Here is a 56,643-nt window from a genome sequence, read left to right as displayed (position 1 = left end):
GACGGCGGACAGGGAGAAGGAACTGACCGATGTCCTCCTCCAGGTTCTCGGGCGCTGAACGCACCACGGCCCGGAACCGTGCCTCGCAAGCCCGGCTTCTCCGGCGTGACCACAGGAATGGGACCTGTCCATGACATCAGTGCAGACGGCCACCGGCACAGCCCCCGTGGCCGCCACCGGAAACAGCGGGTCGGCGGAGACGGAGGAGCGTGACGCGCGCCGGGCGCGGGTGGACGTACACCACCATTACACCGCGCCGGAATGGCTCGACTGGGCGGAGAAGCACGAGGTCGTCCATCGTCGGAGCCTGCCGCCGTGGACCCGGTGGGACCTCGACACGGCGCTCACGATGATGGACTGGGCCGGTATCCGGACCAGCGTGTTCACCGTGGCGATGCTGGGCCGCCCGCAGGAACCGAAGGTGCGCAGGGAGAGCGCCCGGGTCGCCCTGCAAGCGGCCGGTGACCTGGTGAAGAGCCATCCCGATCGCTTCGCGTTCTACGCCCCGGTCTTCCTCGACAGCCCGGACCTGTCGCTGTGGTCGCTCACCCATGGGATGGACGACCTCGGGGCCGTCGGCGCCAGTGTGCGGACCAGCGTCAAGGGGGTCTATCTCGGCCACCCCGACCAGAATGTGATTCTGGCGGAGCTGAACGAACGCTCGGCCGTGGTCAGTGTGCATCCGATGGACGTCCCCCAAGGGGGTGCGGGGCTGGAGGGCGTGCCGCCGTTCCTGTGCGACTTCCTGCTGGACACCACGCGCGCCGCGCTCAGTCTCATCATCAACGGCACCTTGGACCGCTACCCGGACCTGACCTTCATCCTGCCGCACGGGGGCGGGTTCCTGCCCTATATCGCCACCCGCGCGGAGGTGTTCAGCGACCAGCTGACGCCCAAGGTGGAGGGCGCCCGGGTCCGTGACTACCTCCATCGCTTCTACTACGACACGGCCGGCCCCATGTCCCCCTCGTCCACCCCCAGTCTGCTGGCCGCCGCGGGTTCCTCCCGGATCCTCTACGGCAGCGACTGGCCCCCCACCCCGGCCCATCTGGTCACGGGGGTCACCGCACCCGCGCTCGACAACGACCCCGCCCTCGACGAGGAGCAGCGTCGGCTCATCAACCGCGACAACGCCCATCGTCTTCTTCCGGCACTCACCGGCGGCCGTCGACCGTAGGACGTGCGGAGGACGGGAGCGGCGAGCGAGGCGTACCGCTGTCGGGCGGCCGTACACCGGCCGCCCGACAGCGGTTTTCGCCGTTCGGGCGTCAGGATCCGTCTCAGGCGGGGGTGTTGCGCAGCTCCGTCAGGGAGTCCGCGGTCAGCGGCCGAGGGGAGTGCTCCGGGTCGACCAGGACGACCGTGCAGGAGGCCGCGTGGGTGAGGGCCGTGGTGAAACTGCCGTCGGCGAACTGGGCGAGGGGCCCACGCGGGGAGCGTCCGACGGCGACGGTACGGGCGTTGACGTCGGCGGCGTGCCGGGCCAGCGCCCGGCCGGCGGCGGCGTGGTCGCCGACGCTGGTGAGGATCTGACCGGTGGCGGCGATGCCCAGACCGGCGAGCCGGTCCAGATGGGCGGTGACGGCCGCGCGGGCCTGCTCGGTGCCCTCGGTGTCGACGGCCTGTTCCTCGACGACGACGGTCTCCTGGACATGGACCACCTCCAGCGGACCGCCGGCGTCACGGGCCAGCCGGGCCGCGGTGTCCACGACGGCGGCGGCCCCCTTCATGGGATCCGACGGCGACGACGACCGGGGCGCCGCCGCCGTCGGCCCGGGCGCCCACCGGGGTGAGGGTGGGGGTGACCGGCTGCCCCTCGCCGGAGTGCGCCTCGGCCTTGTGGAGCAGCCGGTGACCGCTCGCCAGCACCGGGATGGCGATGACGAAGGTGGCCGCGCCCAGATAGAAGGGGGCGCTGAGATCGGTCGCGTCGGCGAGCTTGCCGGCGGCGTAGGGGGCCAGTCCGCCGCCGATGAAGCGGACGAAGCCGTAGGCGGAGGAGGCCACCGGACGCTCGACCGGGGACACCAGCATCACGGCCTGGGTGGTGAGGGTGTTGTTGATGCCGATGAAGGCGCCGCTGACGACGACCGCCACGATCACCACGGTCGGTGTGGAGACGCCCGTGGCGATGACGGCCATCACGATGCCGAGGCCGAGCAGATTGGCGTACAGGACGGGGGCGGTTCCGAAACGGGTCTGCAGCCGCGGGGCGACGAAGACGCTGAAGAGCGCGACCAGCAGTCCCCAGCCGGTGAAGACCAGTCCGAGCTGATGGGCGTCCAGCTTCATGGGGTACGGGGCGTAGCCCAGCATGGTGAAGAAGCCCCAGTTGTACAGCAGGGCCATGATGCCCATGGTCAGCAGCCCGCGGTGGCGCAGCGCCTTGAGCGGCGCGAGCGGTGAGGTGGGGTGTTCGGGCTTCGGCAGTGAGGGGACGAAGACGACGGTGGCGGCCAGGGCGATGGCCATCAGCACGGCGACGCCGAAGAACGGACCGCGCCAGCTGATGGAGCCCAACTCGCCGCCGAGCAGCGGTCCGACGGCGATGCCGAGGCCGAGGGCGGTCTCGTACAGGATGATCGCTCCGCCGAAGCCGCCGCTGGCCGAGGCCACGATGACGGCCAGCGAGGTGGCGATGAACAGCGCGTTGCCCAGGCCCCATCCGGCGCGGAAACCGACGATGCCGTCGATGGAGCCCGAGGTGCCTGCCAGGGCGGCGAAGACCACGATAATCGCCAGGCCTATGACCAGGGTGCGCTTGGCACCGAAACGGCTGGAGAACCAGCCGACGATCAGCATCGCCACCGCGGTCACGATCAGATAGCTGCTGAACAGCAGCGAGACCTGGCTGGGCGAGGCGTGCAGGCTCTCGGCCAGGGCGGGCAGGATCGGGTCGACCAGCCCGATGCCCATGAACGAGATGACGCAGGCGAACGCCACGGCCCAGACGGCCTTGGGCTGCTTGAACGGACTCGCAGCCTTCCCGTGCGATGCACTCATATGCGGTTCTCTTTCGAACGTCGTGTGAAATTTTCGGGTGTCGTGAAGCGGGGGCAGGTCAGGGAGCGGGGGCAGGTCAGAGAGGGGGAGCGGGTCAGGGAGGGGGAGCAGGTCAGGAACGGGCCTGACGGTCCTGGATGGCGCGGGCCAGTGCCGGAAGCGCGACCATGACCGCCTCCTGCTCCGGCCCGGTCAGCTCCTGGACCAGCTCACGCAGGGCGCGCGCATGGTCGGCGCGCCGTAGGCGGAACAGCTCCCGGCCGGCGTCGGTGACTTCCACCAGCACCCCCCGGCCGTCGCTGCTGTCCGCCACGCGCCGGACCAGACCGCTGCGCTCCATGCGGGTGACCAGCTGGGTCATATTGGGCTGGGAGACGCGTTCGGCCCGGGCCAGTTCGGTCAGTCGGTGCGCACCCTCGCGGCTGAGCCGGCTCAACGCGGCGGAGGCGCCGACGCTCAGACCGCCGGCGGTGGTGCTGTGGCGCACATAGCGGACCAGCTGCTCCACGGCCATGTGCAGGGCGTCGGGCGAGTTCTCCGGCGCCGCGGAGTCCATAACCTGCTTATGCATAGGCTCATTATGCATCTAGATGTATTGTGAAACAATATGCCTGGTCGGGGACGGTGCTCAGCCCTCTGCGGGCGCACGGCACCGCAAAGGGCCGGGCCGCGCAGCAGCACTGCGCGGCCCGGCCTACTCGGTGCCGTGGGGGACGGGGATGCTCAGCGGGGGTACTTGGAGCCCCGGATCCCCACCATCCGCCAGATCCGGACTTCGCGAACCAGCCCGGGCATCTCCCTGATCAGCAGGGTCACCGCCGCGCCGCCCACGAGCAGCGCCTGGGCGATCAGCAGTCGCTTGGCCATGGCCGTCTCCGTACTCCTCGGTCGTCTCCGATTCCGTGCCCACTCGGGGCACGGCCGTGATCGCCGCCTCATCCCGGCGGCAGATTCGGCATGGTCCTGGTCAGCGCGTTGCGCTTCTTGGACTGGATTCCGGTCGAGCGGCGGGCGTCGGCCGTCCCGTCCTCGTGATGTCCGGGCTGACTTTTGTAGGGGCCCCTGTTGCCCTGGTGCAGTCCGGAAACGTGGCTGGGGGTGTCGGGACTCACGTCCGGCTTGCCCACGCGAATCGTGCCCATCGTCTCCTCCTTACCGGTCCTTCTCGGCCTGGTCGGTCCTGGTCGGTCCTTGGTCGTTCCTACGGTTGTTCGGTCAGCTCCGCGAAGAACCGGTCGATGGCGGGCCACACCTGGCTGCCCCCGGACAGGCCCCGCCACAGGGTCCGTACGAGCGCGACCATCCGGAAGCAGTCGTCGATCGGTGCGATCCAGTGGTGGTCCGCGGAGCGCGCGGTGTTCACCAGCAGGGCCTCCACCTCCGGTTCGAGGCCGGCGAGCGGCGGGCAGGCCGCCACGACCTCACGCCATGCCTCCGGGTCCGCCTCCCAGCGCATGGCCCCCGCGGGGCTCGGATAGTGGGCGGACACGGTGCCGTCCGTATGCCGGACGAAGAAGGCCAGGCCCACCGGAACGCCCAGCCCCCGGGTACCCACCGGAGGCAGGCGTACCCGCCGGAGGGGCACCAGCCGGTACCGTCCCTCGCTCGCCGCCTCCTTGACGAAGAGCAGCGAGCAGGGCCGGCAGGCGCACAGCACCTTCTCGTCGCCCATGTCGAGCAGATGCCGGTGGTCGGAGGGGACGTCCACGCCGCACAGATCGCAGCGCTCCACCTCCGTGCGCCGGTCGGCGGCGGAGCGGATGACGCGGGCCAGGGCGCCGGAGGTCATGAACGCTCCCCGGCGGACGCCGTACGCACGGTGAGCGTCTCCAGCGGTACGAAGGCGCTCCGCCGCTCCTCACCCCCCGGCGCCCGTTCGACGCCGGAGAGCTCGGGGGCCAGGGCGAGCACGGCCTCGCGGACCGCGTCCTCCAGTGCGGCCGAGGAGGAGCCGCACCCCTTGGCCGCCAGTCTCACCTGGGCCACCCCCTCCTCCACGCCCGCCAGTTCGACGTCCCCGCCCCGCTCGCGCACCGCGGGGCGCAGGCCGTCGACGGCGCGGGCCGCCCGGCGCTCGGGCGGTTCGGGGTGGATGCCGTGCAGCACCAGGAGGTGGCCGATGAGCTCGTCACCGGCCATCCGGTCGACCAGACGGGAGTCGGCGGCGTCCATGATCCGGGCCAGGGCCTCGCCGTAGACCGAGGCGAGCGCCTGCACCGCCTCGATCGCCGCGCCGGTCATCGGTCCCGGAGCGGCCTCGATCTGCTCGAGCAGCAGATCGAGGCGGGACAGCCGCTCGGCGACCGCCGGCTCGTCGAGCCGTCCGGGCTCAGGCATGAGCCGCTCCATAGGTGGGTGAGTGCAGCTTGCTCAGCGTGTTGCCCTGGCCGAGGTACATATGGACCCCGCAGGGCAGACAGGGGTCGAAGCTGCGGACGGTCCGCATGATGTCGACGCCCTTGAAGTCGTCGGGGCCGTTCTCCTCGAAGATCGGCTGGCCCTGGACCGCGTCCTCGTACGGTCCCGGGGTGCCGTACATGTCCCGGGGACTGCCGTTCCATGGCGTCGGCGGGTAGGGGTGGTAGTTGGCGATCTTGCTGTCCTTGATCACCAGGTGGTGGGAGAGCACCCCGCGCACCGCTTCGTGGAAGCCGCAGCCGATGCCCTCCTCCGGCACCTCGTAGTTCTCGAAGACCTTGGTCTCGCCCGCCCGGACGAACCCCATCGCCCGCTCCAGGAAGTAGAACGCCATGGCGGCGGCGTACGCCACGAAGTAGGGCCGGGCCCGGTCGCGCTCGAGGGTGTTGCTCCACTGGGGGATCTTCCACTCCAGCGTCATCTCCGGCAGCTTCTCGCTCTTGGGGAGTGAGATCCGCACGCTGTGCCCGGTGGCCTTGACATAGGGAGTGTCGACCAGCCCGTTGAGCGCCGTCGACCACAGACGGGCCAGGGGACCGCCGCCGGTGTCAAGCGCCAGATGCTCGGTGGTGTTCTTGTCGTACCAGCGGGGGCTCATCACCCAGCTGTAGTTGCCGTCGAAGTCGCGCTTCTGCGGCAGCGGGACCGTCGTCTGGTTCCACGGGTGGCGCATGTCGACCGGGTTGCCGAGCGGGTCATGGGTGACGAACGGCTGCTCATTGGTCCAGTCCTCGTAGTACGAACTGCCCAGCAGCACCCTGATGCCCAGATTGATGTCGACCAGGTCGTTGGTGACGAGCTTGCCGTCCACGATGATGCCGGGGGTGACGTACATCGCCTTGCCCCACTCGTTCATCGTCTCGTAGCGGTAGTCGCACACATCCGGGTTCTGCCAGGAGCCCCAGCAGCCGAGCAGGATGCGCCGACGGCCGACCTCCTCGTAGCCGGGCAGGGCCTCGTAGAAGAAGTCGAAGACGTCGTCGTTCATCACGACGGCCTTCTTGACGAAGTCGAGGACCCGCACCAGCCGGGACAGATAGTCGGTGAAGGTGGTCGGCTCCGGCATCGTGCCGACGCCGCCCGGGTACAGCGTGGACGGGTGCACATGGCGCCCCTCCATCAGACAGAACATCTCCCGGGTGATCCGGCTGACCTTGAGCGCCTCCTTGTACACCTCGCCCTCGAACGGGTTGAAGGCGCGCATCACATCGGCGATGGTCCGGTAGCCGTGGATGTGCCCGTTGCGGGCCTCGGTGCGCTCGGCCTTGGCCAGCACACCGGGGTTGGTGGCCTTGACCATGGCCTCGCAGAAGTCCACGAAGACCAGGTTGTCCTGGAAGATCGTGTGGTCGAAGATGTACTCGGCCGCCTCACCCAGGTTGACGATGGTCTCGGCCAGCATCGGGGGCTTGACGCCGTAGGCCATCTGCTGGGCGTAGTTGGAGCAGGTGGTGTGGTTGTCACCGCAGATTCCGCAGATGCGCGAGGTGATGAAGCCCGCGTCGCGCGGGTCCTTGCCCCTCATGAACACGGAGTAGCCCCGGAAGAGCGAGGATGTGCTGTGGCACTCCACCACCTCCCGGTTCGCGAAGTCGATCTTCGTGTAGATCCCGAGATTGCCGACGATCCGGGTGATCGGGTCCCAGGACATGTCCACGATCTGCTCGGGTTTGCGCTTGGCGCTCCGTGCCTCGGTTGCCGTCATGCCCGTGCTTCCTCGCTCTCGCTCGTCTTTTCTCGGGGTCGCCAGTGGGCGTCGTAGCCGCTGGTCAGCTCGGATTTGGCATGACGCCACCTGGGCTCGCGGTTGACGGCCATGTTGGTGATGCCGCGCAGCCGCCGGATCACGGCCCCATAGGGCCTGATCAGGGCGGACGAGAGGGTGGCACCCGTCGGCTCGTCCATGAAGGGCATGAAGGCGTCCGGGAAGCCGGGCATGGTGCAGCCGATGCAGATGCCCCCGACGTTCGGGCAGCCGCCCACGCCCGACATCCAGCCGCGCTTGGGCACGTTGCAGTTCACGACCGGGCCCCAGCAGCCCACCTTCACCTGGCACTTGGGGGAGTTGTAGTCCTTGGCGAAGTCCGCCTGCTCGTAGTACGCCGCACGGTCGCAGCCCTCGTGCACCGTCTTCCCGAACAGCCACTGCGGGCGCAGCATATGGTCCAGCGGGGGCGGCGGAGCCGACCCGGCCGCGTGATAGAGCACCCAGGTCAGGGTCTCCATGAAGTTCTCGGGCTGGATGGGACAGCCCGGCACGTTGACGATCGGCAGCCCGCCCTGCGACCGGTAGTCCCAGCCCAGATAGTCGGCCAGGCCCATGGAACCGGTCGGGTTGCCCGCCATCGCGTGGATCCCGCCGTAGGTGGCGCAGGTGCCGGCGGCCACCACGGCCCAGGCGCGGGGGGCGAGACGGTCGAGCCACCAGTTGAGGGTGAGCGGCTTGCCGGTCTCCAGGTCGTTGCCGAACGACGTCCAGTAGCCCTCCCCCTGGATGATGTTCTGATTGGGGATCGAGCCCTCGATGACCAGGATGAACGGCTCCAGGTCGCCGCGGGCCGCCGCACGGAAGGGCGCGAGGAAGTCCTCGCCGCCCATGGCGGGGGAGAGCACCTTGTTGTACAGATTCACCTTCGGCAGGCCCGGTACGAGACCGAGGACGATGTCCTCGATCGAGGGCTGCCCGGCGGCCGTCATCGAGACGGTGTCCCCGTCGCAGCTCATGCCCTCGGAGATCCACAGGACATGGATCTCGTCGAACCCGTGCCTCTGTTCTGCACCCCGGGGGTGCTGACGCGCCTTTGTGTCACCGTTTCTGACGGTCATGTGCTGGGCCTCCCTTGCAGTCGGTCCCGGAGTCGGTCGTGGGCCGCGGCCACCGGTCCCGCCGGCACCGGGGCGGGAGGCTCGTCGGGGGCGTGCGGCCGGGGTCGGGTGGGGGCGGTGCTGCGCCCGATGACGTTCATGACGCCTCTTCCAGGTCGGGGACGGCGCCCGCACGCCCGTCGAGCGCGTCGGCCCCGGCGCTCTCTGCGCGCGGCCGGTCCGGGGGCGCGCTCTCGGCGGAGCCGGAGGGGGTGAGGGAGCGGATGGCCCCGTGCAGCCGGGCGAGCACCTCCGGGGGCATGGTCTCCACCCGGTCCACGATCCGGGCGGCCCGCGGATCGGTGGCGCGGGCCTCCCGTTTCTCGTCGTCCGTGAGCAGCAGGGTCCGCAGGGTCAGGATCTCGTCGATCTCCGCGGCGTCATGCAGATCGCCGGGGCTCTCGGGCGCCACCTGCGGATGGTCGGGCAGGATGATCGGCGACGACAGCACGAGGTCGTCGGACCCCTCCGCGCCGGCGAGCACCGGGAAGGTGTGGAGATTGCGGCAGTCCCGGACCTGTGCCGCCACCTCCTCGGGCGGGTCGATCGAGGAGAAGAAGGCCAGTCCCTCGCCGCCGATGAAGGTGTGGGTCGCGATGAGGGCGTCGCGCAAGGCCTCCTCGCGGCGGGTCTCCGGAGGGGTCGACCGGCCGGTGTTCTCGATGCGGACCCGCAGCCGGTGCAGTCCGCCCGCTCCGGGCAGCCGCTCGGCGGTCAGCGTCGCCCGCGCCTCCAGGGGGCGGCGTCGGCGCACCAGGCGCCCCACGCCGTCGGGGAGCGGTTCGGTCTGCCGGCCACCAGGTGCGCCGAAAGCGAACTCCCTTTTTCCGCCGAGGAGTTCGTCCAGGGCGACGACGAGATCGGTCTCGCGGGGCACCGCCTCGTCGAAGGACAGATGGACGGCTCCGGCGGCCTCCAGCGAGTCCACCGGCGTATAGGTCCCCTGCTCGTCCCGGCGTTCCACGGCACGGTGCTGCGTCTGCAGATGACGCACCCGCACCCGCACCACGGCACCGGGGCGGGCCCGCAGCAGGACCTCGGTCTGCTGCTGCCAGGACTCCACGGATCCCGAGACGCTCGGCGCCACCGGGCCCTGGGCCTCGGCCCAGGCGCGGGGAGCGAGGACGCCGAACTGCCAGCGCACCCGGTTCTTGCCGGACGATCTCCGGTACGGGTAGAGGAGATAGCCCTCGTAGAGGACGGCGTCCGCCACCGCGCACGCCTCCTCGACCGCGGAACCCGCCACCCGGGTGTCCCCGGGCTTCCGGTCAGGGTCGCTCACCGTCGCTCCTCACTCGCCGACTGTCTGTAACGCAGTGGTTTACAACGATCACACCTTTTATTGCTATAGGCGCGTTTTAAGGACATATGGGTGAACGGTGTGTGCGGTGTCGGAAGGGGAATGCGCGGGCCCGGCGGAGGCGGAGAAGCGGGGGACGGGCAGCGCGGACGACGGGCGGCCGGTGCCGTGTCGGTGCGGTCCCAGGGGGTACTGCGGGAGGCGGGACCTCCGGCCGCCGGCCTCGGCGGACAGGGAACCGAAGTGGAACGGAGGCGGCGGCGATGCGCACCCAGGGCGAGGACTCCCCGGAGGACAGGGGCCGCGCGGGCGACGCGGCGGCCCGGCTGGCGCAGGACACCGCACAGCTGGCGCGCCACGAGATACTCGCGGTGCGCAGCGAGATCAGGGCCGCGCTGCGGCGCATCGGGGCGGGCGGCGCGCTGCTGGGCGCCGCCGGGGTCTGCGGCCTGCTGACGCTGTGGTCGGCGCACGAGGCCCTGCTGCGGTCGCTGGAGCCGGTCCTGCCGGGAGCCCGCGCGCCGGCGGCGCTGGGCGCCGTCTACGCCACGGGTGCCGTGACGCTGGGCTGTGCCGCGGGTGCGCGGATGCGTAGCGCGGGAGGTGTGCCGGAGCGGGCCTGCGACCGGGCGCACGAGGGCCTTCCGGACCGGTTCTGACGGCCGCTGCGGGGCCGACGGTCCCGGACGGCGCGCTCTTGCCACCGTTGTGCGGCCGGGACGGAGCGGCGGTTACCCCAACCGGGTGAACGCGGCACGGCCGACGCGGCGCGTACGCGGGACGGGACGCCCCGCACGGTGTCCGAGTGGCAGGCTGCGGCGCGGGACCGGGCCGCCCGGGTGAACCGTGGACCCCGCAGGGCGGCATCGCGCTCGTACGGTGCCGTCAGCGGCCCGGGAGCGCGTCTGGAAGGAGGGGATGCCCATGGAGACGACCTCGGCCGACCACGCCGAAGGGGCCGGGCCCGGGGCCGCGGTGACCGAACCGGTGCAGCGCCGTGCGGCCGCCGCACCGGGCGGGAGCCCACCGGTCGGTGACGCCAGCGCCTGGGACCTGTTCCGGATGGCCTTCGCCTCGGTGGCCCCCGGGACCCACGGGCTGCCCGCGGCGGGAGCCGGCTGCACCCGCCCGTGACCGGCGGTCCGGCAGCCGGTGTCCCGGCATCGTGCGTGGCACAGTGAGCCCATGTGCGGTCGCTATGTGTCCACCCGGGGCCCGCGGGAGCTGGTCCGGCTGTTCGGGGTCACCGACTGGAACCGGCAGGACGCCCTGGAACCGAACTGGAACGTCGCCCCGACCGACGACGTCTGGGCGGTTCTCGAACGGACACCGCGGGGCGGCGGGGACGTCACCCGGCAACTGCGGCCGCTGCGGTGGGGCCTGGTGCCGTCCTGGGCGAAGGACACCGGGACCGGCGCCAGAATGATCAACGCCCGGGTGGAGACCGTCCAGGAGAAACCGGCCTTCCGCCGTGCCTTCCTCGAACGCCGCTGTCTGCTGCCCGCCGACGGCTTCTACGAGTGGCAGCCGGTCCCGGCGACAGTCCGCACCCGGGCGCGCAGACAGCCCTACTTCATCAGCCCCGAGGACGGGCGGGTGATGGCCCTCGCCGGGCTGTACGAGTTCTGGCGCGACCCCGCGGTGCCCGAGGGCGACGCCCCCGGGGCCTGGCTGGCGACCTGCACGATCATCACCAAGGACGCCACCGATGCCGCGGGCCGCATCCACCCGCGTATGCCGCTGGCCCTCGCCCCCGACCGGCAGGACGCCTGGCTGGACCCCGCACACCGGGACCCGGTGCGGCTGCGCGCCCTGCTGGACTCCCCCGCGGGCGGCCGTCTGACGGTCCGCCCGGTGTCCACGGCCGTCAACGACGTACGGAACAACGGTGCCCGGCTGCTGGACCCCGTGGAACCACAGGCCTGAGGCCCCCTTGACCGGCGCTTCCCGGGCCATGAGGATTCCCGTGTCCCGGACAGGCCGCGTCCCCGGGACCCGGGACCACGGGGAACCTCGGGAGGCGCCATGTCCGGTCAGCAGCCTCCGCCCGGCGGACCAGGTCACGCGCCGGGCCTCCGATGCCGGCGTGCGGTGGCCCGTACGCGCGAGAGGCTGGTGTTCCAGGCATGAGCATCCCCTTCGAACTGCCCCCGGAAGACCGGGAGTCGAGCCCGTACACCGGCTACACCCGAGCCCACTGGGAGACGGTGGCGGACGGGCTGCTGGCCTCCGCATGGCGCTGGAGCACCCCGGGGTGTTCCCTGCTCGACCTGCCGGGACGCCCCTCACGCTCGGGGGTGCGCTCCGACGGACTGGAGGGCTATGCCCGTACGTTCCTCGCGGCCGCCTTCCGGGGCGCGGGCGCCGGCGGGGCGGACCCGCACGGCCTGCTGGAGCGCTGTGCGCGGGGCCTGGACGCCGGCACCCGCACCCCCGGCCGTGACGACACCGAGTCCTGGCCGTCGATCCTGGACCACGACGTCCAGGGCCAGCCGATGGTGGAGTCGGCCTCGGTGGCCCTCGGGCTGCGGCTGACCGCGCCCTGGCTGTGGCGGCAGCTCGACGCCGGGGTCCAGGACCGGGCGGAGGCATGGCTGCGCGGGGCGCTACGGCACACCCCCGCCCCCAACAACTGGTATCTCTTCCCCTTCACGGTCGCCGGGTTCCTGGAGTCGGTCGGCCGCGGCGACACCGAGACCGCCGCGGCCCGGGCCCGCGCCCTGGAGCTGCTGGAGGGCTGGTACCGCGGCGACGGCTGGTACGCGGACGGGGACGGGCGCGCCTTCGACCACTACAACGGCTGGGCCCTGCATCTGTATCCGATGCTCGACGCCCATCTCGCCGGGGACGAGGAGCTGTCGGCCCACCTCGGGGCGCGGCTGCGCACCCATCTGGACGGCTATGCGCTGATGTTCGGCGCGGACGGCGCACCCCTGCACTTCGGCCGGTCGCTGACCTACCGGTTCGCCACCGCGGCGGCCGTGGGCCTCGGCGCCCTCACCGGCCACACCCCGCTGACGCCCGGCACCTCCCGGCGTCTGGTCAGCGGAACCCTGCGCCATTTCCTGGACCGCGGCGCCCTGACCGGGGACGGGCTGCTGAGCCTCGGCTGGCACGGCCCCCATGAGGCCACCCTGCAGAGCTACTCGGGCCCGGCGTCCCCGTACTGGGCGTCGAAGGCGTTCGTCGCCCTGCTGGCACCCGCCGGCCACCCCCTGTGGACGGCGCGGGAGGAACCCGCCCCGGTCGAGGAGGCCGACCGGGTCCTCGCCCTGCCCGCGCCGGGGCTGCTGCTGCAGACGACACGCGCCGACGGGATCGTACGGCTGCACAACCACGGCAGCGACCATGTGCGCCCCCACGAGGGGGAGTCGGCGGCCGAGGACGATCCGCACTACGGACGCCAGGCGTACTCCACCCGCACCGGTCCGACGGCCGCCGGGAACGTCGCCGACAACCATCTCTCGGTCCAGGTGCGGGGCGTGGGGAGCGTACGGCGCCGTATCCACCCCCTGGGAGCGGGGCACGGCGACGGCTGGGGCTGGGCCGCGTCCTGGCACCGGCCCGTCTTCACCGACGGACCCCCGATGGTGCCGGGCCTTCGGGTGGAGAGCGTCACGGTGGTACGGGGCCGCCATGAACTGCGTGTCCACCGGGTGATCGGAGCGCCGGACGGAGCCCGCGTCACCCATACGGGGTGGGCCACCGGACCCGAGGAACCGCTGGTCTCCCAGCTGCACGGACTCCACGGCTGGGAGGACGGGCCCGAACCGGTCCGTGCGCCCGGGGGCACGGCCTGGACCCGCTGGGCACGGCTGCCCCGGCTCGGCGGGCGGGCCGGCGGCACCTCGGTGCATCTGTGCCTGGCCGGGCTCACCGCCGCACCGGAGCCCGCGCCCCTGGCCGACGCCGTCACCCGGGTGCGGGTCGACGGCGATCGCGTCGAGGTCACCTGGGCCCGGGACGGGGCGCGCACCCGGGTGGAGTTCGACCCGCTGAGGGTCTTCCTGCTGGAGTAGCCGCCGTACCGGGCCGGACCGTCAGCCGATGTGATAGCGGTCCCCGTACACCTTCCAGTCCAGCGGCGGGTCCAGGTTCAGATTGCCCGCGCGCAGGAAGACCCGCTGGGCGGTGTCGACCCTGCTGGTGTCGCTGTGGGCCTTCTCCCGCTTCATGGCCCACACCCGCGCGTCCAGGAAGGCGCCGAGGTATTCCGTCTCGGCTCCGCCCCGCGCCGGAGTCCGCGCCCCGTGCAGGGCGCGTCCCCGGATGCCGCGGAAGCTCTCCGGATCGTCCCCGTCGCCGTGCATGACGAGGGCGTCGTAGTACAGGAACTGGCCCAGCACCCCCAGCCCGTCCGCCTTGCCCCGCCGGACGGCGGGCTCGAAGTACACCCGGTCGCGTTCGTCGTCCTGTGCCCGCCGGAACGCCGCGTCCCGTGCCGCCCCGCGCCAGTCCGCCGGGAAGCCGGGGTCGAGTCCCCGGTGCGAGCCGGTGCCGTCGACCCCGCGCAGGGCCGGCAGATACCGGGCGAGCACGTTCCCCGGCCTGCGGCGGGTGTAGAGCCGGACGAGGTCCAGCAGGTCACCGGTGCCGGAGCAGAATCCGACGATCCCCGCGGTGTAGCCGCGCCCGTCGCCGAGGTCCTCGATGTACCGGTACTGGGCCCGCCAGTCGAGGGTGGAGTTCTCCGCGCTCGCCACCAGTTCCATGGCGATCTCCTTCTTCGCCGGGCTGTCGAGTCCGCTCGCCCCGGCGGTCCCCGGAGCGGCCCGGGCGTGCGGGGTGCCGAGCACCGGGGCGCCCACCAGGGACGCCCCGAACAGCACGAGAAGAGCGCGGCGCGGGGTGCGGGCGGGGCCTGTTCCGGAAGAGCCGGAAGGGGACGCATATGCCACGTGAACTCCAGATGAGGTGGGGGGATCGGCCGTCCGGCGCCCGCTTTCGGGTGACCCGGCCGCCATTCGGCGGGCTTGCGGGCGGACCTCCCCGGTGACCCCGGGACACGGGGCTACGCTGCCCGCACCGCCGTCCGCCGGGAGTCCGCCGGGAGTCCGCAGTGCACATCCTGCTCGTGGCCAGCGCGTTCAACAGCCTCACCCAGCGCGTACACGCCGAACTGCGCGACCACGGCCACACCGTGGCGACGGAACTCGCTCTGCCCACCACCTCACTGACGGAAGCGGTACGGCGGCACGCGCCACGGCTCGTCCTGGCGCCGATGCTGAAGACCTCCATCCCCCGGGAGGTGTGGGCCGACCGCCCCTGCTTCGTCGTCCACCCGGGCCCCGTGGGGGACCGGGGACCGTCCTCGCTCGACTGGGCGATCCAGGAGGGCGCCGGACAATGGGGGGTGACGGTCCTCCAGGCCGAGGAGGAGCTGGACGCCGGTGCCGTGTGGGCGTCCGTCGCCTGCCCCGTCCCCCCGGTGTCCAAGAGCGACCTGTACCGGGGCGAGATCGCCGACGCGGCACTCGCGGCCGTCCTGCTCGCCGTGGACCGCTTCGCCTCCGGTGCGTACGTCCCGCTCCGGCAGGACACCGCGCGCACCCGCCCGTACCTCGACCAGAGCGTCCGGCACATCGACTGGCACCACGACACGACCCCGGCCGTGCTGCGCAAGCTGCGCGCCGCGGACTCCCAGCCCGGAGTGCTGGACACCCTGCTCGGCGAGGAGTGGTATCTGCACGGCGGCCATCCGGAGGACATCCTGCGCGGCGGCCCGGGGGAACTGGTCGCCACCAGGGCCGGGGCGATCTGCCGGGCGACGAGCGACGGCGCCGTATGGATCCCCGAGCTGCGGCGGCGGCGCGCACCGGGCCGGCCGCCCACCTTCAAACTCCCCGCCGTGCAGGCCCTCGGCGACCGGCTGCCCCCGCTGCCGCGGCTGCCCGCGCTCCCGGAGCCCGGGTGGCGCACCTGGACCGACATCCGCTACCGGGAGGAGCGGAACGTCGGCGTCCTCTCGTTCTCCTTCCCGGGCGGCGCCCTCGGCACCACCCAGTGCCGGCGTCTGCTGGCGGCCTACCGGACGGCCTGCGCGCGCCCGACCTCGGTGCTGGTGCTGGGCGGCGCACGGGACTTCTTCTGCAACGGGATCCACCTCAATGTCATCGAGGCCGCCGAGGACCCCGCGGCCGAGGCCTGGGCCAACATCAACGCCCTCGACGACCTCGTCGAGGCGGTCCTGACGACCACGGACCGGCTGGTGGTCGCCGCGCTCGGGGGCAATGCCGCCGCCGGAGGGGCGATGCTCGCCCTGGCCGCCGACGAGGTGTGGTGCCGCGCCGGCTGTGTGCTGAACCCGCACTACCGGCTGATGGGCCTCTACGGCTCGGAGTACTGGACGTACACGCTGCCCCGCCGGGTGGGTGCGGCGGCGGCCGAACGGCTGATGCGCGAGGCCCTGCCGGTCAGCGCGGTGAGCGCCCGCGGCCTCGGTCTCGTCGACCGGGTGCTCGGCTGCCGGCCGCAGGACTTCCCGGAGGAGACCGTCCGGCTGGCGGCCCGGCTGGCGTCGCTGCCCGGCACCCGGTCCCGTATCGCGGCGAAGAAGGCGGAACTGGACCGCCGGCAGGGCATCGAGCCCCTCTCCGCTTTCCGGGAACGGGAACTGGCCGAGATGCACCGCGTCTTCCACGACCCCGACGCCCCCTATCACGCCCTCAGACGCGCCTTCGTGCGCAAGGAGAAGCCGCCCGGCACACCCCCGCACCTCGCACTTCTGCCGGGCGGCCGGACCGGGACCGAGCCGTTCCGGTCCCAGATCCCGACGACCGGAAGGACCGCGCAGTGAGCGTCACCGCGTTCGCCCCGGAGACGGAGGCACGCCTCGCCCGAGCCCGGCGGGTGGCCGACGCCGTCCTCTTCGAGGGCTGTCCGCTGCACCCGTCCCGTGCCGCCACGGCCAGGAACCGGCTGCACCCTCAGTTCGGGGTGCTGGTACCGCCCGCCTGGAACCCGGACGGCGAGGCCTACGACTTCCAGCACACCGAATGCCTGATGGAAGCCAGGAAGGGCGCCGGACTCGCCGTCGAGCTGCGCTTTCTGCGCGTCCGGCGGCGCACGGTCCAGCCCGCGGACCCGGGCGCCGCGGCCACGGGCGCGGCGGAACCCGGGGCGGGCGGACGCGGCCCGGGCCCCCGGGACGAGGGAACCGAGGAACGCGTCGAGGCGGTCGTGGCGGTGGACGAACTCATCGGCGGCGACGAGGTCACGATCGCCTTCACCCGGCCCGCGGCGGAGGAACGGGCGCCGCTCCCCGACGAGGACGGCCGGGCCGGAGGCCGCCTGATCCACCGTCAGGAGGAGATCAGCGGCGTACTGCGGCTGTCGGCACGCCTGCTCGACGGGCCCTTCCGGCTGATGCGGCTCACCGCCGTCGTCGAGAACACCACCGCCTGGACACCCCCGGACGGCCGGGCCGCCGACCGGGACGCCGCGCTCCCGTACTCGCTGGTGGCCACCCACCTTCTGATGGGGCTCAGCGACGGGGCGTTCCTGTCCATGGCGCATCCCCCCGAGTGGGCGAAGGACGCCATCGCGGCCTGCCGCAATCTGCACACCTGGCCCGTGCTGGTGGGCGAACCGGGCCGTGTGGATGTGGTGCTGTCCTCGCCGGTCATCCTGGAGGACCACCCCTCCGCCGCCCCGGGCGGTCCGGCCGCGCCGTACCGGGCCACCGGAGAACCCCCCGCTCCGGACGGCACCGAACCCCCCGAATGGCGGGAGCCCGTGGACGGGACCGCCCCAGGACCGCTGCCCGGCCGGGTCGTGGTGGACGGCCGGACGGTGGCCGCCGGGAGCCGGGTGCGGCTCGACCCGGGCCTGCGGCGCACCGACGTGCAGGACCTGTTCCTGCGGGGGCGCACCGCGACGGTCGAGTCCGTGCTGAACGACGTGGACGGCTCGGTGCACCTGGCGGTGACGGTGGACGACGACCCGGGCGCCGACATCCGCCGGGACCAGGGGGTCTTCCTCTACTTCCGCCCCGACGAGATCACCCCGCTGGAGGACGGCGCATGAGCATCCCCCCGGACGACGGCAGAGTCCTGGTGGCCGGCATCGGGAACGTCTTCCTCGGTGACGACGGCTTCGGCGTGGAGGCCGTGCGCGCGCTCCTGGGGCGTGAGCTGCCCGGGCAGGTCGAGGTCGTGGACATCGGGGTGCGCGGAATGCACCTCGCCTATCAACTCCTCGACGGCTACGACACCCTGATCCTCGTGGACGCCACCCGGCGCGGCGAGAAGCCCGGCACCCTCTATGTCATCGAGCACGACCTCGCCGCGGGGGACGCCCCCGAAGGCATTCCGCTCGACGGCCACCGGATGGCCCCCGACGCCGTGCTCGCCCTGCTGGGCACGCTCTGCGCGGGAACCGGCACGCCCCCGCCCCGGCGCACCCTGGTGGTGGGATGCGAACCCGCCTCGGTGGAGGAGCGCATCGGCCTCAGCCCACCGGTGTCCGCGGCCGTTCCCGAGGCGGTCCGGCTGATCGAGGACCTGCTGCGGACCGTGCGACCGGGCGGTCCGGCGGCCGAGTCGCCGGCGCTGTGACCGGGCCGCACCCGGCCGTGCGTGCCGCTTCCCGCCGCTGCGGCGAACGGCGTACGCGGCCGGGTGGCGACGGCGCGCCGGTCCCCGGGCCCTCGGCGCCTCGCCTCTAATGGTCAACGGCGGGCCGTATCCGCACGCCCCGCGCCCCGGGGCGGGGACCGGGTCGTCGCCGGGACGGAGACCCATGCACGAGATGTCCATCGCGATGGCGGTGATCGGCCAGGTCGAGGAGGCCGCCGAGCGGGCCGGTGACGTCACGGCGGTGTGTTCGGTGCGGCTCCAGGTCGGCGAGCTGGCGGGCGTGGTGCCCGAGGCCCTGTCCTTCTGCTTCGAACTGGCCTGCGCGGGGACCGTGCTGGAGGGCGCCGAGCTGATCACGGAGACGGTGCCCGGCCGGGCCCGCTGCGCGCCGTGCGCCCAGGAATGGGCCGTGGGGGTGCCGCCGCTGCTGAGCTGTCCGCAGTGCGACGGCGGGAGGACCGACCTGCTGTCGGGCCGTGAACTGCAGATCGTCGGCGTGCGCTGGGAGGACGGCCGGACCCCCGCACCCGTCCCCGAACCGATCCCCGAGGAGTGCTGAACCATGTGCCGTGTGGTGGACCTGAAGCAGGCCGTACTCGCCAAGAACGACCGGGCGGCTCACACCCTGCGCGCCGAACTGGCCGCCCGCGGCACCACCGTGGTCAATCTGCTCTCCAGCCCCGGCAGCGGCAAGACCGCCCTGCTGGAGCGGGAACTGGTGCTGGCGCGTGAGCGGTCCGTGCCGGTCGCCGCGCTCAGCGCCGACCTCGCCACCGAGAACGACGCGGCCCGGCTGGCCCGTTCGGGCGTCCCGGTCAAGCAGGTGCTCACCGACGGGCTGTGCCATCTGGAGGCGGCGATGCTCGCGCGCCATCTGCAGGGCTGGCTGCCGGACGGGACCCGGCTGCTGTTCGTGGAGAACGTCGGCAATCTCGTCTGCCCGGCCTCGTACGACCTCGGGGAGACCCTGCGCGTGGTCCTCGCCTCCGTCACCGAGGGCGAGGACAAGCCGCTCAAGTACCCCACCGCCTTCGGTCTCGCCCAGCTGGTGGTGGTCACCAAGACCGATATCGCGGACGCCGTCGACTTCGACGAGGCGGCGTTCCGCGCCAACGTCGAGCAGGTCAACCCCGGGGTGGAGGTGCTGCTCACCTCGGCCCGCCGGGACTCGGGGCTCGGCGCCCTGCTCGACCGGGCGCTGGCGGCCGCGGACGGCGCCCCCCTTCACGAGCCCGTCATGGCGGCCCGGCCCCACGACCACGGGCACACACATGACCTCCTGGACGACGGCGCGGACGGCCATGACCACCCTCACCCGCACGACCACGGGCACGAGCACACGGACGGCACCGACGTCATGGCCCAGTCCCGCTCATGAGCGGTGCGCTCCCGGCGGGTGTCGCCGTCCGGGCCCCGCTGCGCCGAAAGGTCACGGTACGGGGCGTCGTGCAGGGCGTGGGCTTCCGGCCGCACGTCTACGCCCTCGCCACCCGGCTCGGCCTGTCGGGCCATGTGACCAACACCCCGGAGGGCGTCGTCGCGGAGGTCGAGGGAACACCCGGGGCCGTCGACCGGTTCTGCGACCGCCTCGCGGCGGAGGCGCCACCGCTGGCCCGCGTGGACCTGGTGGAGCACCGGGAGATCCCCACCGTCGGCGACACCGCGTTCACCATCCTCGCCTCCCGCACCGACGGACCGGCCGGAACCCTGATCCCGCCCGACACGGCCACCTGTGCCGCCTGCCTGAGCGAACTGGCCGACCCCGCCGACCGGCGCCACCGCCACCCCTTCGTCACCTGCACCCACTGCGGCCCGCGGTTCACGATCGTCACCGGTCTGCCCTACGACCGGGCCCACACCACCATGGCCGGGTTCCCGCTGTGCCCCGACTGTGCCCACGAGTACGTGGATCCGGCCGACCGCCGCTTCCACGCCCAGCCGGTCGCCTGCCGCTCCTGCGGGCCACGGCTGCGACTGCTCGTCCCTCCGCCGGACGGGGACGGCCCCCCGGCACCCGCCGCGGGAGACCCCGTCGACGGGGCCCGGGCACTTCTGGCGCGCGGCGCGATCCTCGCCGTCAAGGGCCTCGGCGGCTACCACCTGGCCTGCGACGCCATGAATCCCGCGGCCGTCGCCCGGCTGCGCCGCCGCAAGGCCAGGGGAGCCAAACCGTTCGCCCTGATGGCCCAGGACCTCGACACCGTCGAGCAGTCGGTCCGGATCACTCCCGAGGAGCGCGGTCTGCTCACCGGCGCCGGCCGGCCCATCGTGCTGCTGCGCCGCCGCGTCCCGGAACCGCGGGGCACGGAGATCCCCGGCCCGGCCGAGGCGGTCGCCCCCGGCAGTCCCGACCTCGGCATCATGCTGCCGTACACCCCCGTGCACCATCTGCTGCTCGGTCTGCCCGGCGACCCCGAGGGCCCCCGGCTGCTCGTCATGACCAGCGGCAATGTGTCCGGCGAGCCCATCGTCACCGACGACACCGAGGCACTGGAGCGGCTGGCGCGACTGGCCGACGCCTGGCTGATGCACGACCGGCCGATCCATGTGCCCTGCGACGACTCCGTGGTGCGGGTCTGCGACGGACAGCCGCTGATCGTGCGGCGCGCCCGCGGCTATGCGCCGCTGCCGCTGACGCTGCCGGTGCCCGTGCGTCCGGCGCTCGCCGTCGGCGGGGACCTCAAGAACGTGTTCTGTCTGGGCGAGGGACGCCGGGCCTGGCTGTCCGCTCACATCGGGGACATGGACGACCTCGCCACCCAGCGGGCCTTCGGCCGTGCCGTGACCCAGCTGGAGGCCATCACCCCCGTGCGGCCGCGACTGCTGGCGGCCGACCGGCATCCCGGCTACCGCTCCGCCCGGTGGGCCGACCGCAACGCGGGGGGCCGACCTGTCGTCCGGGTCCAGCACCATCACGCCCATGTCGCCGCCGCGATGGCCGAACACGGACTCGACGGCAGTCGGCCGGTGCTCGGCGTCGCCTTCGACGGCACCGGCTACGGGGACGACGGGGCGGTGTGGGGCGGGGAGTTCCTGCTCGCGGACTACGACGGCTGCACCCGGTTCGGACATCTGGCGTATGTGCCGCTGCCCGGGGGAGACGCCGCGATCCACCGGCCGTACCGGATGGCACTCGCCCATCTGTGGACCGCCGGGATCCGCTGGTCGGCGGAGCTGCCCTGCGCTGCCGCCTGCCCGCCCGGTGAACGCCGCGTACTGGAACGGCAGTTGGAGCGGAATCTGAACTGTGTGCCCACCTCCAGCATGGGCCGGCTCTTCGACGCGGTGTCCTCTCTGGCGGGCGTCTGCCACCGGGCGGGCTACGAGGCCCAGGCCGCGGTCGAACTGGAGGCCGCCGCGCTGCGGGGACCCGCCGGGGACACGGCCGCCTACGCCTTCGCCGTCAGGGCGGCCGAGGAGGACGGCGGCCCGCTCCGCGCGGATCCGGCACCCGTGCTCGCGGCGATCGTGGACGACCTGCGCGCGGGCACCGGACCGGACCTGATCGCGGCCCGCTTCCACCGGGCCGTCACCGGCGTCGTCCACCGCCTCTGTGTGCTCGCCCGGGAGCGGCACGGAGTGGACACGGTCGCCCTGACCGGCGGTGTGTTCCTCAACTCCGTGCTCTCCTCGGCCTGCGCCGGGGCTCTGGGCGCGGACGGCTTCACGGTGCTGCGCCACCGGCTGGTCCCACCGGGCGACGGCGGACTGGCCCTGGGGCAGCTCATGGTGGCCGCGCGCGCAGGAGGCGCCCCCGGCTGACCGACCGGCCCCGGCGGCGCCGGGCCATGCACGATCCACAGCGAGGAGAGGCCCATGTGCCTGGCGGTACCCGGCAGAGTGGTGAAGATCGAGGAACGTGACGGCACCCGGATGGCCGACGTCGACTTCGGCGGGGTGGTCAAGGAGGTGTGCCTGGAGTATCTGCCCGACCTCCAGGTCGGCGAGTACGCCGTCGTCCATGTCGGCTTCGCCCTGCAACGCCTGGACGAGGAATCGGCCCGGCAGACGCTCGAACTCTTCGAGAGCCTCGGCATGCTCCAGGAGGAGTTCGGTGATCCCTGGGAGCTGGCCGCGGAGGCGGGCGGAACGCCTCCGCCCAAGCGCGAGGAGGCGCGCAAGTGAAGTACATCGACGAGTTCCAGAACCCGGACCTGGCGCGCAGGCTCCTCGACGAGATCCATGCCACGGTCACCAGGCCCTGGGCGCTGATGGAGGTCTGCGGCGGACAGACCCACTCGATCATCCGCCATGGCATCGACCAACTGCTGCCCGAACAGGTGGAGTTGATCCACGGTCCGGGCTGCCCGGTGTGTGTGACCCCGCTGGAGGTCATCGACAAGGCACTGGAGATCGCCTCCCGCCCCGAGGTGATCTTCTGCTCCTTCGGTGACATGCTCCGGGTGCCCGGCACCGGACGGGACCTGTTCCGGGTGCGGGGCGAGGGCGGGGACGTACGGGTGGTGTATTCGCCGCTGGACGCCCTGACGATCGCCCGGCAGAACCCGGACCGGCAGGTGGTGTTCTTCGGGATCGGCTTCGAGACCACCGCGCCGCCCAACGCCATGACGGTGTACCAGGCCCGCAGGCTGGGGGTGCGGAACTTCAGCCTGCTGGTGTCCCATGTGCGGGTGCCCCCCGCCATCGAGGCGATCATGCAATCCCCGAGCTGCCGGGTGCAGGCCTTCCTCGCCGCGGGGCATGTGTGCAGCGTGATGGGCGTGGACGAGTACCCGGAGCTGGCGGAGCGCCATCGCGTCCCGATCGTGGTGACCGGGTTCGAACCGCTGGACATCCTGGAGGGCGTACGCCGGACCGTGGCCCAGCTGGAGCGCGGCGAGCACACCGTCGACAACGCCTACCCGCGCGCCGTACGGCCCGAGGGGAACCAGGCGGCCAAGGCCATGCTGGAGGACGTCTTCGAGGTCACCGACCGCTCCTGGCGGGGCATCGGCATGATCCCCGGCAGCGGCTGGCGGCTGTCCCCGAAGTACCGGGAGTACGACGCCGAGCACCGCTTCTCGGTCGAGGACATCCGGACCAGCGAACCGGCCGAGTGCCGCAGCGGCGAGGTCCTCCAGGGCCTGCTCAAGCCGCACGAGTGCGAGGCCTTCGGCACCCTGTGCACCCCCCGCACCCCGCTCGGGGCCACCATGGTCTCCAGCGAGGGCGCCTGCGCCGCGTACTACCTCTACCGGCGCCTGGACATCAGCCCCGCGCCCCGGGAGGCGACCTCCGTTGTCTGACACCGTCGATCTGCGACCCCCGGCCCTGGACCCGGCGGCCTGGACCTGTCCGGCCCCGCTGCGCGACCAGCCCCGTATCGTCATGGGCCACGGCGGGGGCGGGGCCCTCTCGGCCGAACTGGTCCGGCATGTCTTCGCGCCCGCCTTCGGAGGGGAGGCGCTCGCCCAGCTCGGCGACGCCGCGGCCGTGTCGCTGGGGGGCGTCCGGCTGGCCTTCTCCACCGACTCCTTCGTCGTCCGCCCGCTGTTCTTCCCCGGCGGCAGCATCGGTGACCTCGCCGTCAACGGCACCGTCAACGATCTCGCCATGAGCGGCGCCCGGGCCTCCTATCTCTCCTGCGGATTCATCCTGGAGGAGGGCGTCGAGACGGAGACCGTCGCCCGGGTGGCCGAGGCGCTCGGTGTGGCGGCGCGGACCGCCGGGGTGGAGGTGGCCACGGGCGACACCAAGGTGGTGGAGGCCGGTCACGGCGACGGCATCTACGTCAACACGGCCGGCATCGGACTGATCCCGGCCGGTGTGGATCTGCGGCCGCAGCGGGTGGTGCCCGGCGATGTGGTGATCGTCAGCGGGGCGATGGGTGTGCACGGGGTGGCCGTCATGAGTGTCCGTGAGGGCCTGGAGTTCGGTGTGGAGATCGAGAGCGACTGCGCGGCCCTCGGCACTCTGGTCGAGGCGATGCTGGCCGTCACCCCGGATCTGCACGTCCTGCGCGATCCCACCCGGGGCGGGCTGGCGGCGGTGCTGAACGAGATCGCCGCCGCCTCGGGCACCGGGGTCGCCGTCACGGAGCGCGAGATCCCGGTCCCGCCGGCCGTGGCCAACGCCTGTGCGGTGCTGGGCCTCGACCCCCTGTACGTCGCCAACGAGGGCAAGCTGGTGGCGTTCGTCCCCCGGCCGCACGCCGACGCGGTGCTGGACGCCATGCGGGCCCATCCGCTGGGCCGGGAATCCGTGATCATCGGCGAGGCGGTGGAGGACCACCCGGGCATGGTGGTGGCCCGCACCGGGCTCGGCGGCACCCGGGTGGTGGACATGCCGATCGGGGAGCAGCTGCCGAGGATCTGCTGACCCGGTCACAGCACCAGAGGCACGACGGTCCGCGAAGGCCGTGCGCCGGTGAGGCGCGCCGCGGTGTGCGGGGCCATCGGGCTGCGGGGCTATCGGGCCGGGTGCTTGTACACCTCGCGCACATTGGGACGGGGTGCCGGGCGCCGGCGGGCGGCCGGGCCCTCGGCGAAGGCGCGCAGCAGGTTCTCGGTCGTACGGGTCACAAAGACCCGGGTGCGGCCGTCCATGCCGTGGTCGTGGCCGCCGTCGGGGGTGCCGGCCATCAGCCCCTCCACCCAGCGCATGGTGCCGGTCGCGAAGACGCCCGCCCCGCTCGGGACCGTGTAGTAGGCCGAGTCGCCGTGGCTGCGGCGGCCGTTGCACACCAGGGGCGAGTGGGCCGTGATCTCCAGCGGCTCGGGGACGGGGGCACCCGGGGTGACCCGGTCGTACTCGACGCCGACCAGGTGGTCGAAGCCGTCGCCGGGGCGTACGCCCGTGCCCTCGTACACCCAGTGGTCCGCGTCGAGGACCACATACGGCGCGTCCGTCGGATAGCCCTCGTAGAGCACTCCGGTGAGCGAGGACTCGGGGTCGGGCGCGGGCTCCTGGCGGAAGTCGGTGGTCGCCAGGGAGGGCCGGGCGGAGTACCAGGGGTCGTCCCGGACGGAGGTCTTGTAGCAGACCACGGTGGACTCGGGCCGGGTCCCGCCCCGCTCGAGGCGGACCCGGCGGAAACAGGTGTTGGCGCCCAGGAACGCGACATTGGTGCCGGTGTCCCGGGCCCGGGTGATGTGCTGCCGCTGTTGCGGGGTCCAGTACTCGTCGTGGCCCAGGCTGAGCACGGCGGACGCGCCGCGCAGCACCTCCGGGTCGTGGTGCACGTCCGTCCCGGTGGTGTAGGCGAGGGGGATGCCGAGCCGTTCGGCCAGCACCACCGCCGCCCGCTCGTACACCAGGAACTTCTCCGCGCCGTCGGAGTCGTAGGGCCGGTCGAAGCTGACGGCGAGGGAACGGGTGGCGTAGGCGCCGGAGGGACCGGAGTAGAGGCTGTAGCCGCCCCATCGGTTGTAGGCCTGCCAGGTGGCGGGCGCGTGCATCAGGACCGTGCGGCCGGCGCCCCGGGCGGAGCGCACGATCAGCGGGATGTGGCGCTGCCGGCCGTTGTCCGCGTCCAGTCGCAGCAGATACGCGCCCTCCGGCCAGCCTCCGGTGTCCACGGTGAGGGTGCGCCGCCAGTCCGCGCGGACCGTGCGGGTGCCGGGCAGCAGGCGCGGTCCCGGCTGGACCCGCCCCGGTATGCGGCCCGAGGACCAGACGAGCCGGGCCTGGGCCCCTCCGTACCAGCCGATGCGGTAGGCCGAGACCCGGAAGGAGGACGCGGTGGTGGAGACATACAGGCCGCACTCCTGGCCCGGGGTCACACTCACCCGATCGGCGTAACCGGCGACCGCGGTGGCGGGCCCCCGGGACCGGATGCGCCAGTCGGGCGTCCCCGGGCGGTCCCGCTCCGATTCGGGCCGAAGCGAACGGTCACCCCGGTGCCCGGGGGCCGGATCGCAGGCGGCGGCCGTCGCGGTGGCGAGCCCGAGGCCGGCGCACGCTCCCAGGAAGCGGCGGCGAGGCAGCCACAGCCGTCCCGTCCCGTGTCCGGCGGTGTCGCGCTCCTCGGGGTCCACAGCGCCTCCCGTGTCTCCGGCCGGCGTCCCGCCCCGTCAGCCCAGCGTGGCACGGCACAGCGGCCCACGCGCCCCGGAACGACACACCCTCTAGGGAGGCGCCCGGCGCAGTGCCTGGAGCACCGCCCAGGCCACGGAGACGAACGGGACGGCCACCACGGCGCCGATCACACCCGCGACGATGGACCCCGCGATGACGGACACCGCGATGACCAGCGGGTGCAGTCGGACGGCCCAGCTCATCACCAGGGGATGCAGCACATGCCCCTCGAACTGGCCGATGACGACGATGAGCAGCAGCACGGCCGCCGCCGTGAACGGTCCCCGCCCGGCGAGCGCCACCACCGTGGCCACCGCCAGCGCGATCGGGGAGCCGATCAGCGGTACGAAGGTGGCGAAGAACTCCAGCAGGGTGAGCGGCAGCGCGAGCGGCACCCGCAGCAGAAACAGCGCGATCCCCACCAGCACCGCGTTGGTGGCGGCCACGATGATGATGCCCCGGGTGTAGCCGGCGAAGGTGTGCCAGGCCGCGCGCCCGGCGCGGTCCCAGACCGGCCGGGCCGCGTGCGGCAGCAGCGACTCGCTCGCCCAGCACCACAGTCGTTCTCCGGAGTGCAGGAAGAACACGGAGGAGAACAGCGCGAGGGCGGCCCCGGTCACCACTTCCACGACCCGGCCCAGGCCGCTGACCGCGCTGCTGAACAGGCGGGCGCGGTGCGCGGAGAGATAGGAGGTGACCTGGTGCTGCAACTCGGAGAGCCTGCGCTGGCTGAGCCGGAACGGCGGTCTCTCGAGCCAGCTCTCGATCTGCCGGATGCCCCCGCGGAACTCCCCGGCCAGCTTCGCCGACTCGCCCGCCACCGCCTCGCCCACGAGGGCGAGCAGGGAGAACAGCAGCAGCAGGCTGCCGATCAGGGAGAGCGCGACGCCGAGGGGGCGCGGCATCCGGCGGCTCAGCAGATCGGTGAGGGGCCGCAGCACCGAGGTGATCACCAGGGCGAGGAACAGGGACGCGGCGACCAGCTGGAAGCGTCCCAGCACGGTGAAGACGCCGTAGACGGCGGTCCCGACGAGGATCAGGCGCCAGGCGTAGGCGGCGGCGACGCGCAGCCAGGGGACCGTGCGTTCGGCCTCCGGGACCTGGCGGGCGGCCGGGGCGCGCCGAGGGGCCCGTACCGGGCGGGGCGGTCTGCTGCCCAGCACGACGGCGCCCTTGCCGCGCCCTCGCCCCGGCCCGGCCGCCGGGCCGCCCGTCTGCGCCACCCTGTCACCCCATGTCCTGACCGTCGGTCATCTGAACAGCACATTAGGTGTAAAGCGGACGGCGCGTGACCTGGAGGTGGCCGCCGGGGGCGGCGGAGCGGCTCGGGAAATGCCCGCTCTGATCGTCACTCCGGTGCATGAACCAGTATCGTGAGGGCTGAGAGTTGCCGTTGATCCGCACCTGGTCTGCGTGATGCGTCTGCGTGATTCGGTCGGAGGAGCGATGAGCCGGGAAGGGCGTGGGCGGACGGAGCAGCACCTGCCCAAGCTGCGCCTTGACGACTTGCTGGACGAGTTGCAGGCCCGCATCGACTCGGCGCGCGGCACCCAGGACCGGGTGCACAGCCTGCTGGAAGCGGTGCTGTCGGTCGGGCGGGAGCTCGATCTGCCGCAGGTGCTGCGGAGCATCGTCGAGGCGGCCGTGGTGCTGGTGGACGCCGAGTACGGCGCGCTGGGCGTCATCGGCGACGACCGTATGCTCGCGCAGTTCCTCACCGTGGGCATCGACGACGAGGAACGCGGCAGGATCGGGGCGCTGCCCAGCGGCCACGGCATCCTGGGCGAACTCATCCGGCACCCCGAGCCACTGCGGCTGACCGAGCTCTCGGAGCACCCCGCCTCCTACGGCTTCCCGGCCCACCACCCGCCGATGCACTCCTTCCTCGGCGTCCCCATCCGGGTGCGCGACCGGGTCTTCGGGAACCTGTACCTCACCGAGAAGCGCGGCGCCGAGGAGTTCGACCCCGAGGACGAGGCGGTGCTGTCCACCCTGGCGGTGGCGGCCGGTGTCGCCGTCGAGAACGCCCGGCTCTACGAGGAGACACGGCTGCGTGAGCGCTGGCTGAGGGCGAGTTCCCAGGTCACCAGCGCCCTGCTGTCGGGTGCCCCCAGCCCGGAGGTGCTGGAGTTGATCGTCGAGCAGGCGCGGGGGATCGTCTCCGCCGATGTGGGGATGATCGCCGAGCGGGTGTCGGGGGAGGAGACGCTGCGGCCGCTGTTCGCGGTGGGCCTCGAGGCGGAGCGGCGCAGCGGTCTGGTGATGTCCGGGCAGGACGGGTTCGTGGAAGCCGTGCTGAGCGCGGCGGAGCCCCTGACCAGCCCCGACATCCGGCAGGACCCCCGGATCGAGCCGGATTCGGTGCTGTGGGCCGGGCTGGGTCCGGTGGTCGGGGTGCCCCTGGTGGCGAGCGGAAAGTCCATCGGGGCGCTGGTGCTGGGGCGCACCGCGGGCCGTACGCCGTTCACGGAGACCGACGCCGGTCCTCTGCTGGGCTTCGCGGGGCAGGCGGCGCTGGCGCTGGAGCTGGCGGAGCGGCGCCGGGACGCCGAGCAGATCGCGCTGCTCCAGGACCGCGACCGGATCGCCCGCGATCTGCACGACCTCGCGATCCAGCGGCTGTTCGCGGCCGGTATGACCCTGCAGAGCACCCAGCGCTTCGTGGACCACCCCGAGGCCTCCGAACGGCTCATGCGCACCGTGGACGACCTCGACGAGACCATCAAGATCATTCGGTCCACCATCTTCGGTCTGCGCACCCACGGCGGAGGGGCGAAGGAGCGGGCCGGTCTGCGCCGGCGGGTGTCGGAGGCGGTCGACGCCGCGGCCCCCACGCTGGGTTTCGCTCCCGCGCTGCGCATCGAGGGGCTGGTGGACACCGATGTCCCGGGGGAGGTGGCCGACCATGTGATCGCCGTCCTCGGTGAGGCCCTGAGCAATGCGGCCCGGCACTCGGGGGCACGCTCCGTGGACGTCCACCTCCGGTTCGCCGGGGGCGAGTTGACCCTCACGGTGACCGACGACGGCGGTGGGGTGCCGGGGAACGCGGCGCGCAGCGGGCTGCGGAACCTGGAGGAACGGGCCGCGTCCCTGGGCGGCACCCTCACCCTGGGCGAACGCCCCGAGGGCGGGGGCACGCGCCTGGTGTGGCGTGTTCCGGTGCGCCCGGCCGGGTGACGTCCGCCGGTGACCTCAGCCGGACGACGGTACGGAGCGGTCGGTGAGCACCTGGGAGGCGGCACGCCGCGGCGACGCGGGCCCCTCGGGGCCGTATCCGAGGCGGATCACCATCTGCGCACGGTCGCGCCCCGCCGACTGGGGCGTCAGGCGTTGGCGCAGGTCCGGCCATTCGAGGGCCTGATGGAGCAGCGAGGTCCGCACCCCGTGGGCGGTGGCCACCAACAGCACGTGCTCCAGGGCCTGTCCGGCGCGCAGCCAGTCGGTCCGCCGGTCGTGCGCGGTGGACACCACCGCGACCTCCGGCCGGGTCTCGAAGGGCCGGGCCGCCAGCACGGCCGGATGCCGGTGGGCGCCGAAGTCCCGCATGGGTATCCGGTTCCGGTAGTCCTGCGGACCCAGCACCTGCGGTGCCATGCCGAGCGCCGGCCGCGGACCGTGCGACCAGTGCCGGCTCTCCGCCGCCCGGTCGGCGTCCGCGGTGGTGCGGTGCTCCGCCGCCCGGGTGAGCCGCAGCAGCCGTTCGGTCTCCAGCGGCGTGGGACGGCTCAGCCGTGCCCCCTCGATCTGGGCGGCCTCGATCATCTCGGTGAACACCTGGCCGGGCACCGGCCGTTCGGAGAACGGGAAGCGGCTGCTGTGCCGGCGCCACAGCGCGTCGTACAGACGGGAAAGACCCGTGCTCCGGGCCGCACCGGCCAGCCGGACGGCGGCGAGCAGATCCGGCTCCTCGGGCCGGGGCAGCAACCGGGTGACCGGCTCGAAGCCGCAGTGCGCCGCCGCCACCCGCAGATTGAGCACCGCACAGCCCACGGACAGATACAGGGCGCGCCCGGTCGGGTCGATGTGCCGCAGCCCGCGGTCGGCCGCGGCACGGATCTCCAGGGTGACGGTGTCCGGGTCGAGGCGGAAACGCCAGGGCTGGGTGTTGTGGATGGACGGCGCCGCCACGGCCGCGGAGACCAGGGTCTCCAGGGTCGTCACGCCGAGGGTCGCCATGCTCATCGGAACTCCTCCCCGCCCCCGCCGGGAGTCGGCGGGGCCAGTCGGTGACCTGGCCCAGCCTCCGCTTCGGACCACCGGCGGCGGCAGGGGCCGGATGGTCTGAGGGGGTTCCCGTACGGCCCTGCTCCTCGGGCCGGGCGGTGTCCGGACGCTTCCCGGGGCCGCCAGGGAACGGCCTGCGCACGGCGAGCGGGACCCGCCCACGGTCGTCCGCGACCGGTGAGTGCGACCTGTCGGTCAGCGGGCCGGGCGGTCGCCGGGTTCGGGTGTGTCGAGCTGGGAGGCGAGGACCGCGGCCTGGACGCGGCGCTGGACGCCGAGCTTGGCGAGCAGCCGGGAGATGTGGTTCTTGACGGTCTTCTCCGACAGATACAGCTTCTTGCCGATCTCCCGGTTGGTCAGCCCGTCCCCGATCAGCGCCAGGATGTCCCGCTCCCGCGGGGACAGGCTGGCCAGCTCGGGGGCCACGGACGGCTGCTCGGCCGGGTCGGCGCGCAGCGAGTGCATCAGCCGTGCGGTGGTCGCGGGGTCCAGCATGGACTGCCCGGAGGCGACGGTGCGGACCGCGGAGATCAGATCGGAGCCCTTGATCTGCTTGAGCACATAGCCCGCGGCGCCGGCCATGATCGCGTCCAGCAGCGCGTCCTCGTCGTCGAACGAGGTCAGCATCAGACAGGCCAGCTCGGGCATGCGGCTGCGCAGCTCACGGCAGACGGTGATGCCGTCGCCGTCCGGGAGACGGACGTCAAGGACGGCCACATGCGGACGCACCGCCGGACCCCGGGCGAGCGCGTGCTCCACGGTGTCGGCGTCACCGACCACCGAGATGTCGGGCTCGGCGTCCAGCAGGTCGGCCAGGCCGCGACGCACCACCTCGTGGTCGTCCAGCAGGAAGACCCGGATCGGGTTCTGCTCGCTGAAGGTGGGTGCCTCGGCCATGGGTACCTCTCGCTTCCGGTGACGGACGGACTGCGGACCGCCCCTACGCCGATCATCGCCTGCCGGGGGCCGCGAGCACCAGGGCCGACCGGCCCAACCGGCGCCGGCCGGGCTCCCCCTCCGGCCCCCACTTCCCGGACCAGCGGCCCCTGACGGCCGCCGCCGGACGCATGGGACGGTGCCCGCAGTGTCGGTGCTCGTGATACCCGGGAGGGGCGTGACCCATGCGGAGGATCAGGCGCAGGACGGTCCTGGGATGGCGGTGGCGGCGCAATCCGCTCCGGCGGCGCAGCGACGTGGCGGAGGGCTGGGTCGTTCTCGCCACCTGGGTGACGGCCGCGGGTGTCGCGGTGGCGGTCGGCGCCGTGGGCGCCCGGGCGGTGGACGGCGCGCTGCGGCAGCAGCGGGCGGAACGGGAACCGGTCTCGGCGGTCGTGCTGAAGGCGACGCCGCACGACGCACGCCCGGGGGGCACCGGATTCGCGTACGCCCGTACGGCGACGGTCCGCTGGACCGACGACCGCGGCACCGTGCGCACCGGCACCACGGCCGTGCGCACGGGCACCGAGGAGGGCACCGAGGTGCGGGCGTGGACGGACGGGCACGGCCGGTTGGTGCCCGCGCCCGCCGGGCCGGCCCGGGCCGCGCTGCGCATCGCCGTCAGCGGGGCGGGGGCCGGTGCGGCCGGGGGACTGGTGATCCTCGCGGGCGGATGCGCGGTGCGGCTGAGGATCGAGCGGCGGGCCGTCGAGCAGTGGGGTGCGGAGTGGGAGCGGGTCGGCCCGCAGTGGCGGCGGACGACCCGATGACGACGGGACCGGGGCGTGGCGCAGGAGCACCGCGCCCCGGCCGCCGTACTACACCGGCGCCGTCTCCCGTTCCCCGAGCTCGAACCGTACGTCCACCACGCCCTCGACGGCCCGCACCAGACGGGCGGCGACCGGGACCAGGGCGGTGTCCCTGATACGGCCCCCGAGCCTCACCACCCCGTCCTCGACCTCGACGCGCACGGCCGAGTCCGGCGGCGGGAAGAGATACGACACGATCTCCCGCCGGACCTCCTCCGCGATCTCCTCGTCCTCGCGGAGAAACACCTTCAGCAGGTCGGCGCGGCTGACGATGCCCTGGAGCATGCCCAGTTCGTCCACGACGGGGAGCCGTTTGACCCCGGCGCGCGTCATGGTCCGCGCCGCCTGCGCGAGCGTCGCGTCGGCGCGGGTGGTGAGGGCCGGAGCGGTCATCAGTTCCTGAGCCGTCCGCGCGTCGGCCCGGGCGAGCACACGGGCGGCGCTCCGCTCCGGGAGGTCCCGGAGAGCCGGGTCCCCGGCGGGGCCGTCGTCGCGGTACTCCTCCTTGGGCAGCAGATCGGCCTCCGAGACGACGCCGACGACGCGGCCCTCGCCCTCCAGGACGGGCAGGGCGCTGACCTTCCAGTCCTGCAGCATCCGCACGATCTCCTTGAAGGTCGCGCGGCGGCCGACGGCGGCGACCGTACGGGTCATCACGTCGTCGACGATGTGCGGGGTGCCGTGCATGAGGTCTCCTCCGGTCGAGGGCCGCGATCAGCGGAGGCTGCCGCCGCCGTCGCGCGGTGCGTACAGGTCAAGGAGCCGGGTACGGGCCGAGCACAGGCGGTGGGTCAGGATGCCACCCACCCACTGGGCGACCGTGAGCCCGAGCGCCGGGTCGTCCCGGCACATCGAGCGGACCGCCGCCGCGTCGAACTCATGGGCCCGGACCGCGGTCGTCGCCTCGGCGCCCAGATGCCAGACATGCGGGGTGAACAGCCAGGACCAGCCGATGAGCTCGTCGGGGCCGAGCGTCTCGACGATGGCGCGGCCCCCGGGCACCCGCAGATCGAGGTCGACCGTGCCACTGCGGACGATCCAGAACCGCTCGGCGCGCCCGCCCTCCTCGAAGAGGCGCGTCCCCGGGCGGAAGGACACCTCGCGGGGGGTACGCATCAGCCGCTCCCGGTACTCGGCGGGCAGTGCGCGGAGCATGCTGGTCGTCGGGGGTGCGTTCATGACCGCCTCCAGGGTGCCGGGGACCCGACGCCTCCAGATTCTCCCCGCGCCCCGGTGCGGGCCATGGGCCACCCGGCCCCCCGGCCGGCCGTCCGGTACCGCCCGCCGCCACCGCGGGAACGGCCGGGGCGGACCGCGGCCGAGCAGGGGCGGCGTGGGGCCGACAGGCCCTCCGGCGGGTCCTTGCGGCCCCTGCGCACCGGGCCGTCCCCGCACGAGGCTCGACAACAGCAGCGGAAGTACACCGACGCAGGAGGTCCGTCCATGGTCCGGCATGTCAGCGCGGGAGTCGACGCATCCGACGAGAGTCTCGCCGCCGCCCACTGGGCCGCCCGTGAGGCCCTGCGCCGAGGTGCCGCGCTGCGCCTGGTCCACGCCTGGAAGTGGCAGCCCCAGCCGGCGCCCTCGGTGCCGCTGGGCACCACCCAGCGCGCCTGGGCGGACCAGACCCTGGAGCGGGCGGTGCGCAGTGTGCGCGCGGCGCACCCGGGGCTGCCGGTGGAGGAGGTGCTGCTGTCCGCCTCCCCGGTCGGGGCGCTGCTCGCGGCGGCCGCGGAATCGGATCTGCTGGTGCTCGGCTCCCGGGGACTGGGACGCATCGCGGGGTTCGTGGTGGGTTCGGTCTCCCAGCGCGTCGTCGCCCGGACGGGGCGCCCCGTGGTACTGGTGCGCGCCGGTGAGACCTCCGCCGACGAACATCTGCCGGCCCTGAACGGGGTCTCGCCCGACGAGATCCCCGAGACCCCCTACCGCGATGTCGTCCTCGGCCTCGACACCCGCCATCCGTGCGACGAGCCGATCGAGTTCGCCTTCGACGCCGCCCGGCGCCGCGGCGCGGTGCTGCGGGTGATCCATGCCTTCGACGAGGTACCGGGCCGGCCGGGCGACGGCCGCTCGGGCGCGGCCGGCACCACGGAACTGATCACCGAGCGGGAGCAGCTGATGGTCGCCACGCTGCGGGCCTGGCGCGAGAAGTATCCCGGGGTCCCGGTCTCCGAGACCGTCACCGTGGGACGGGCCGCCACCGAGCTGGTACAGGCCTCCGCCCATGCCTCGCTGATGGTCGTGGGGCGCCGGACACGGGAAGGCCGGCTCGGCACCCACATCGGTTCCGTCACACACGCCGTGCTCCACCATGTGGGGTGCCCGGTGGTGGTCGTCCCGTACGCCTGAACGGGTGAACCGGCACCGGGGCGTTCGCCACCTCCGAGCAGGCCGGAAGGAAGCGACGCGGCGGGCGGACCCGGTGCTTTCCGCGCGGTAGGAGTCGCGCGGCCCGATGATCAGGGCCGAACGGCCCTATCGGGCCGCGATCGATCCACCGTTCGATGGAGACTGCTCCGCCCGCCGCCGTGGTCCGCCGTCTCATCCGCGGCACGGCACGAGGTACGAACCCGTACGAAAGAGCACCATGTCCAGCGACCACTCCGCTCCGACCGCCCCGGCGCCGCGTCGGCCCGTCGAGATCGACGGCGACGAGGCGCTGCGGCTGTTGAGCAAGGTTTCACTCGGCAGGCTCGTCTTCACCCGGCATGCGCTGCCGACGATCCGTCCCGTCAACCATGTGGTCCACAACGGCGACATCGTCATCCGCACCCACGAGGGCGCGGCCCTGACCTCACGCGCACGGGAGACGAACGGCCGGGGTGTGGTCGTGGCGTACGAGGCCGACGCGATCGACCCCGTGACCCATCTGGGCTGGAGCGTCGTGGTCACCGGCTATGCGCGCCCGGTCACCGACCCCGGCGAACTCGCCTACTACCGCTCCGTGTTGCGCCCCTGGCTGGACGGGCCGATGGACCACACGTACCGCATCCACCCCGACCTGGTCACGGGCGTCCGGCTCACCGCAGGACCCGCCGGGGACTGACGGGGCCCGCTCGCCCGTACGGGGAGTCCGCAGGCGGGGACGACGGGCCCGCTCGTGGCATCGTAGTGCTTCGCGGCGATTCGGGACGACCACGCCGCCGTCGCGCGCACGGGGAACGGCATGCGGCGGCCGACCGGCCCTGGGGGAAGGGCCGTTCCGCCCGTCGGCCGCGGACCTTCGGCACCCGGCGGACACGGACGGCGACCAGGAGAGTGAGTGCTGTCAGGCACCGCCCCGACCGTCCCGAAGGGATTCACCGCCATGGCCGTGCACGAGCACTCCCAGGGGAGCACGGGCTTCCGAGCGCCGTCGTTCCGCGACAACCGGAGCGCCTCGGACTCCGAGCCCGCCGTCCCGGCTCGTACCGACACCCACACCGCATGGGCCTACACCGCCGCGTCCCTGCGCCTGCTCACCGGTTTCGTCTTCCTGTGGGCCTTCCTCGACAAGACGTTCGGCCTCGGCTACGCCACCCCCTCCGGCAAGGGATGGGTCGACGGGGGCTCGCCCACCAAGGGGTTCCTCAGCGGGGTCGCCGCCGGCCCGATGCAGTCCACGTTCCACTCCTGGGCCGGGCAGACCTGGGCGGACTGGATGTTCATGGCCGGAATGCTCGGCATCGGGCTCGCCCTGATCGGCGGTGTCGCGCTTCGGATTGCGGCTCTCGGCGGTACCGCGATGATGGCTCTGATGTGGATCGCCGAGTGGCCGCCCGCCAAGCAGCTCTCGGACGGCACCCCGACCATGTCCACCAACCCGTTCGTCGACTACCACGTGATCTACGCGGTCGTCCTGATCGCGCTGGCCGCGGTCTCGGCCGGCGACGCCTTCGGCCTCGGACGGCTCTGGGCCAGGCTGCCCGTCGTCCGCGACAACCGCTGGCTCCGCTGAGGGGTACCGGGGGCGCGGACCCTACAGCCTCCCGCACCGACCGGTCCATGGGGCCGGTCGGCGGCGGTTCGGGACCCCCGGCCCCTGCCCCGGCCCCTCGGGGCACAGGACGCTGTGAGCGCGGACGACCGGAGCCGGCATCCGACCAGCAGGCGCGGACCGTGCCCCCCGGGCCCCGTCGGCCCGCCCGAGCCGGGCCGGAGCCCCGGTCGCCGTGATCGCCCCTGACCGACCTCGTCCCCTCTGTGGGACCCGTCCCCCTGTCGGAGGAGTGTTTCCATGAGAGCAGCCGTAGTCCGGGCCTTCGGTCAGCCCCTGGTCATCGAGGAACGCCCCGACCCCCGGCCCGGCCCCGGCCAGGTCCGTATCCGGCTGGAGGCGTCCGGACTCTGCCACACCGACATCCACGCAGCCCAGGGCGACTGGCCCGTCCGGCCCGTCCCGCCCTTCGTCCCCGGCCATGAATGCGTCGGCATCGTCGAGGAACTCGGCGCCGGCGTCACCCGTACGGCCCCCGGCCGGCGCGTCGCGGTGCCCTGGCTGGGCTGGGCCTGCGGACGCTGCGAGCACTGTCTGTCCGGCTGGGAGACCCTGTGCGAGCAGCAGATCAACACCGGGTACGGCTGCGACGGCGGTCATGCCGAGAAGATGCTCGCCCACGCGGACTTCGTCCAGCCCGTGCCCGACGGCGTGAGCGCCCTGGACGCCGCGCCCCTCACCTGCGCCGGGGTGACCACCTACAAGGCGCTCAAGGTGGCCGGCGTCCGCCCCTCCCAGCTGGTGGCCGTCTCCGGCATCGGAGGTCTCGGCCATCTCGCCGTGCAGTACGCGAAGATCGCCGGAGCCCGGGTCGCCGCCGTCGACATCACCGACGACAAACTCGAACTCGCCTCCGAACTGGGCGCCGACCTCGTCATCGACGCCCGTACCCAGGACGTCGGCGAGACCCTCAAACGGCACGGCGGCGCCCATGCCGCGATCGCCCTCGCCGTCAACGACGCCGCCTTCGAGGCCGTCAACGCCGGTCTGCGGCGCGGCGGCAGGCTCGTCATGGTCGCCCTGCCCGCCCACGGCACCGTCCGGATCCCCGTCTTCGACACGGTCCTCAACGGCACCTCGGTGATCGGCTCGATCGTCGGCACCCGCCAGGACCTGGCGGAGGTCTTCCAGCTGCACGCCGAGGGGCGCACCCGGGTCATCTACGAGACCCGGCGCCTGTCCACCGTCAACGAGTCCATCGACGATGTGCTCTCCGGCCGGGTCAAGGCCCGGGTCGTCTTCGACCTCGGCGCGGGCCGGTGACGCCGTGGACCTGCCCCCTCGGGCCGGGGCGGTGACCGCCGTGGCGGCCGTCGCCCCGTCGCGCCGCGCCGGTGCGCCGGTCCAGGGCCCGCGTCCGCGGAGGCCGCCCCGCCGGTCGGCCGGCCGCACCACCATCGCGCACCGGGAGGGTCCGGCGCCCGGTGGTGCGGCAGTCGGGACAATCGGGCCGGAACCGGTGCGGATCGGCGTATCGTGCTGGGCGTGGGTGACGAGGTGACGAGACGCCCGGCCGCCGGCCCCGTACACCGCCGGACCGTTGCTCGTGGGCGCCCGGAGGCGCCCGCGGAACCGCTGCCTCGGCCCGGGTTCGTCGCCCACCCCGGACCACCCCCGCCCGACCGCCCCGTCGCCGTCGCACCCCCAGGGATGTGACCGGCGGCCGCCCCGTGTCACGCGCGGCGGGCCCACCGCCCGCCGCGCCCGATCAGCACCGTCGACGACCTGTGGAGTCACCATGCCCGAGGCCGCACACCCGCACGGCACCGCGCTCACCGACGAGGAACTGCGCACCCTGGACGCCCACTGGCGGGCCGCCAACTATCTGGCCGCGGGACAGATCTATCTGATGGCCAACCCGCTGCTGACCGAACCCCTCAGGCCCGAGCACATCAAGCCCCGGCTGCTGGGCCACTGGGGCACCTCACCCGGGCTCAACCTCGTGTACACCCACCTCAACCGCGTCATCAAGGCGCGCGACCTGGACGCGCTGTGCATCTGGGGGCCCGGGCACGGCGGGCCCTCCGTGCTCGCCAACTCCTGGCTGGAGGGCAGCTACAGCGAGACCTACCCGGATGTGACACGGGACGGGCCGGGGATGGCCACGCTGTTCCGGCAGTTCTCCTTCCCCGGCGGCGTACCCAGCCATGTCGCACCCGAGGTGCCCGGCTCCATCCATGAGGGCGGTGAACTCGGCTACTCCCTCGCCCACGCCTACGGAGCCGCCTTCGACCACCCGGATCTGCTGGTCGCCTGTGTGATCGGCGACGGTGAGGCGGAGACCGGGCCGCTCGCCGCGTCCTGGCACTCCAACAAGTTCCTGGACCCGGTCCACGACGGCGCGGTGCTCCCGATCCTCCACCTCAACGGGTACAAGATCGCCAACCCGACCGTGCTGTCCCGTCTCCCGGAGTCCGAACTCGACGCGCTGCTGCGGGGATACGGCCATGAGCCGATCCATGTCACCGGCGACGACCCCCTCCAGGTCCACCGGGACATGGCGCGGGCCCTGGACGACGCGCTGGACCGCATCGCACTGCTGCAACGCACGGCACGCGAGGAGGACGTACCGGAACGGCCGCACTGGCCGATGATCGTGCTGCGCACCCCCAAGGGCTGGACCGGGCCCGCCGAGGTGGACGGGGTGCCGGTCGAGGGCACCTGGCGCGCCCACCAGGTCCCGCTGCCCGGTGTCCGGGAGAACCCGCAGCACCTGCGGCAACTGGAGGCATGGCTGAAGTCGTACCGGCCCCAGGAGCTCTTCGACGCCGACGGCCACCCCCGCCCCGAGGTGCTCGCCCAGGTGCCCGACGGCGACCGGCGGCTGGGCGCCACCCCGTACGCCAACGGCGGGCTGCTGGTGCGCGATCTGCCGATGCCTGCCCTGGAGGACTTCGCGGTGCCCGTCGACAAACCGGGCGCGACCCTGCACGAACCCACCCGGGTCCTCGGCGGCTTCCTGGAACAGATCATGGAGGACACCACCGCGCGACGGGACTTCCGGCTGGTCGGCCCGGACGAGACCGCCTCCAACCGGCTGCAGGCCGTCTTCGAGGCCAGCGGCAAGGCCTGGCAGGCGCGGATCCTCCCGGTGGACGAACACCTCGACCGGCACGGCCGGGTGCTGGAGATCCTCTCCGAACACCTCTGCCAGGGCTGGCTGGAGGGCTACCTCCTCACCGGACGGCACGGACTGTTCTCCTGCTACGAGGCGTTCGTGCACATCGTCGACTCCATGGTCAACCAGCACATCAAATGGCTGCGGACCGCGCGGGAGCTGGCCTGGCGCGCCCCGGTCGCCTCCCTCAACTATCTGCTGACCTCCCATGTGTGGCGCCAGGACCACAACGGCTTCTCCCACCAGGACCCCGGTTTCGTCGACCATGTCCTCAACAAGAGCCCCGAGGTGGTGCGGGTCTATCTGCCGCCGGACGCCAACACCCTGCTGTCCGTGGCGGACCACGCCCTGCGCAGCCGGGACTACGTCAATGTGATCGTGGCCGGGAAGCAGCCCTGCTTCGACTGGCTGTCCATGGACCAGGCCCGTGTCCACTGCGCGCGCGGCGCCGGCATCTGGGACTGGGCGGGCACCGAGAACGGCGGCGAACCGGATGTGGTGCTGGCCTGCGCGGGCGATGTGCCGACGCAGGAGGTGCTGGCCGCCGCGCAGTTGCTGCGCCGCCATCTGCCCCAGCTCGCGGTCCGGGTGGTCAATGTGGTCGACATGACCCGGCTGATGCCGCACGAGGACCACCCGCACGGGATGACGGACTTCGAGTACGACGGCCTCTTCACCACGGACAAGCCCGTCATCTTCGCCTACCACGGCTATCCATGGCTGATCCACCGCCTCGCCTACCGCCGCACGGGCCACCCGCACCTGCATGTGCGCGGGTACAAGGAGTCCGGGACCACCACCACGCCCTTCGACATGGTGGTGCGCAACGATCTGGACCGCTACCGCCTGGTCATGGACGTCATCGACCGGGTGCCCGGACTCGCGGTGCGGGCCGCCGCCGTACGCCAGCAGATGGCCGACGCCCGCACCCGCCACCACGACTGGATCCGCGCACACGGCACGGACCTGCCCGAGGTCGCCGAGTGGACCTGGTCGTCCTGACCCCCGCCCTCACAGGGCGAGGCTGAACCAGATCGTCTTGCCCTCGTCCGTGGGGAGTACACCCCAGTCGTCGGCGAGGGCACGGACGAGCAGCAGGCCACGGCCGGACTCGTCGTCCTCGGCCGCGGGGCAGGGCTGGGGCAGCCGGGAACTGCGGTCGCTGATCTCGACGGTGAGCTCGGTGTCGGTGCGGCACAGGCGTACCCCGATCGGGCCCTGTGCGTGCCGCACCGCGTTGGTGAGGATCTCGGAGAGCAGCAGCCGCGCGTCGCCCGCCGGATCCGCGCAGCCCCAGCTGCCGAGCGTGCGGTCGAGAAAACCCCGGCCCGCCGCCACGGACTCCGGCACGGCGGGCAGCTCCGTCGCCGCCGTGGCCAGTGGAGCTTCCGGTATCCGGGTCAGCAGCAGGGTGACGTCGTCATGGCCGTCGGCGCCGGGGAGCAGGGCCGACAGCACCTGGTCGGCGGCGGCCTCCAGGCCGGGGGCCGCCGTCACGATCTTGTCCAGGGCCGTGACCAGATGGGTGAGCTGGTCCTCGATGTCCGTGCCCGGGGTCTCGATCAGACCGTCCGTGTAGAGCACCAGGGTGGCGCCCCGGGCGACCGTGCCGGAACGCTGCTGGTAGATCACCCCGCCGACCCCCAGGGGCGGGTTCACCGGAGCGGGGAGCGTCCGAGTGCTCTCGCCCGGTACCGCGATCAGAACCGGCAGATGGCCGGCGGAGCACAGGGTCACCTCTCCCGCATCGGCGGCGATGACCAGATAGCAGCAGGTGACCAGCTGGTCGGGCACATCGAGATCGGCGACGACGGAGTCCAGGGCCTGCATCAACTGACGGGGCTGCATCCCGGTCTTGGCCAGTGCGTGGGCGGCGGAACGGAGTTGGCCCATCACGGCGGCCGCCTCGAGACCACGGCCCATCACATCGCCGATCAGCACGCCGACCCGGCCGGCCCCCAGCGGGACGAGGTCGAACCAGTCGCCGCCGACACCGGCGCCCTGGGTGGCGGGCCGATAGCGGCTCGCGGTGTCCAGTCCGGGGATGGCGGGCGGCGTTCCCATCAGACTGCGTTGCAGGGTGAGGGCGATGTGCCGCTGCTGCTCGTACAGCTCCGTCAGCTCCGCCTCGGCGCGCTTGCGGTCGCTGATGTCCCGGACGATGGCACACGCCCCGACGACCGTGCCGTGCGGCCCCCGGGTCGGCCACAGGGTGACGTCGACGTCCAGCATCCCGCCGGAGCGGGTGAGCCGTAACGTCTCGAAGTGCTCGACCTTCTCGCCCTCGCGGAGCCGGTCGAGGAGCGCGGTGATCTCGTGCTCCCGCTCCGGCGGAGCCAGCAGCGACACATGCCGCCCCAGCACCTCGGCGGCCGTGTAGCCGTACAACCGCTGGGCCGCCGCGTTCCAGTAGGTGATGCGGCCGTCGAGGGTCTTGGCGAGGATCGCGTCCTGGGAGGACTCGACCAGCGCCGCGAGCTCGTTGATGCGTTCCTCGGCGGCCTTGCGTTCGCTCACGTCGCGCACGGCGGCGGAGACGAGGAGGCCGTCGGCGGTCTCCAGGGGGCTGAGGCTGATCTCGACGGGGAACTCGGTGCCGTCCTTGCGGAGCCCGTAGAGGTCGAGTCCGGCGCCCATGGGGCGGACCTGCCGGTTCTGGACGTAGGCGTGGCGATGCGCGGTGTGATGGGTGCGGAAGCGGCCGGGGACGAGGAATTCCACGGGGCGGCCCAGAAGTTCGTCGCGGCGGTAGCCGAAGAGCGCCTCGGTCTGGGCGTTGACGAGCCTGATGGTCCCGGTGTCGTCGACGATGACCATGGCGTCCGGGGCCGCCTCCAGCAGCCCGCGGAACTTCTCCTCCGCGGCCCCCGGGACGCCCGCCTGGGTCCGGGCGCCGCACCGGCAGGCCCCGGGTTCCATGACGTCGGCGGAACCGGGTGGTACCGCCTCGGCCAGGTCGCTCATTTTCATCCCCGTCCCCAGGCTCACGATGAGACGGGCCATCTCAACGCAACCCGGACGGCTCTGCGGGCGTATGTCACTTAGTGACTCCACAACGTTCGAAAAGTGACCGCACGGCGTTCGAATTTGCGCGTGGGCGGCGGCCGCGGTGACCGCTCCTGGCCCCGTTCGCCTGATCGTAGCGACTGCGAACGGTCTTGTACGCGGGATCGAACGCCCGGCGGTCGTCGGCCCGGGAACATCCGTGGTTTCCCGCGCCGTTGCCGCCGCTTCTCCTGTGCGACCGATCGGCCGTTCCCCGGCTGATGACGTGGGCTCCGTCCGGACGCCGTTCCGGGCCCGGAACGGCGCGTCCCGGGCATGAAGCGGGCGCGGCCCCGTCGAAAGCGCGGCCCCTCGAAAGGGGCCGCGCAGTGGCAGGGCTTCGGTGGGACAGCAGGGGGGCGGATCCCGGTGCCGTGGTCGGGGAGGGGCACCGGGATCCGTGCGCGCCGGGTCCGGCAGATCACCCGGGCACGACGACGACCGGGCACCTCGTCCGGGCCGCCAGGGCCCGCAGAACGCCTCCCGGTCCGCGGCCGGACCCTCGCCCGACCACCAGGAGCCCGGCACCGGCGGCGGTGTGGAGCAACGCCCGCGCCGGGGAGAGCAGGCGTACGTCCTCGGTCACCCGCACCTCCGGACGGCCGGCGCGCCATGGCCGCAGCACATCGGCCAGCAGTTGCACCTCCTGGTCCTCCCAGGCGGCGCGGTCCTCCTCCGGTATGCCGAAGCGAAACGCGTCGGCGTCGGGCGGCAGCGTCCATGCGTGCACCGCGTGCAGCCCTACGCCCCGTGTCCGGGCCGTCTCGAAGGCGAACTCGATCGCCCCGCGCGCGGGGCGGCGGGCGTCGACGCCGAGCACGACGGGGCCGGCACGTCGTACCGGCCCCAGGAGGACCGCGCGCTCCGGCACCAGCGCCACGGGGCAGGGGGCGGTCCCGAGCGCGACGGCGGCGGCCGAGCCGGGCGCGAGGCCGGCGGCGCCCTCCGCCTCGGGGATGCCGACCACGACCAGACCGGTCCCGTCCCAGCCGTCCGGAGGCGGGACACGGACCGTCCGGAGGGGCAGCCCGCGCAGCGCCGCCTCCTCCGCGGCCCAGGCGGACACCGCGGTGCCTCCGTCGGGCGTGCCGGTGTCCGGGCTGTGCCGCTCCGGCCGGTCGGTACGGGCCACGATCATGTGCCGCATGCTTGATCCGCCTTCCTCACCCACGGGTCGGGCCTACACCGTCATCAGGTCCTCGGGGAGGCGGTGGCAGAGCTCGAACACACCGGTCAGGTGCACCCGGCGCAGGATCTGCCGGAAGGCGGCGCTGCCGGTGAGCAGCCGCAGCCGACCGCCCCGGGCCAGGACCCGGTTCCGTACGCGGCACAGCAACCCCACACCGCTGCAGTCGATGAAGGACACCCGGCGCAGATCCAGCACCAGGTCGAGGCGTGGGGTGTCGGTCAGGACGTCCAGGGGGGACTTGAGGAGCGCGCAGGTGACGACATCGATCTCATCGCGCAGTTCCACGATGGTCGTGCCACCGAGGGTGCGCTCCGTGAGGGGCGGCAGAAGCCTGGGCGGTGTGGGGGACATGGTGACAGAGAAGCCGAAGGCGGCCGGGCCCCGATAGGGCCGTTCGGGCCCGGCCGCCCGGTACGTTCGGCCGCTACCAGTCATCACGGAGCGTCACGGGGTGTCATGGCGGCCTGTGGGCGATCAGGGCCGACCGGCCCAAGCGGATTTCCGCCGAGGTCGGACAAGCTGGGGTCTACCGGGTGATACCGGCAATGTGCGGGTGCCCGGCCGTACCGGCTTCCGCAGAACCCCGGGCGCGAGCCCGGGGAGAGGAAGGAAGGATCGCCATGAAGGGCTTCGTCTTCCACGGCCCCGGCAAGTCCGCCTGGGAGGAGGTCCCGGACCCCGGCATCAAGGAACCCACCGATGCGATCGTGCGGGTCGAGACCACCACCATCTGCGGAACGGATCTGCACATCCTCAAGGGCGACGTCCCCGAGGTGCGCCCGGGCACGGTGCTGGGGCACGAGGCGGTCGGCGAGATCGTCGAGATAGGCGGCGATGTGCACACGGTGCAGCCGGGGGACCGCGTCCTGGTCTCCTGCATCACCGCCTGCGGGCGATGCGGCTACTGCTGGGAGCGGACCTACAGCCAGTGCCGTGGCGGCGGAGGCTGGATCCTCGGCCGTGTGATCGACGGTACGCAGGCCGAATTCGTCCGGGTCCCCTTCGCCGACCTGTCCGTGCACACCCTGCCCGGCGCCATGGACGGCAGGGACGCCGTCCTGCTCGCCGACATCTTCCCCACCGCCTACGAGGTGGGCGTGCTCAACGGACACGTACGGCCGGGCGACAGCGTCGCCGTGGTGGGCGCGGGTCCGATCGGTCTCGCGGCGATCGCCATGACCGGGCTGTTCGCCCCCGGGCGCATCGTCGCCGTGGACCTGGCCGCCTCCCGGCTGGACGCCGCCAAACAGCTGGGCGCCGACGCCCTCGCCGATGCCCGGGAGGCCCCCGAGCAGCTGATCGCCGACCTCACCGACGGGCTGGGCGCCGATGTGGCCGTCGAGGCGGTCGGCGCACCGGAGAGCTTCGAGCTGTGCACCCGGGTGGTGCGGCCGGGCGGGCATGTGGCGAACGTCGGGGTGCACGGCAGGCCCGTGACCCTGCACCTCGAGGAGCTGTGGAGCAGGAATCTGACGATCACCACGGGACTCGTCGACACCTACTCCACGCCGACGCTGCTGCGGATGGCGGCTGCCGGCCGGATACCGACCTCCTCGCTGATCACGCACACCTTCACGCTGGACCAGATGGAGGAGGCGTACGACGTCTTCGGCCGGGGCGCCGACACCGGGGCGCTGAAGGTGGTACTAGGCGGTGAGCAGCACGAAGTGGTCGCCGTCCGGGCGGCGTGAGGAGAGGAAGTGAGGGGTCATGGCCGCACAGGAGCCGTCGGATGCGGTGGAGGGCCATCCCACGGGCAATCTCGGGCGCCGGATCGCCCTGCGGCGCGAGGAACTCGGACTGTCCCGGGAGGACGTGGCCAACCGGGCGGGCATGGCCTCCAGCTATGTGCAGTACCTGGAGGAGCAGCCCACCGCAGCGCCCGGGGTGAGCACACTCCTCAGGATGGCCGGCGCCCTGGAGACCACGGTGCTGGAGCTGACCGGCGGCGATGTGGACCTGCCGCCCGGGCTGGGGCAGGCCGGCCGGCACCCCGAGTTCACCGAACTGACCCCGCAGGAGTGCCAGGACCTGCTCTCCACGCACGGGGTGGGACGACTGGCGGTGCACACGGCCAAGGGGCCCGAGATCGTCCCGGTGAACTACGGCGTGGTCGGCGGCTCGGTCGTCTTCAGAACCGCTCCCGGCTCGGTGCCGGCCCAGGCGGCGGGCTCCCAGGTGGCCTTCGAGGTGGACCGTATCGACGCCGCCTTCAGCCAGGGCTGGAGCGTCCTGGTCCGGGGACACGCCAGCGCCGTGACGGACGACGAGTCCGTGCGGCGGCTGGACGAGCAGGCGTACAGCACGCCCTGGGCGGGCGGCCACCGGGACCTGTGGATCCGTGTCGACCCCGAGAGCGTCACCGGACGGCGTATCACCGTGTGACGGGCGAGGGGCCCCGCGCCCGTGCGGACGGTCGCGGCGTACGAGGTCGCGCTCCGACGCGTACCGTGGACCTTGTGAGGCCCCGGGGCCCGGGCGCCACCGCGCGTCGCTTCCCGGGGCGTACGAGGCCCGGACCGGAGCCGGTCGGGATGCGGGGGAGGGCCACCCGGCCCAAGCCGTCGGCCCGTCGACGACTCACCCTGAAGAGGCCGGACGCCCCGGAAGACGTCGAAGACGTCACGGTCCCGCGTCCCCGCCCCGGCACCAACCGGAGGAGGACACCATGAACGGCACTCCTCGTCTCGTGAGCGATGTCATGACCCGCCGAGTCGTCGCGCTCGGCCGTGCGGCGACCTTCAAGGACATCGTCAAGGCCATGCGGGACTGGAAGGTCAGCGCCCTGCCGGTGGTGGAGGAGGAGAACCGGGTCATCGGCGTGGTCTCCGAGGCGGACCTGCTGCGCAAGGAGGAGTTCCGCGGCCATGAACAGGACCGCCGTGAGCGCCTCGAGCGGCTCTCCCAGCTCGTCAAGGCCGGCGCGGTGACCGCGGAGGACCTGATGACCTCCCCGGCCGTCACCGTCTACGCCAACGACTCCCTCGGGAGCGCCGCCCGCACCATGGCGCACACCAAGGTCAAGCGACTGCCCGTGGTGAGCGACGAGGGCACGCTGCTGGGCATCGTCAGTCGCTCCGACCTGCTCAAGGTGTTTCTGCGGGAGGACGAGGACATCGCGGAGGAGATCCGCCACGATGTCGTGGCCCGTCTCTTCCCCGCCCCGCTGGAACCCGTCCGGGTGGAGGTGCACGACGGCGTCGTGAAGCTCACCGGCCGTATCCGGGACACCACCCTCGTACCCGTCGCCAACCGCCTGGTGCTGTCCGTGGCGGGCGTGGTGGACGTGGAGTGCAGTCTCGCCGGGCCGCCGCGCCGTCCGGACCTGGACGCCGACCTTCCCGGTGAGGACGCGACCCGGTGGCCGGGGAGGGCCGAGAGCAGGATGTGACCCCCGTCTCAGGGACGTCCCCGGAGAAGTCACGGCCCGCGTACGCGGAAGAAGGTGACGACCGATGGCGACGACACGTCGTACCGCGGGGGCGAAGGTGTGGCTGTGGCGGTGGCGGCGCAACCCGCTCAGGCGCCCGAGCGACCTTCTGGAGGCGTGGGTCGTCCTCGCCACCTGGGTACTGGTCCTGCTGGCCGGGGTGCTCGCGGGGCGGGCCGCGGCGGGGGCGGTGGAGTACGGACTCGCCGAGCGCGGCGCCCGGGCGCATCCGGTGGCCGCCGTGCTGGCCGAGAACGCGGCGGTGACTTCCCGGGCGGTGCCCGAGTACGGCAATGGCAGCGTGTGGGCGAAGGTGCGCTGGACCGCCGCGGGCACGCCGCACGAGGGCCTGGTCGCGGTCGAGCCGGGGCTGAAGGCGGGCAGCCCGGTCACCGTGTGGACGGATCAGCGGGGCGATCTGGTCTCCCGGCCGGCCACCGCGGAACAGATGCGGTTGCAGGCGGGGCTCGTCGGCTCGCTGGTCGGGCTCGGCACCGCGAGCGGGGTGCTGGTCTGCGGATGGCTGGTACGCGGTCGTCTGGAGCGGCAGCGCCTGGAGGCGTGGGACAAGGAGTGGGAGACCGTCGGCCCCCGGTGGCGCAGGACGATCGGCTGAGTGCCGCCCCGGTGCGAAGCCACCGGCCCCGAGGCGGACCTGACCGCCGACGGACGTCCGAGGAGGGACGTCAGTCGTTCACCCCCGACAGATGGCAGTCCACGTCCACCACGCCCTCGATGGCGCGCGCCAGGCGGACGGCCACCGGGATCAGCGCCGTGTCCTGGACCTTCCCGGTGAGGGTGACCACGCCCTCGGTGACCATGACATGGATGGGCTCCACCGGAGACGGGAAGAGGATGTCGGCGATGTCGCGCCGCACCTCGTCGGCGATCTCGCCGTCCGGCCGCAGAAAGACCTTCAGCAGATCGGCGCGGCTGACGACGCCCTCGAGCATGCCCTCGGCGTCGACCACCGGGAGCCGCTTGATCCTCCGCCGGGCCATCAGCCGGGCGGCCTGGGCGAGCGTGCTGTCGGCGTGGACACAGACCGCGGGCGTGCTCATCAGCTCTCCCGCGGTGACCGCGCCGGCCTTCTCCAGATCGGACAGCCGCCGTAGCTGCGTACCGCGGTCCGGATCACTGTCGCGGAACTCCTCCTTGGGCAGCAGATCGGCCTCGGAGACGACCCCGACCACACGGCCCTCCCCCTCCAGCACCGGAAGGGCACTGACCTTCCACTGCCCCATGAGCCTGACGATGTCCTTGAACGGCGCGTCACGGCTGACGGCGACGACACTGCGGGTCATCACGTCGCTCACGACGTGCGGATTGCCGGTCACGGTCTCCTCCACGGGACGTCGGGTGCGGTCCGACGGGCCCGGCGGTGAGGCCGGGCGGCCGGAACGCACGGGGAACGGGGGCAGGAGGGGCGGGGCACGGGCCGCATGGATCGCGGGGCGGTTCCGGTGTCCGGTCAGCCGCCGCTGCCGTAGGGGGCGTACAGGTCGAGCAGCCGGGTACGGGCCGCGTTCAGCCGGTGGGCGAGCACCCGGCCGACCCAGACCGCGACGGCACGGCCGAACTCGGGGTCCTCCTCGCACATCGCCCGCACGGTCACCGCGTCGAACTCGTAGGCCCGCACCGGGGACGCGGCCTCGGCGCCCAGCTGCCACACATGGGGCGTGAAGTGCCAGGACCAGCCCACCAGTTCACCATGGCCCAGCGACTCGATGACGGCGGCCCGGCGGCCGGGCACATGCAGGTCCAGGGCCACGGTCCCGGTCCGTACGATCCAGAACCGGTCGGCGCGCCGGCCCTCCTCGAACAGCCGAGCCCCCTCCTCGAAGGAGACCTCGCGGGCGATCCGCATCAGCCGCTCGCGGTACTCGACCGGAAGGGCGGCGGTCATGGTGGTGACAGAGGTCATCGCTCCGTGTCCTTTCGTTCCTGTCGACGCGGCTCGTCGGCCGTTCGTGTCGACGCGGCCCCTCGGCGAGTCCGCCGTGCGGTGCCGTGCTCGCCCCGGTGCCGATGCCGGTCCCGCGTGCCGGAGTGCCGTGCCTTTCTGCCTACAGGGTGGGTGTCCGACGGCCGACGGCACCACGGGCCGAGCGGTCCCCGGCGGGGGTCGTTCGGCCCCACCTGGCGGACGGGGACGGGACGGAGCGCGGAGGCGTGAGCGAAGGGATCCCGCGGCGGGGCACGTCCCGGGTTCTCCGGCCTCCCGGGCACGGTGCCCGCCGGGACGGAGCGGGGGAGGACACGGTCGTCCCGGCTGCGTGGCACATGGCCGGCACCGATACCCCGGGAAGGGGCGGGAAGGGCCCCATCCGGTTCTCCCGGATCCTGATTGCGCGGTGCGCGGCCGCCGGCCGCTTCCCCGCGTCTCTTCACGGGGTCCTTCCCGTCATCTTCAGGACACCACGAGAGCACCGGAACCGCCAGGGCCGACCGGCCCCACCCCGCGGCGAGGCGTGACCGTACGGCCCCCGGCCCGGGCCACGGACGTGACCGTCGCCGACAAGGCGCGAATATATGTATAAGGGGTGAAATATGAGGTCCGGTGAAAGGCGGTGAGGGAGCGTGGCGGAGAGGGGACTGCCCCTGGTCGTCGGGGTCGACGGCTCGGACTCCAGTCTGACGGCGGTCGACTGGGCCGTGGACGAGGCCGCCCGGCACCGGCTGCCGCTCCGGCTGGTGTACGCCTCGCTCTGGGAGCGCTATGAAGTCGGCGTGTCGGAGAGTGCCGTCGAACGTCCGTCCGAGCAGGTCATGGCCGAGAACGTCGTCGCCTCCGCGGCGGAACGCGCCCGTCGGCGCCACCCCGGGGTGAAGGTCTCCACGGAGGTGCTGCCCGAGGACGCGGTGGTCGCCCTGCTGCGCGAGGGTGACCACGCCGCCGGACTGGTGACCGGCTCCCGGGGCCTCGGCGGGCTGAGGGGACTGCTCCTCGGCTCGGTCGGCCTGGCCGTGGCCGCCCGGGCCCGCTGCCCGGTGGTGGTGGTCCGCGGCGACAAGGCCGGTCTGGCCGGGGTGCACGAACGGATCCTGCTCGGTGCCGGGGACCCGGCGACGAGCGACGAGGCGGTGCGTTTCGCCTTCCGGGAGGCGCGGGCGCGCGACTGCGTCCTGGATGTCGTACGGGCCTGGCGCCGCCCCGCGCACGAGCCCGCCGGGCACCCTCTGCTCACCGGGGAACTCGCACACCGGCACGAGGAACAGGCGTCCGAAGCGCTCGACGACCTGCTCGACGAGATGACGGCGGCGCACCCGGACGTCCGGGTGCGCCGCGCCACGGCCGAGGGAGCGGCCCGTACGGTCCTGCTGAGACGCTCGGCCGCCGCCGATCTCGTCGTCATCGGGACACTGCGCCGGCACAGCCACTTCGGCCTCCAGCTCGGCCGGGTGGCCCATACCCTGCTGCACCACGCGCACTGCCCGGTCGCGATCGTGCCCCGGCGGGTGTGAGCGCCCCGGACGACGGAGACTGGTGCGGACAGCGCCGTACCGACCCCGGAGGCCGCTCGTGGGAGACACCCCCGCAGTGACCGGCTGGACCTGGCAGTACGAGGGGTACGACCCGGCGGGCGAACGCCTGCGGGAGTCCCTGTGCACCCTGGGCAACGGCTATTTCGCCACGCGCGGGACGCTGCCCGAATGCGGGGCCGGCCCGTTCCACTATCCGGGCACCTATGTGGCCGGCTGCTACAACCGGCTCACCTCGCTGGTGGCGGGACACCAGGTGCAGAACGAGGACATGGTCAACCTGCCGAACTGGCTGCCGCTGCGCTTCCGCCCCGCGGGGGAGCGCTGGCTCACCCCGGACACGGGCACCGTGCTCGCCCACGACCAGGTCCTGCATCTCTCCGCGGGGCTGCTCGAACGCCGGACCCGCTACGGGCTCCGCACCGGGGGCACGCTGACCGTGCGCCAGCTGCGTCTGGTGCATATGGCCGACCCCCATATGGCCGCACTGCGCACCGAGTTCACTGCCGACGGCTTCACCGGCGAACTGGAGGTCGAGGCCGCGCTCGACGGGGGCGTCAGCAATGCCGGTGTGCCGCGGTACCACGACCTGGACGGCCGCCATCTGGTGCATGTGCACTCCGGTGACGCCGCCGCGGACACCGTATGGCTGCGCTGCCGCACCCGCACCTCCGACATCCGGATCGGTCTGGCGGCCAGGCTGACCGCCGGGGCGCCCGTCACCGCGCGGCACACCTTCCCCCGCGCCCTCCAGCGGGTCTCTCTGCTGCTGACGCCCGGCCGGACCGTCACCGTCGACAAGACCGTCGCCCTGCACACCTCCCGCGACCCCGCCATCAGCGACCCGCTGGACGCGGCGCTGGACCGGGTGGCCGCGGCACCCGGCTTCGACGCCCTGCTCAGGACCCATCTCACCGCCTGGAGCCAGCTCTGGCGCCGGGCCCGCCTCGATGTCCCCGGCGAGGCCGGCCGAGTGCTGCGGCTGCACCTCTTCCATGTGCTGCAGACGCTCTCCCCGCACACCGAGGACCTCGATGTGGGCGTGCCCGCCCGGGGACTGCACGGGGAGGCCTACCGGGGGCATGTCTTCTGGGACGAGCTGTTCGTGCTGCCCTACCTCAATCTGCACTTCCCCGAGGTGTCCCGGGCCCTGCTCCGCTATCGCCACCGGCGTCTGGAGCGGGCCTGCGCCGCGGCCCGCGCGATCGGCAGGCGGGGGGCGCTGTATCCGTGGCAGAGCGGCAGCGACGGACGCGAGGAGACCCAGGAACTGCACCTCAACCCGCGCTCCGGACGCTGGCTGCCCGACCACACCCGGCTCCAGTGGCATGTCGGCTCGGCCGTGGCGTACAACGTGTGGCAGTACTGCGAGGCGAGCGGCGACGCCGAGTTCCTGCACACCAAGGGCGCCGAGATGCTGCTGCAGATCGCCCGTTTCTGGGCGGACTCGGCGACCTACGACAAGAGCCTGGGCCGGCACCGCATCCGCGGCGTGGTCGGCCCCGACGAGTATCACGACGCCTACCCCGGCGCGCGGCGGCCCGGCCTCGACGACAACGCGTACACCAATGTCACCGCCGCCTGGGTGCTCGCCCGCACCCTGGAGGTGCTGCGCGCCCTCCCCGAGCCCCGCCGCCGGGAACTGGCCGAGCGCACCGGTCTGGACGACGGGGAACTGGTCCGCTGGGACGAGGTCTCCCACACCCTCCATGTGCCCTTCCACGACGCGGTGATCAGCCAGTTCGACGGCTATGGCGACCTCACGGAACTCGACTGGGACGGCTACCGGGAGCGGTACGGCGACATCCGCCGTCTGGACCGGATCCTGGAGGCGGAGGGCGACAGCGTCAACCGCTACCAGGCCTCCAAACAGGCGGATGTGCTGATGCTGGGTTATCTCTTCGCACCGCGCGAGCTCCAGGAGATCTTCGCCCGTCTGGGCCATCGGCTGGACGAGGAGACCTGGCGGCGCACCGTCGACCACTACCTGGCCCGTACCAGCCATGGCTCCACCCTCAGCAGCGTGGTCCACGGCTGGGTGCTGGCCAGGGCCCGGCGCGCCGAGGCCTGGACCTTCTGTCTGGAGGCGCTGCGCGGTGACATCGCCGATGTGCAGGGCGGCACCACCGGGGAGGGCATCCACCTCGGCGCCATGGCGGGCACCCTCGATGTCGTCCAGCGCGGACTGCCCGGCCTGGAGACCCGTGACGGGGCGCTCTGGCTCGACCCCGTGGTGCCGCCGGAGCTGTCGTACGGGTTCGCCGTCCACTACCGGGGCCACTGGGGTGTACGGCTGCGCCTCGGGTACGGGGTGCTGGAGATCGAGGTGCCGGCGTCCGGCCGTTCCCCGATCGACGTCCGGCTGCCGGACCGCTCGGTGTGCGTCCGTCCGGGGGAGACCTGCCGGCTGCCGCTGGAGACCGGGCACACCGTGACGTCCGGGGCCTGAACAGCCGTGACATCAGCCCCGGGACGGCAGAAACCCGGGGCTTGGGCCGGACGGTCCCGCGCCGGGTCCTGAGGGCCCATCGCCTCGCGGGGTGCGCGGCGGGACGCTACTACTGGACTGAGGAGACCGAGCGCTGGAGGTGGGCCTCATGCGTGCGCCCGTCGTTGCCGGAGTCGACGGATCGGCCGAGAGCCTGTCCGCTGCCGCGTGGGCGGCCCGTGAGGCACTGCGCCGTGAGCGTCCGCTGCGCCTGGTGCACGCCTGGAACTGGCAGCCGCGTCAGGGGCGGGACGAGGCGACGGACACGGCCCGGCGGAGCCGGGCGGAGCGCGTCCTGCGGGAGGCGGAGGAACACCTCCACGACCACTATCCCGACGTACGCCTGTTCGAGGAGCAGATCGAGGGCCCGGTCGCCCCGGCGCTGGTGAAGGCGGCCGAACGGGCCGAACTCCTGGTGCTGGGCTCACGCGGACTCAGCGGCTTCACCGGATTCCTGGTGGGGTCGGTGGCTCTCGGCGCGGTGGCCAAGGCCACCCGGCCCGTGGTCCTGGTGCGGGCGGGCGAGGAGGCCGAGGACGAGCGGTTCCCCGCCGACAGCGGGCAGACCTCCGCACGCACCGGCTATCGGGACGTGGTGCTCGGCATCGACGTCGGGGACCCCTGCGAGGAGGTCATCCAGTTCGCCTTCGAGGCCGCCCGCCTCCGACGGGCCCGGCTGCGGGCCGTGCACGCCTGGAACGGCCCGTCCCCGGTCGGCCTGGGCGCGGGGGACATCGGCCTGGTGAGCGGCCCGGAACGGGCGGAGGAATGGCGGGGCTTCCTCTCGGCCGTGCTCCAGCCGTGGCGCGACAAGTACCCCGATGTGGAGGCCGTCCAGTCGGTGGTGGCGGACCGGGCGTCCAACGCCGTGGTCCGGGCCGCCTCCTCGGCGAGCCTGCTGGTCGTCGGCCGCCGCCTGGCCGAGCGCCCCACCGTCCCGCGCACCGGCCCCGTCACCCACGCCGTCATCCATCACGTCGGCTGCCCGGTGGCCGTCGTCCCCCACCAGTGACGGCGTGTTCCGTGGCCACCGGAACCCTGCCCTGAGGCGTGAGAAGGAAGAGAGGCGTGCCGGTGGCGGCTTGCGATGTCGCGTGAGCCGCCACCGGGGTGCTGGGCGATGCCTCCGGCGTCACGGTGCGACGGGGCCCGTCAGGGCCACGATGTCGTCGGAGGCGACGTCATGCAGCCGGATGGCGAGGTCCTCCAGCGCGCGGCTGACGGCGAGTTCGTCGCCGATCTCCGGGATGGGCCGGTCGATCGGATTGCGCCGGGCCACGCCCCGCCCGGTGACGGGCGCCGGGTCGCGGGTGGACAGCACGGCACGCGCATGGGTGTCGTCGCCGTCCTCGGTGATATAGATCTGCACGGTCCACTGCTTGGCTTCCATGGTGATCACTTCCGCGTGACGATTCGGCCGAACGGGCCTAGGGCGTGTTTCGAAAGTGGCGTCGTTCGCCCGGAGGGCGGGCCCTGCGGCGTCTGGTGCGTGCGGTCGCAAGGCGGAGGGTCGTCCTCGTACTGGGTGTACGTGGGCGATCCCGACAACGCAGCGAGCGTGCGTGCCAGACGTCGCGGGGCAGACGGCACTTTCGAAACACGCCCTAGCGCTCCTTTCTCAGCCTGCACCCGTCGTCGGCGCCGGGCCAGGCGGACGGCCGCCGGGGCGTCGGGGAGCCCCGGCGGCCGGAGGTCACTCGAACCGTGAGGTGTCGCCCGCGCCCCGTCGTACGATCTCGGCCTCGCCGCCGGAGAAGTCGATGACCGTCGTCGGCTCGGTGCCGCAGTCGCCGGAGTCCACCACGGCGTCCACCGCGTGGTCGAGCCGCTCCTTGATCTCCCAGCCCTGGGTCATCGGCTCCTCGTCATCCGGAAGGAGCAGCGTGCTGGAGAGAAGCGGCTCGCCGAGCTCGGCCAGCAGCGCCTGCGCCACCACATGGTCGGGGATGCGGACCCCGACCGTCTTCTTCTTCGGGTGCAGCAGCCGGCGCGGCACCTCGCGCGTGGCGGGCAGGATGAAGGTGTAGCTGCCCGGCGTGGACGCCTTGATCGCGCGGAAGACGTCCTTGTCGACGTGCACGAACTGGCCCAGCTGTGCGAAGTCCCGGCACACCAGGGTGAAGTGGTGACGGTCGTCGAGATGACGGATCGTACGGATGCGGTCGATGCCGTCGCGGCTGCCGAGCCGGCACCCCAGCGCGAAGCAGGAGTCCGTCGGATAGACCACGAGCGCGCCGTCCCTGATGCTCTCGGCGACCTGGTGGATCGTGCGCGGCTGGGGGTTGTCGGGGTGAACGTCGAAGTACTTCGCCATCCGCCGAGTCTCGATCACCGGAGGGCGACCTGTCCATGCGACCGGGCTCCGGGCACACGGAAGGGGGCGACGGCAGGGGCGGCTTGCACGCCGTCGGGTGCCGGGCGTGGTGGCCCGGAGGTTCGGCCCGGGCGCGCCCCCGCCGCCAGGAGGAGCGGGGCGCGCCCGGGGGAGTGGCCGTTCAGACGGAGGACACCGCCGGCTCCGGCCGTTCGGCTGAAATGCTGTGGCGTTCCCGTGCGATGGCGTTCGCCGTGAGGGGCAGGGCGCGCGGCAGGGGGCGTGTCTGGCGCAGGAGCGGCGCGGGGGCCACGGGGACCAGTGGAGCGTGGTCACCGGACCGGGCGCGCTGGGAGAACCAGATGATCTTGCCGCCGGTGTCCGTGGCGCAGTACCCCCAGCCGTTACTGAGGGCCGCGATCTGTGCCAGGCAGCCGGTCGGCGCGTAGTGCGGCCGGATGTCCCGTTCGGCGTCCTGGACGGCGGTGATCAGATGCTGGCCGTTCCACCACATCTCGATGGTGGTGCGCTTGTCCCGGGTATGTGCGTCGATCGTGCGCAACAGTGCGTCTGCGCAGTGGCAGACGGTGTCGACGAGCATCTCCAGGTCCCAGTACCGGAGATGGGCGGCCAGAATCCGCCGGACCTGCCCGATGCGCTCCGGGCTGATCTCCATGTCGAGGTGGTAGTAACAGGGTGCTGCGGTCTTCATCGTCGTTGGCTCCTCACCGGCGAAGTCCTTGCTCCTCCTGGCCCCTTCGGGCCGAGCCCCGAACACGAAGCGTGAGCACTCATCGCTTCTGAGTCAGTACCAGAGTGAGAGTGCTACTCCATTCGTGCAACACGAGCCACGCCCGCCCCGGTGACCTCGGCTTCTGGCGGTTGAATTCTGAACAGGACGCTGTGTGGCGCACCGTGCACCATGAGTGAAGACTTTGAGTGCCGCGACGGAGCCACCCCCACTCCGTGAGCGGCCTTTCGTGCACCGGTCGTGCCCGAACGTCCGTCGGTGCCCGTCCAGGTCGCCGTGCCGGCGCATGGGCCGCACCGCCGCGGAACGGTCGTGGGAGCGGTGCACCGCATTCCAGCGGGACCCGGCGTGTGCGCCCGGGCTCAAGAACGGGGGAGGAGGTGAAGTCCATGGAACCGCAGTCCGCCCACCGGGAGGGGACGTCCCCCGTCGCCGGATGCCCGGGGTCCACGATCGGACGCGTACCGATCCTGGACGTCCGGCCCTCCGTGCACGGCGGACGGCGCCCGGCGAAGGCGGTGGAGGGGGAGACCTTCGAGGTCACCGCCACGGTCTTCGGTGAGGGACATGAGGCGATCGGCGCCGATGTGGTGCTCAGGGACCCCGAGGGCCGCCCCGGCCCCCGGACCCCGATGCGGGAGCTGGAACCCGGCACCGACCGTTGGGGCGCCGAGGTGACACCGACATCGTTGGGCCACT

General features: G+C 72.8%; 52 protein-coding genes and 2 pseudogenes (2 of these 54 only partly in view). 30 read left to right on the top strand and 24 right to left on the bottom strand.

Annotation, left to right across the window (positions count from 1 at the left end):
- Together CP978_RS04835 and CP978_RS04830 are read left to right on the top strand one after the other, a co-directional pair.
- A protein-coding gene (locus CP978_RS04835) for an FAD-dependent oxidoreductase (protein WP_043437815.1) crosses the window boundary here: on the top strand, positions 1-58 show its 3' end. It extends 1,565 nt beyond the left edge of the window; 58 of the gene's 1,623 nt are visible here — the last part of the coding sequence; the start codon falls outside the window, past its left edge; it ends in the stop codon at positions 56-58.
- A 72-nt stretch (positions 59-130) separates the two neighbouring features.
- A complete protein-coding gene (locus tag CP978_RS04830; RefSeq protein ID WP_079162008.1) occupies positions 131-1,177 on the top strand; it encodes an amidohydrolase family protein in 1,047 nt (348 codons plus the stop codon).
- A 103-nt stretch (positions 1,178-1,280) separates the two neighbouring features.
- Here the strand turns inward: CP978_RS04830 and CP978_RS04825 are convergent.
- From CP978_RS04825 to CP978_RS04785, 9 genes and pseudogenes are all read right to left on the bottom strand, one after another.
- Positions 1,281-3,003, bottom strand: a pseudogene (locus CP978_RS04825) (MFS transporter).
- Between the two features lie 112 nt (positions 3,004-3,115).
- The gene (locus CP978_RS04820; RefSeq protein WP_043437814.1) at positions 3,116-3,574 is read right to left on the bottom strand and encodes a MarR family winged helix-turn-helix transcriptional regulator; all 459 of its coding nucleotides are present in this window, start codon (positions 3,572-3,574) and stop codon (positions 3,116-3,118) included.
- Positions 3,575-3,726: 152 nt separating this feature from the next.
- Positions 3,727-3,870: a hypothetical protein gene (locus CP978_RS34770; protein ID WP_167748002.1), complete on the bottom strand. Its 144-nt coding sequence runs from the start codon at positions 3,868-3,870 to the stop codon at positions 3,727-3,729.
- A gap of 68 nt (positions 3,871-3,938) precedes the next feature.
- Complete coding sequence (locus CP978_RS04815) at positions 3,939-4,145, bottom strand: hypothetical protein (RefSeq protein WP_043437813.1); 207 nt, start codon at positions 4,143-4,145, stop codon at positions 3,939-3,941.
- Between the two features lie 59 nt (positions 4,146-4,204).
- Positions 4,205-4,792 carry a DUF5947 family protein gene (locus CP978_RS04810; RefSeq protein ID WP_043437811.1) on the bottom strand — a complete coding sequence of 196 codons (588 nt, stop codon included), beginning with the start codon at positions 4,790-4,792 and terminating at the stop codon, positions 4,205-4,207.
- Positions 4,789-5,340: a NifU family protein gene (locus CP978_RS04805; protein ID WP_043437809.1), complete on the bottom strand. Its 552-nt coding sequence runs from the start codon at positions 5,338-5,340 to the stop codon at positions 4,789-4,791. Before CP978_RS04805 ends, CP978_RS04810 begins: the two co-directional genes overlap by 4 nt.
- Entirely contained in the window at positions 5,333-7,126 is a 1,794-nt protein-coding gene (locus CP978_RS04800; RefSeq protein ID WP_043437807.1) for a nickel-dependent hydrogenase large subunit, read from the bottom strand. The genes CP978_RS04805 and CP978_RS04800 overlap by 8 nt, the downstream gene beginning before the upstream one ends.
- Entirely contained in the window at positions 7,123-8,247 is a 1,125-nt protein-coding gene (locus tag CP978_RS04795; protein WP_043437805.1) for an NADH-quinone oxidoreductase subunit B family protein, read from the bottom strand. The genes CP978_RS04800 and CP978_RS04795 overlap by 4 nt, the downstream gene beginning before the upstream one ends.
- Positions 8,248-8,443: 196 nt before the next feature.
- Positions 8,444-9,532, bottom strand: a pseudogene (locus tag CP978_RS04785) (hypothetical protein); the annotation flags it as partial.
- A 317-nt stretch (positions 9,533-9,849) separates the two neighbouring features.
- Between CP978_RS04785 and CP978_RS04780 the strand changes: the two are divergent.
- The 4 genes from CP978_RS04780 to CP978_RS04765 all read left to right on the top strand — a co-directional run bounded on the left by CP978_RS04780 (position 9,850) and on the right by CP978_RS04765 (position 13,605).
- A complete protein-coding gene (locus CP978_RS04780) occupies positions 9,850-10,245 on the top strand; it encodes a phage holin family protein (protein WP_043437804.1) in 396 nt (131 codons plus the stop codon).
- Between the two features lie 265 nt (positions 10,246-10,510).
- Entirely contained in the window at positions 10,511-10,720 is a 210-nt protein-coding gene (locus CP978_RS04775) for a hypothetical protein (protein WP_043437803.1), read from the top strand.
- Between the two features lie 51 nt (positions 10,721-10,771).
- The gene (locus CP978_RS04770) at positions 10,772-11,512 is read left to right on the top strand and encodes an SOS response-associated peptidase (RefSeq protein WP_043437801.1); all 741 of its coding nucleotides are present in this window, start codon (positions 10,772-10,774) and stop codon (positions 11,510-11,512) included.
- 200 nt (positions 11,513-11,712) lie between these two features.
- Positions 11,713-13,605, top strand: a complete 1,893-nt coding sequence (locus tag CP978_RS04765) for a DUF2264 domain-containing protein (protein ID WP_043437800.1) — start codon at positions 11,713-11,715, stop codon at positions 13,603-13,605.
- 21 nt (positions 13,606-13,626) lie between these two features.
- On the opposite strand, the gene CP978_RS04760 is transcribed toward CP978_RS04765, so the two are convergent.
- A complete protein-coding gene (locus CP978_RS04760) occupies positions 13,627-14,484 on the bottom strand; it encodes a chitosanase (protein ID WP_043437798.1) in 858 nt (285 codons plus the stop codon).
- A gap of 161 nt (positions 14,485-14,645) precedes the next feature.
- Here CP978_RS04760 and CP978_RS04755 point away from each other — a divergent pair, with 161 nt between their 5' ends.
- The 9 genes from CP978_RS04755 to hypE all read left to right on the top strand — a co-directional run bounded on the left by CP978_RS04755 (position 14,646) and on the right by hypE (position 24,480).
- Positions 14,646-16,382: an enoyl-CoA hydratase-related protein gene (locus tag CP978_RS04755; protein WP_052454019.1), complete on the top strand. Its 1,737-nt coding sequence runs from the start codon at positions 14,646-14,648 to the stop codon at positions 16,380-16,382.
- On the top strand, positions 16,379-17,611 hold the full coding sequence (locus tag CP978_RS04750; RefSeq protein ID WP_043437796.1) for a hypothetical protein: 1,233 nt from the start codon (positions 16,379-16,381) through the stop codon (positions 17,609-17,611). Before CP978_RS04755 ends, CP978_RS04750 begins: the two co-directional genes overlap by 4 nt.
- Positions 17,608-18,141, top strand: coding sequence for a hydrogenase maturation protease (locus tag CP978_RS04745; RefSeq protein WP_043437793.1), 534 nt, complete (start codon positions 17,608-17,610; stop codon positions 18,139-18,141). The genes CP978_RS04750 and CP978_RS04745 overlap by 4 nt, the downstream gene beginning before the upstream one ends.
- A gap of 184 nt (positions 18,142-18,325) precedes the next feature.
- On the top strand, positions 18,326-18,721 hold the full coding sequence (hypA, locus tag CP978_RS04740) for a hydrogenase maturation nickel metallochaperone HypA (protein WP_043437790.1): 396 nt from the start codon (positions 18,326-18,328) through the stop codon (positions 18,719-18,721).
- A gap of 3 nt (positions 18,722-18,724) precedes the next feature.
- Positions 18,725-19,540 carry a hydrogenase nickel incorporation protein HypB gene (gene hypB, locus CP978_RS04735; RefSeq protein WP_043437789.1) on the top strand — a complete coding sequence of 272 codons (816 nt, stop codon included), beginning with the start codon at positions 18,725-18,727 and terminating at the stop codon, positions 19,538-19,540.
- On the top strand, positions 19,537-21,924 hold the full coding sequence (gene hypF / locus CP978_RS04730; protein ID WP_043437787.1) for a carbamoyltransferase HypF: 2,388 nt from the start codon (positions 19,537-19,539) through the stop codon (positions 21,922-21,924). The genes hypB and hypF overlap by 4 nt, the downstream gene beginning before the upstream one ends.
- Positions 21,925-21,978: 54 nt before the next feature.
- On the top strand, positions 21,979-22,287 hold the full coding sequence (locus tag CP978_RS04725; RefSeq protein WP_043437784.1) for a HypC/HybG/HupF family hydrogenase formation chaperone: 309 nt from the start codon (positions 21,979-21,981) through the stop codon (positions 22,285-22,287).
- On the top strand, positions 22,284-23,408 hold the full coding sequence (hypD, locus tag CP978_RS04720; RefSeq protein ID WP_043437782.1) for a hydrogenase formation protein HypD: 1,125 nt from the start codon (positions 22,284-22,286) through the stop codon (positions 23,406-23,408). The genes CP978_RS04725 and hypD overlap by 4 nt, the downstream gene beginning before the upstream one ends.
- Complete coding sequence (gene hypE / locus CP978_RS04715) at positions 23,401-24,480, top strand: hydrogenase expression/formation protein HypE (RefSeq protein WP_043437779.1); 1,080 nt, start codon at positions 23,401-23,403, stop codon at positions 24,478-24,480. Before hypD ends, hypE begins: the two co-directional genes overlap by 8 nt.
- An 89-nt stretch (positions 24,481-24,569) precedes the next feature.
- Here the strand turns inward: hypE and CP978_RS04710 are convergent, their stop codons facing one another.
- Positions 24,570-26,138 carry a N,N-dimethylformamidase beta subunit family domain-containing protein gene (locus CP978_RS04710; protein WP_227745317.1) on the bottom strand — a complete coding sequence of 523 codons (1,569 nt, stop codon included), beginning with the start codon at positions 26,136-26,138 and terminating at the stop codon, positions 24,570-24,572.
- A 90-nt stretch (positions 26,139-26,228) separates the two neighbouring features.
- Positions 26,229-27,401: an AI-2E family transporter gene (locus CP978_RS04705; RefSeq protein WP_150478144.1), complete on the bottom strand. Its 1,173-nt coding sequence runs from the start codon at positions 27,399-27,401 to the stop codon at positions 26,229-26,231.
- A 223-nt stretch (positions 27,402-27,624) separates the two neighbouring features.
- Between CP978_RS04705 and CP978_RS04700 the strand changes: the two genes are divergently transcribed.
- Complete coding sequence (locus tag CP978_RS04700; RefSeq protein ID WP_043437777.1) at positions 27,625-29,355, top strand: GAF domain-containing sensor histidine kinase; 1,731 nt, start codon at positions 27,625-27,627, stop codon at positions 29,353-29,355.
- A 15-nt stretch (positions 29,356-29,370) separates the two neighbouring features.
- Here the strand turns inward: CP978_RS04700 and CP978_RS04695 are convergent, their stop codons facing one another.
- Both CP978_RS04695 and CP978_RS04690 read right to left on the bottom strand, forming a co-directional pair.
- Positions 29,371-30,360 (bottom strand): Acg family FMN-binding oxidoreductase, encoded by a 990-nt coding sequence (locus tag CP978_RS04695; RefSeq protein WP_079162005.1) that lies wholly within the window; start codon positions 30,358-30,360, stop codon positions 29,371-29,373.
- A gap of 237 nt (positions 30,361-30,597) precedes the next feature.
- Positions 30,598-31,299: a response regulator gene (locus CP978_RS04690; protein WP_043437775.1), complete on the bottom strand. Its 702-nt coding sequence runs from the start codon at positions 31,297-31,299 to the stop codon at positions 30,598-30,600.
- A gap of 224 nt (positions 31,300-31,523) precedes the next feature.
- Between CP978_RS04690 and CP978_RS04685 the strand changes: the two genes are divergently transcribed.
- Positions 31,524-32,108, top strand: coding sequence for an Rv1733c family protein (locus CP978_RS04685; protein WP_043437771.1), 585 nt, complete (start codon positions 31,524-31,526; stop codon positions 32,106-32,108).
- Positions 32,109-32,156: 48 nt separating this feature from the next.
- On the opposite strand, the gene CP978_RS04680 is transcribed toward CP978_RS04685, so the two are convergent.
- Both CP978_RS04680 and CP978_RS04675 read right to left on the bottom strand, forming a co-directional pair.
- Positions 32,157-32,834, bottom strand: a complete 678-nt coding sequence (locus tag CP978_RS04680) for a CBS domain-containing protein (RefSeq protein WP_043437768.1) — start codon at positions 32,832-32,834, stop codon at positions 32,157-32,159.
- A gap of 27 nt (positions 32,835-32,861) precedes the next feature.
- Positions 32,862-33,326 carry a cyclic nucleotide-binding domain-containing protein gene (locus CP978_RS04675; RefSeq protein ID WP_043437765.1) on the bottom strand — a complete coding sequence of 155 codons (465 nt, stop codon included), beginning with the start codon at positions 33,324-33,326 and terminating at the stop codon, positions 32,862-32,864.
- A 264-nt stretch (positions 33,327-33,590) separates the two neighbouring features.
- Between CP978_RS04675 and CP978_RS04670 the strand changes: the two genes are divergently transcribed.
- The 5 genes from CP978_RS04670 (at position 33,591) to CP978_RS04650 (ending at position 40,246) form a co-directional block, all read left to right on the top strand.
- Positions 33,591-34,499, top strand: a complete 909-nt coding sequence (locus tag CP978_RS04670) for a universal stress protein (protein ID WP_043437762.1) — start codon at positions 33,591-33,593, stop codon at positions 34,497-34,499.
- Between the two features lie 238 nt (positions 34,500-34,737).
- Positions 34,738-35,196, top strand: a complete 459-nt coding sequence (locus tag CP978_RS04665) for a pyridoxamine 5'-phosphate oxidase family protein (RefSeq protein WP_043437759.1) — start codon at positions 34,738-34,740, stop codon at positions 35,194-35,196.
- 261 nt (positions 35,197-35,457) lie between these two features.
- Complete coding sequence (locus tag CP978_RS04660) at positions 35,458-36,087, top strand: DoxX family membrane protein (RefSeq protein WP_043448160.1); 630 nt, start codon at positions 35,458-35,460, stop codon at positions 36,085-36,087.
- A 279-nt stretch (positions 36,088-36,366) separates the two neighbouring features.
- Positions 36,367-37,389: a zinc-dependent alcohol dehydrogenase gene (locus CP978_RS04655; RefSeq protein WP_150478143.1), complete on the top strand. Its 1,023-nt coding sequence runs from the start codon at positions 36,367-36,369 to the stop codon at positions 37,387-37,389.
- Positions 37,390-37,864: 475 nt separating this feature from the next.
- Positions 37,865-40,246, top strand: a complete 2,382-nt coding sequence (locus tag CP978_RS04650) for a phosphoketolase family protein (protein ID WP_043437756.1) — start codon at positions 37,865-37,867, stop codon at positions 40,244-40,246.
- A 9-nt stretch (positions 40,247-40,255) separates the two neighbouring features.
- Here CP978_RS04650 and CP978_RS35190 read toward each other — a convergent pair whose 3' ends face one another.
- From CP978_RS35190 to CP978_RS04630, 3 genes are all read right to left on the bottom strand, one after another.
- Entirely contained in the window at positions 40,256-42,163 is a 1,908-nt protein-coding gene (locus CP978_RS35190; protein ID WP_174498713.1) for a PAS domain S-box protein, read from the bottom strand.
- Positions 42,164-42,710: 547 nt separating this feature from the next.
- Positions 42,711-43,436, bottom strand: coding sequence for a universal stress protein (locus tag CP978_RS04635; RefSeq protein ID WP_227745316.1), 726 nt, complete (start codon positions 43,434-43,436; stop codon positions 42,711-42,713).
- A gap of 33 nt (positions 43,437-43,469) precedes the next feature.
- A complete protein-coding gene (locus CP978_RS04630) occupies positions 43,470-43,829 on the bottom strand; it encodes an STAS domain-containing protein (RefSeq protein ID WP_043448152.1) in 360 nt (119 codons plus the stop codon).
- 269 nt (positions 43,830-44,098) lie between these two features.
- Between CP978_RS04630 and CP978_RS04625 the strand changes: the two genes are divergently transcribed.
- The 4 genes from CP978_RS04625 (at position 44,099) to CP978_RS04610 (ending at position 47,524) form a co-directional block, all read left to right on the top strand.
- Positions 44,099-45,169 carry a zinc-dependent alcohol dehydrogenase family protein gene (locus tag CP978_RS04625; protein ID WP_043437754.1) on the top strand — a complete coding sequence of 357 codons (1,071 nt, stop codon included), beginning with the start codon at positions 44,099-44,101 and terminating at the stop codon, positions 45,167-45,169.
- 19 nt (positions 45,170-45,188) lie between these two features.
- Positions 45,189-45,863, top strand: a complete 675-nt coding sequence (locus tag CP978_RS04620; protein WP_043437752.1) for a helix-turn-helix domain-containing protein — start codon at positions 45,189-45,191, stop codon at positions 45,861-45,863.
- Between the two features lie 283 nt (positions 45,864-46,146).
- Positions 46,147-46,869 (top strand): CBS domain-containing protein, encoded by a 723-nt coding sequence (locus CP978_RS04615; protein WP_043437749.1) that lies wholly within the window; start codon positions 46,147-46,149, stop codon positions 46,867-46,869.
- Positions 46,870-46,933: 64 nt separating this feature from the next.
- A complete protein-coding gene (locus CP978_RS04610) occupies positions 46,934-47,524 on the top strand; it encodes an Rv1733c family protein (RefSeq protein ID WP_043437746.1) in 591 nt (196 codons plus the stop codon).
- 70 nt (positions 47,525-47,594) lie between these two features.
- Here CP978_RS04610 and CP978_RS04605 read toward each other — a convergent pair whose 3' ends face one another.
- Together CP978_RS04605 and CP978_RS04600 are read right to left on the bottom strand one after the other, a co-directional pair.
- Positions 47,595-48,245 (bottom strand): CBS domain-containing protein, encoded by a 651-nt coding sequence (locus CP978_RS04605; RefSeq protein ID WP_107070510.1) that lies wholly within the window; start codon positions 48,243-48,245, stop codon positions 47,595-47,597.
- A gap of 134 nt (positions 48,246-48,379) precedes the next feature.
- A complete protein-coding gene (locus CP978_RS04600) occupies positions 48,380-48,832 on the bottom strand; it encodes a Crp/Fnr family transcriptional regulator (RefSeq protein ID WP_043437743.1) in 453 nt (150 codons plus the stop codon).
- Positions 48,833-49,488: 656 nt separating this feature from the next.
- Between CP978_RS04600 and CP978_RS04595 the strand changes: the two genes are divergently transcribed.
- The 3 genes from CP978_RS04595 (at position 49,489) to CP978_RS04585 (ending at position 53,891) form a co-directional block, all read left to right on the top strand.
- A complete protein-coding gene (locus CP978_RS04595) occupies positions 49,489-50,373 on the top strand; it encodes a universal stress protein (protein WP_043437739.1) in 885 nt (294 codons plus the stop codon).
- Positions 50,374-50,449: 76 nt separating this feature from the next.
- Positions 50,450-52,840, top strand: coding sequence for a glycoside hydrolase family 65 protein (locus CP978_RS04590; protein ID WP_043437737.1), 2,391 nt, complete (start codon positions 50,450-50,452; stop codon positions 52,838-52,840).
- A 148-nt stretch (positions 52,841-52,988) separates the two neighbouring features.
- Complete coding sequence (locus tag CP978_RS04585) at positions 52,989-53,891, top strand: universal stress protein (RefSeq protein ID WP_043437734.1); 903 nt, start codon at positions 52,989-52,991, stop codon at positions 53,889-53,891.
- A 120-nt stretch (positions 53,892-54,011) separates the two neighbouring features.
- On the opposite strand, the gene CP978_RS04580 is transcribed toward CP978_RS04585, so the two are convergent.
- From CP978_RS04580 to CP978_RS04570, 3 genes are all read right to left on the bottom strand, one after another.
- A complete protein-coding gene (locus CP978_RS04580) occupies positions 54,012-54,269 on the bottom strand; it encodes a DUF1876 domain-containing protein (RefSeq protein WP_043448149.1) in 258 nt (85 codons plus the stop codon).
- A 303-nt stretch (positions 54,270-54,572) separates the two neighbouring features.
- Positions 54,573-55,193, bottom strand: coding sequence for an L-threonylcarbamoyladenylate synthase (locus CP978_RS04575; RefSeq protein WP_043437732.1), 621 nt, complete (start codon positions 55,191-55,193; stop codon positions 54,573-54,575).
- A 181-nt stretch (positions 55,194-55,374) separates the two neighbouring features.
- Positions 55,375-55,905: a hypothetical protein gene (locus CP978_RS04570; protein ID WP_043437729.1), complete on the bottom strand. Its 531-nt coding sequence runs from the start codon at positions 55,903-55,905 to the stop codon at positions 55,375-55,377.
- Positions 55,906-56,333: 428 nt separating this feature from the next.
- Between CP978_RS04570 and CP978_RS04565 the strand changes: the two genes are divergently transcribed.
- On the top strand, positions 56,334-56,643 hold the 5' portion of the coding sequence (locus tag CP978_RS04565) for an alpha-1,4-glucan--maltose-1-phosphate maltosyltransferase (RefSeq protein ID WP_079162004.1). The gene runs 1,730 nt beyond the window's last position; the window shows 310 of its 2,040 coding nt (coding positions 1-310); it begins with the start codon at positions 56,334-56,336; its stop codon lies off the right edge, out of view.

Origin of the sequence: Streptomyces nodosus (assembly GCF_008704995.1) — a bacterium.
Taxonomy (GTDB): Bacteria; Actinomycetota; Actinomycetes; order Streptomycetales; family Streptomycetaceae; genus Streptomyces; species Streptomyces nodosus.
This window is presented reverse-complemented; position numbering and strand designations above follow the sequence as displayed.

Coding starts and splice junctions, on each gene's coding strand:
- CP978_RS04830 (WP_079162008.1), top strand. CDS start 131: ATGACATCAGTGCAGACGGCCACCGGCACAGCCCCCGTGGCCGCCACC.
- CP978_RS04820 (WP_043437814.1), bottom strand. CDS start 3,574: ATGCATAAGCAGGTTATGGACTCCGCGGCGCCGGAGAACTCGCCCGAC.
- CP978_RS34770 (WP_167748002.1), bottom strand. CDS start 3,870: ATGGCCAAGCGACTGCTGATCGCCCAGGCGCTGCTCGTGGGCGGCGCG.
- CP978_RS04815 (WP_043437813.1), bottom strand. CDS start 4,145: ATGGGCACGATTCGCGTGGGCAAGCCGGACGTGAGTCCCGACACCCCC.
- CP978_RS04810 (WP_043437811.1), bottom strand. CDS start 4,792: ATGACCTCCGGCGCCCTGGCCCGCGTCATCCGCTCCGCCGCCGACCGG.
- CP978_RS04805 (WP_043437809.1), bottom strand. CDS start 5,340: ATGCCTGAGCCCGGACGGCTCGACGAGCCGGCGGTCGCCGAGCGGCTG.
- CP978_RS04800 (WP_043437807.1), bottom strand. CDS start 7,126: ATGACGGCAACCGAGGCACGGAGCGCCAAGCGCAAACCCGAGCAGATC.
- CP978_RS04795 (WP_043437805.1), bottom strand. CDS start 8,247: ATGACCGTCAGAAACGGTGACACAAAGGCGCGTCAGCACCCCCGGGGT.
- CP978_RS04780 (WP_043437804.1), top strand. CDS start 9,850: ATGCGCACCCAGGGCGAGGACTCCCCGGAGGACAGGGGCCGCGCGGGC.
- CP978_RS04775 (WP_043437803.1), top strand. CDS start 10,511: ATGGAGACGACCTCGGCCGACCACGCCGAAGGGGCCGGGCCCGGGGCC.
- CP978_RS04770 (WP_043437801.1), top strand. CDS start 10,772: ATGTGCGGTCGCTATGTGTCCACCCGGGGCCCGCGGGAGCTGGTCCGG.
- CP978_RS04765 (WP_043437800.1), top strand. CDS start 11,713: ATGAGCATCCCCTTCGAACTGCCCCCGGAAGACCGGGAGTCGAGCCCG.
- CP978_RS04745 (WP_043437793.1), top strand. CDS start 17,608: ATGAGCATCCCCCCGGACGACGGCAGAGTCCTGGTGGCCGGCATCGGG.
- hypA (WP_043437790.1), top strand. CDS start 18,326: ATGCACGAGATGTCCATCGCGATGGCGGTGATCGGCCAGGTCGAGGAG.
- hypB (WP_043437789.1), top strand. CDS start 18,725: ATGTGCCGTGTGGTGGACCTGAAGCAGGCCGTACTCGCCAAGAACGAC.
- hypF (WP_043437787.1), top strand. CDS start 19,537: ATGAGCGGTGCGCTCCCGGCGGGTGTCGCCGTCCGGGCCCCGCTGCGC.
- CP978_RS04725 (WP_043437784.1), top strand. CDS start 21,979: ATGTGCCTGGCGGTACCCGGCAGAGTGGTGAAGATCGAGGAACGTGAC.
- CP978_RS04700 (WP_043437777.1), top strand. CDS start 27,625: ATGAGCCGGGAAGGGCGTGGGCGGACGGAGCAGCACCTGCCCAAGCTG.
- CP978_RS04695 (WP_079162005.1), bottom strand. CDS start 30,360: ATGAGCATGGCGACCCTCGGCGTGACGACCCTGGAGACCCTGGTCTCC.
- CP978_RS04690 (WP_043437775.1), bottom strand. CDS start 31,299: ATGGCCGAGGCACCCACCTTCAGCGAGCAGAACCCGATCCGGGTCTTC.
- CP978_RS04685 (WP_043437771.1), top strand. CDS start 31,524: ATGCGGAGGATCAGGCGCAGGACGGTCCTGGGATGGCGGTGGCGGCGC.
- CP978_RS04680 (WP_043437768.1), bottom strand. CDS start 32,834: ATGCACGGCACCCCGCACATCGTCGACGACGTGATGACCCGTACGGTC.
- CP978_RS04675 (WP_043437765.1), bottom strand. CDS start 33,326: ATGAACGCACCCCCGACGACCAGCATGCTCCGCGCACTGCCCGCCGAG.
- CP978_RS04670 (WP_043437762.1), top strand. CDS start 33,591: ATGGTCCGGCATGTCAGCGCGGGAGTCGACGCATCCGACGAGAGTCTC.
- CP978_RS04665 (WP_043437759.1), top strand. CDS start 34,738: ATGTCCAGCGACCACTCCGCTCCGACCGCCCCGGCGCCGCGTCGGCCC.
- CP978_RS04660 (WP_043448160.1), top strand. CDS start 35,458: ATGGCCGTGCACGAGCACTCCCAGGGGAGCACGGGCTTCCGAGCGCCG.
- CP978_RS04655 (WP_150478143.1), top strand. CDS start 36,367: ATGAGAGCAGCCGTAGTCCGGGCCTTCGGTCAGCCCCTGGTCATCGAG.
- CP978_RS04650 (WP_043437756.1), top strand. CDS start 37,865: ATGCCCGAGGCCGCACACCCGCACGGCACCGCGCTCACCGACGAGGAA.
- CP978_RS35190 (WP_174498713.1), bottom strand. CDS start 42,163: ATGGAACCCGGGGCCTGCCGGTGCGGCGCCCGGACCCAGGCGGGCGTC.
- CP978_RS04635 (WP_227745316.1), bottom strand. CDS start 43,436: ATGCGGCACATGATCGTGGCCCGTACCGACCGGCCGGAGCGGCACAGC.
- CP978_RS04630 (WP_043448152.1), bottom strand. CDS start 43,829: ATGTCCCCCACACCGCCCAGGCTTCTGCCGCCCCTCACGGAGCGCACC.
- CP978_RS04625 (WP_043437754.1), top strand. CDS start 44,099: ATGAAGGGCTTCGTCTTCCACGGCCCCGGCAAGTCCGCCTGGGAGGAG.
- CP978_RS04620 (WP_043437752.1), top strand. CDS start 45,189: ATGGCCGCACAGGAGCCGTCGGATGCGGTGGAGGGCCATCCCACGGGC.
- CP978_RS04615 (WP_043437749.1), top strand. CDS start 46,147: ATGAACGGCACTCCTCGTCTCGTGAGCGATGTCATGACCCGCCGAGTC.
- CP978_RS04610 (WP_043437746.1), top strand. CDS start 46,934: ATGGCGACGACACGTCGTACCGCGGGGGCGAAGGTGTGGCTGTGGCGG.
- CP978_RS04600 (WP_043437743.1), bottom strand. CDS start 48,832: ATGACCTCTGTCACCACCATGACCGCCGCCCTTCCGGTCGAGTACCGC.
- CP978_RS04585 (WP_043437734.1), top strand. CDS start 52,989: ATGCGTGCGCCCGTCGTTGCCGGAGTCGACGGATCGGCCGAGAGCCTG.
- CP978_RS04580 (WP_043448149.1), bottom strand. CDS start 54,269: ATGGAAGCCAAGCAGTGGACCGTGCAGATCTATATCACCGAGGACGGC.
- CP978_RS04575 (WP_043437732.1), bottom strand. CDS start 55,193: ATGGCGAAGTACTTCGACGTTCACCCCGACAACCCCCAGCCGCGCACG.
- CP978_RS04570 (WP_043437729.1), bottom strand. CDS start 55,905: ATGAAGACCGCAGCACCCTGTTACTACCACCTCGACATGGAGATCAGC.